We start from the raw sequence: 57,545 nt of genomic DNA, 5'->3' as shown, positions 1-57,545 counted from the left end.
TGCTCACCACCTGCGCAAAATTGTGGGTGATGGTCTATGCCCTGCTCTCCTTCTTCTCGCTGCTGGATGTGATTTTTAATCTGTCGCAGAAAATGGCCACCGCATCACAGCTGCCGCTGAAGGGGATATTCCAGGGCATCAAGCTGGTGAGCGCCATTCTGGTGGGAATATTAATTATCTCCCTTCTGATCGGTCAGTCACCCGCCATTCTGATAAGCGGCCTGGGTGCGATGGCTGCCGTTCTGATGCTGGTCTTTAAAGACCCGATACTGGGCTTAGTGGCCGGTATTCAGCTCTCCGCCAACGACATGCTGAAGCTCGGGGACTGGCTGGAGATGCCGAAATACGGGGCCAACGGCACGGTGACCGACATCGGCCTGACCACCGTTAAAGTGCGCAACTTCGATAACACCATCACCACCATCCCGACCTGGGCGCTGGTGTCCGACGCGTTCATCAACTGGAGCGGCATGTCAGCCTCCGGTGGTCGCCGCATCAAGCGTAGCCTGAATATCGATACCACCAGCATTCATTTCCTCGATGAGCAGGAGCAGCAGAAACTGATTCAGGCGAAACTGCTGAAGCCGTATCTGGCCGCGCGTCATGAGGAAATTAACCTGTGGAATCAGCAGAACGGCGAAGGGGAATCGGTATTAAACCTGCGCAAGATGACCAATATCGGCACCTTCCGTGCCTATCTGAATGAATATCTGCGTAACCACCCGCGTATTCGTAAAGATATGACGCTGATGGTGCGCCAGCTCGCGCCAGATGCCAACGGGCTGCCGATTGAAATATATGCCTTTACCAACACGGTGATTTGGGCAGAATACGAAGATATTCAGGCCGACATCTTCGATCATATTTTCGCGGTGGTGGATGAATTTGGCCTGCGTATTCACCAGTCGCCAACCGGAAACGATATTCGCTCGCTGGCTGGCGTCATCGCCAGATAATCAGGTGCTGGCGCGGGAAATAAAGCGCCAGTCCATCATCACCCTTTCCGTGGGCGCATCCGGGTTGTCGATCTTATTTAACAGCAGATTGACCGCCTTGCGCCCGATATCCCGCGACGGTTGTTCAATGGTGGTGAGAGAAATCATCTCCGCCAGCTCGGTGCCGTCAAAACCCACCACCGCGATATCTTCTGGCACCCGCAGCCCTGCCTGCTGAATGGCGCGCAGCGCCCCCGCCGCCAGCGTATCGGAAACGGCAAACACCGCATCCGGCGGGTTTGCCTTTAACAGATTTTGCATCGCCGCCATGCCCGCACTGGAGCTGAGCTCACTGGCGTACTCCACCGCCTGATAGTCCAGATCCCGCAGGTGTATGACGCTCTTATAGCCGCGTTCACGCAAACGGGCATATTTGTAGCTGAGGTCGTGGTTGATGAGCGCAATGCGTTTGCGGCCCCCGTCGGCAAGCTGGCTGACAACGTGCTGGGAGGCATCAACATCATTAATCCCCACGCAGGAGACCGCGCCCGCATCGGCGTATTCGGCGCACTGTACCCACGGCGCGTTGCCAATCAGCGCGGCCAGCTCCGGCAGCTTCGAGAACGCATCCATGGTGATAATGCCGTCGACGATTTTGCCGGAGAGCAGGCTTAAGCCCGAGCGGGAGCGCTCAATATCCGAGCCGGAGTTGCACAGCAGGATGCGGTAGCCGTTCTTTTCCGCCTCGGCTTCGATGCCCTTCACCACTTCGGCACAGAACGGGTTGGCGATGTTCGAGACCATCACCAGGATCATATAGCTGCGGGCGGTGCGCAGCTGACGCGCCAGCAGATTGGGCTGGTAGTTACTCTCCTGGATCGCCTGCAAAACGCGCTCGCGGTTTTTTGCCTTCACGGTATCGCTGTTATTCAGTACGCGAGAGACCGTTGCCACGGATACCCCGGCCAGTTGAGCGATTTTCTGAATTGACATAGCGACGATACATCCTGCGGTTAGCGTTTTGTGCAGGCTACCATAAATTGGTTGCCCGGCGAACCGGGCAATGCGTCAGTATTCCACACGCACCCAGCGCTGCAGCTGATGGCTTTTCACAATCGCATCAAGGATATACATCACACTGGCGCCATCGTGGAAGGTGGCAAACTGCGGCTTATCCGGCATCGCTCCCACCTGCACGGCACGGTAAAACTGCGCCATCATATTTTTAAAGGCATCCGGCCAGCCTTCAATGTGTCCGCCGGGGAAATGGGCGCTGTCGGCCACATCACGGTTCATCAAACCCGGATCGTCGCTGAGCGTCTGGTTTGCCCGGGTGCGATGGCCGATCCACAGCTGCTGCGGGGTTTCCTGATCCCACGCCACCGACTGCTCGCTGCCGTTAATTTCAAAGGTCAGGCGGTTTTTTCGCCCCGCGCTCACCTGCGAGACGCTAAAGCTGCCCTTGCTGCCGTCGTCAAAACGCAACAGCACCGAGCCGAAGTCTTCGGTAGTGACCAGTTTATCTTCATAGTGAGCATGTTCGTCGTGCGTAAACGTCTGACTGCCCGCCACGTTAGCCTTGCGCGTCGGCCAGACGATCGATAAATCAGCCATCACCTCAGTAATGCGCCTGCCGGTGACATACTGCACCGTATCGCACCAGTGGGAGCCGATATCCGCCACCGCCCGCGATGCGCCGCCGAGCGCGGCATCCACCCTCCAGTTGTAGTCGGTTTCCAGCAGCATCCAGTCCTGCAAATAGCTGCCGTGCGAGGCGAACAGCCGCCCGAGGGTGCCCGCGAGCATCATGCTCGCCGCCTGGCGCACCATCGCAAACTGACGATAGACAAAGCTCACGCCATGCACCACGCCCGCCTGCTCTGCCAGCGCCACCTGCTCGCGCGCCTCGTCCGGCGTCATGCACAGCGGCTTTTCGGAAAACACGTGCTTGCCCGCGCGCAGGATCTGGCGGTTAATCTCCGCGTGCAGGTGGTTCGGCGTGCAGTTGTGCACCGCATGCAGATTGGGGTGCGCGAGCAGTTCTTCCACGCTGGCGTAAGCATGCGGCACATTTAGCTGGCGCGCCTTTTCCTGCGCCTTAACGAGCGAACCGTCGCAGAGCGCGACCACCTGCACAAACCCGAGACGCCTGAGCGCCTCGATGTGTGCCGGGCCAATAAACCCGCTACCGATAATCCCGACGTTAATCATGGCTGCCCCCTGCGGCGAAATCATCAAACGCCCGTCCGGAAACGGGAATAATGTGGCGGCGGATAAATTCGCTGCCTTCACTCGCGCCAGTATCGCCATCCTTCAGGCAGCACTCCCACTCCAGCACCGCCCAGCCGTCGTAGTCGTACTGGGTCAGCTTGCTGAAGATGCCCTTAAAGTCGATCTGCCCGTCACCCAGCGAGCGAAAACGTCCGGCGCGGTTGATCCACGGCTGGTAGCCGCCGTAGACGCCGCTGCGCCCGCTGGGGCGGAACTCCGCGTCCTTGACATGGAACGCTTTAATGCGCGCATGGTAGAGATCAATAAAGGTCAGGTAATCCATTTGCTGAAGCAGCATGTGGCTCGGGTCGTAGAGTATGTTGCAGCGCGGATGGTTATCCACCAGCGCCAGAAAACGCTCGAAGGTTACGCCGTCGTGCAGATCTTCCCCCGGATGCAGCTCAAAGCAGACGTCCACGCCCTGCTCGTCGAAGGTATCCAGTATTGGCCGCCAGCGGGTTGCCAGCGCCTCGAACGCCTCCTGAAAACGCTGCTCGTTGTGCGGCGGCCACGGATAGAAAAACGGCCAGGCCAGCGAGCCGGAGAAGGTGGCGTGCGCTTTCAGGCCTAATCGGGCCGAGGCGACCGCCGCCTGCTTCAGTTTTTCCGTTGCCCACGTCTGACGCGCCGCATCGTTATCGCGCACGGATGCGGGTGCGAAGTGGTCAAACGCCTCGCTGTAAACCGGGTTCACCGCCACAAGCTGCCCTTCCAGATGGGTCGACAGCTCGCTGATGACCAGCCCGTGCGCGGCCAGCTTAGCGGTGATGTCGTCGCAGTAGGCCTGACTCTCTGCGGCTTTCTCCACATCAAAGATATGCGGATGGTTGCAGGGGATCTGCACCGCTTTGTAACCCTTCGACGCCGCCCATCCTGCCAGCCCGTCGAGCGTGTTGAAGGGCGCTTCCCCGCCAATAAACTGCGACAGAAAAATACCCGGTCCTTTCATTGTCCTCATACCACCTCCAGAACATTACGCCTTGTCATCGTCATACTTAAACGTGAGAAGGAAAATCAGCGCGATTGCCGCGGCAGCCACCGCCGGGATCCACCAGAATGTAACCCACGCCTGCGGCACGGTCTGCCCTGCCACCAGGCGGTTGTAAAGCGCCCCTGAAATCTGCGAGCCGAGCAGCATGCCGATGCCGTAGGTAAACATCACGATCATGCTCTGCGCCTGGCCTTTGACCTTTTCTCCCGCCACGCGGTCGGTGTAGATAAAGCCGACGACAAAGAAGAAATCGTAGCAGACGCCGTGCAGCAGAATGCCGAGATACAGCAGAATGCGCCCCTCCTCGCTGACGCCCAGCGCGAACATGGCATAACGCACGAACCACGCCAGCATGCCGATCAGCAGCATATATTTCACGCCCAGGCGGCGGAACAGCAGCGGAATAACCAGCATGAAGACGATCTCAGACATCTGCCCGAAGGACATGGCGGTGCTGACGTCGGCAATGCCGGCATCCGCCAGATACGAGGCGGTGTAGGCGTAATAGGTGCCGAGCGGGACGGAGATCAGCATTGCGCAGACGGAGAAGACGAAGAAGTGGCGGGTTTTGAGCAGCGCGAAGGCGTCCGCGCAGAAGAGATCGCGCACCTTCACAGGCAGGCCTTTCGCCGGTGCTGGCGTGTGCGGCAGCGTCAGGCTATAGAGCGCCAGCAGCACGGAGCTGACCGCCGCCACCTGGAAGATGGTCACGCTGGACGCCACGCCGGTGACGCCGATAAAAATGCCCGCCACGATCCAGCCGATGGTGCCAAACACACGCACCACCGGGAAAGTTTTATCCACGTTTGCCAGGCTGTGGAACGCGATGTTGTTGGTGAGCGCCAGCGTTGGCATGTAGCAGAGCGTGTAGCCAAACAGCAGGCCAATCAGCAGCGCGCCGTTCTCAGCAATCAGCGCCCCCGGCACGAACCAGAGGATCGCCGCGCCCGCGAGGTGCATCACCGCCATCACCTTCTGTGAAGCGAAGAAGCGGTCCACCAGCATCCCGAGCACGAACGGCGAAAGAATGGAGGCGATGGGCCCGGCTGAGAACGCGTCGCCAATCAGCAGTGACATGTTGTGCCGGGTCATCACCAGGCCAAGCGTGACCGACCAGCTACCCCAGATAAAAAATTGCAGAAACATCATCAGCGACAGACGCGGCACCAGCAGCCGGTGCTGCGTTATCGCCTTTTCACTACTCTCAGTTGACACCATGATAAGCCTCACCCGGAAAAAGTAATCGATTACAAATTAGTTCAAATGAAAAGTAATCGATTACAAAACAAAGATCCTGTGGATCGAAACAGAATTGGGAGAGGGGTCACGATAATGGTGTAGCGGAGGTGCCGGGTGGCGGCTTCGCCTTACCCGGCCTACTAAATAACGTCCCCGAACATGTAGGCCCGGTAAGCGCAGCGCCACCGGGCGTGAAGGCGGGTAGTGTGGTGCGGTCTGGTTTGGTGCGGTCTGGTTTGGTGCGGTCTGGTGCCCTCACCCCGGCCCTCTCCCACAGGGAGAGGGGGCAAACACTAAAAACGGCAACCAGGTTGCCGTTTTGCTTTTACCTTCGAGAGAGTTTAAAGGCAACAAACAGGAACACCACCCACACCGGCAGCAGCATCGCTGACAGGCGCATCTCATCCATGGTGCACATCAGCACCAGAATCAGGCCGAGGAAGGCGATACAGATGTAGTTCCCCGCCGGATAGAGCAGCGCCTTGAACTGCGTCTCGCGCCCCTTGCGGCGCATCGCGGCGCGAAAGCGCAGGTGCGCCAGGCAGATCATGATCCAGTTCAGCAGCAGCGTGGCGACAACCAGCGCCATCAGCAGGCCAAACGCCTCTTTCGGCAGCAGATAGTTGATCAGCACCACCAGCGAGGTGATAGCGCCGGAAAGGAACAGCGAATTGATCGGCACGCCGCGACGGCTGACGCGGGTAAGGAACTTCGGCGCGTTGCCCTGTACGGAGAGGCCAAACAGCATGCGGCTGTTGGAGTAAACCCCGCTGTTGTACACCGACAAAGACGCCACCAGAATGACGAAGTTCAGCGCGGAAGCCACCACGTTGCTGTTCAGGTCATGGAAGATCATCACGAACGGGCTGCTGTCAGATTTTACTTCCACCCACGGATAGAGCGCCAGCAGCACCACCAGCGAGCCGATATAGAACAGCAGGATACGGTACACCACCTGGTTGACCGCTTTCGGAATGCTTTTGTGCGGATCGCGCGCTTCAGCAGCGGTGATGCCAATCAGCTCCAGACCGCCAAAGGAGAACATAATGACTGCCAGCGAGAGGATCAGCCCTTTCCAGCCAGTCGCCAGGAAGCCGCCGTGCTGCCACAGGTTGTCGATCGATGCACGCTCGCCGCCGTGGCCGGAGAACAGCAGCCACAGGCCAAAGCCGATCATGCCGATAATCGCCAGCACCTTGATCAACGCAAACCAGAACTCGGTCTCGCCATACAGGCGCACGTTCACGAGGTTAACGGCGTTAATGATGATGAAGAAGGCCGCCGCCCAGATCCACGTCGGGACATCCGGCAGCCAGTACTGCATATAGATGCCTGCGGCGGTCAGCTCCGCCATGCCCACCAGCACAAACATCACCCAGTAGTTCCAGCCGGAGAGGAAGCCTGCGAACGGACCCCAGTATTTATAGGCAAAATGCGCGAAGGAGCCGGACACCGGCTCTTCAACAACCATCTCGCCGAGCTGGCGCATGATCAGGAAGGCGATAATCCCTGCGAGAGCGTAACCCAGCAGAACCGCCGGACCAGCCATTTGAATGGCGGGGCCGATGCCGAGAAACAGCCCGGTACCGATCGCGCCGCCAAGGGCAATTAACTGAATATGTCGATTTTGCAAACCACGTTGCAGCGTCGGACTCTGATCCGACGAAGCTTCAGCGCTACCATGGCCTGAAGCGGATGACGCGTCTTTCACGCCCTACCCCTGTCTCTTTTTTAGAAGGGGCACGTTTTAACACTTCATGCTGGTGGTAGCAAGCTTAACGCCGGGCCAGCGCATGCGCCCGGCGGATAAACGTCACGACCCGATGATCCCGCCGTCTGCTTTGACGATCACCACCGTTGACGATCGCGGACGCCCGTTCGGACTCGCGTCTGGCCAGCTGGAAACAGCGCGAGGGTTGGCCGGGTCGGTAATATCATCCCCGCCCTCCCCTGGATGCTGAATGTTGATAAACAGCGTCCGGTTGTCTGGCGTAAACGCAATGCCGGTGATTTCGCACCCGCGCGGCCCGGTCAGGAATCGGCGATACTCGTTGGTGCCTGGAATGGTAGCCACCATCTGGTTATTGCCCATCCCCTCGTACGCTTTCTTATTGATGGTGCTGGAGGAGACATCGGTCTGGATCCACAGGACGCCCTGATGGTCAAACGACAGGCCGTCCGGGCTGCCAAATTCCGCGCCCTGCATCGAGCCTTTGGCCTTCGGATCGTCGCCGTCGGTGCGCCCGGCCATGACCAGAATATCCCACTTAAAGCGTGAGGCGGCAGGATCGGCCCCCTCTTCGAGCCAGTGCATAATATGCCCGTACACGTTGTTGGCGCGCGGGTTAGCGGCGTCGACCGGTGCCTTGCCCTCTTTACCGCGATCGCTGTTGTTGGTGAGCGTACAGTAGACGCTGCCGCTGGCGTGCGGATCGACGGCTATCCACTCGGGGCGATCCATCTTCGTTGCCCCCACCACGTCGGCCGCCAGACGGGTTTTAATCAGCAGATCGCCCTGGCTTGCAAAACCGTTGCTTTTATCCAGGCCATTTTGCCCGAAGACAAGCGGCAGCCAGTCGCCGCTGCCGTTTTCGTTGAACCTGGCGACGTACAGCGTGCCGGACGTCAGCAGCTGCATATTGGCTTCGCGGTTCGCGGGATCGTATTTTTTATCCGAAACAAATTTATAGATGTACTCAAACTTTTGGTCGTCACCCATATAAGCCACCACGCGATTATCGGCGGCGAGCGTGACGGCTGCCCCCTCATGCTTGAAGCGGCCCAGCGCGGTGTGCTTGCGCGGGGTGGAGGTCGGGTTGTAGGGATCGATTTCCACGACCCAGCCGAAACGGTTGGGTTCGTTAGGGGTTTTATCGACGCTGAACCGCTCATCCACCTCGTTCCAGCGGTACGATTCATCGCTATCGCTAATGCCGTAGCGTTTTTCCAGCGGGTTGAGATCGGCTTTTTTCACAAATATGTCCGACCAGTTCTCCTCGCAGGTGAGATAGGTCCCCCACGGCGTGTGGCCGTTGGCGCAGTTCTGCATGGTGCCCAGAACGCGTTCCCCCTGCGGATCGGCGGCGGTTTTCATTAAGTCCTGATGCCGCGCCGGGCCGGTAAGCTGCATCGGCGTATTGACGGTAATACGGCGGGCGAACGAAGACGGACGCACCACCTCCCAGCCGCTGCCCGTTTTTTTCACTTCCACCACCGACACGCCCATCGCGTTCTGCCCCTTGCGGGCTTTGTCGAGGCTCCAGTTCGCCGTACCGTCCGTAAACAGCATTCCGTTGTCGATGTATTCATGGTTCAGCGCCAGCAGGCCATGCTCCGGGCTTTGCCCCCCCTGCGGCAGGCTAAACCACGCCATGCCGTCGTGGTGCATGCCCGCCTGCACGGCCTGTTCGTCTGTGGTATTGCTGGCGTCCGGTTTAAACGCCGGCATGTTGTTTTTGATGCCTGTCGGATCGCCCCAGCGATAGAACGGACGGGCAATATAGCCTTCCGGCACCCTGACCGTATCTTCCGTGGAGACGTCGATGCTGGTAAAGCCCAGGGAAACCGCTTTTGCCAGCGCGGACGGTTTTGAGACCGCGGCAATGGCATTCTCGGGTGTGATCAGATACGGGAATGATACGGCAGCCCCCGCTACGGCCCCCATCTGGAGAAAACGGCGGCGGGAGAGGAACACCTCTGCCACCTCGGAGAATACCGGGTTAGCGCTGCGGTTACTGATATCGTCGCGATGTTCTTTTTTAAATACGGATTTGAGGGGTCTGCCCATAGCGGCTTCCTGTCATTGGCCAAGAGGTAAGGATGTGGCGACCAGTGTAAGAAGCTTTTATTACAATTTTATAACACAACAACGAAGGGATTGGGGCGTCCCTGCCCCGGATAACGAGGTGGAACGCTTAGAACTCGTAGCCAACCGAGACCTTAAAGGTACGCGGCTCGCCCTGAGTGATGTAAGTACCGGAATCATCCACGCTTGACCAGTAGTTCTCGTTGGTCACGTTGTCGATGCCTGCGCGCACGGTCATCTGGTTTTCATTGTGGTTCACCGCGAAGCGATAGCGCATGCCCAGATCCAGCGTGGTGTAGCTGTCCAGCTTTTTGGTATTCGCCAGGTCAGCATACTGCGTGCCGGAGTGGTTAACGCGCGCGGTCGCCGTCAGGCCCTCAATCGGCTTGATATCGTATTCTGCCCCCAGCACGGCGTAGAAGCTCGGAATACCGATCGCGTCGTTCCCCTGGTTCACACCGTTTTTAGTTTTGGTCAGCTCGGCCTGAAGCCAGGTGGCGCTGGCGTTCAGACGCATCCCAAGCATTGGCTCGCCGAAAACGTTCAGCTCCACGCCACGGTTACGCTGTTCAGCGTCCAGGCCGTAGTGGCCGCTGTCGTCGAGGATAGCCGACGGCATTTTGATCTCAAACAGTGCCAGGGAGCCGCCCACGCGGCCAAAGTCCGCCTTTACACCCACTTCGTTCTGCTTAGAGTGCACGATACCGGTGCTCTGGCCGTAGTTGTTTGCTGAGCGAGGCGCAGTTTCACCGGGCTGTAACGCCTCGGTGTGGTTGGCGTAGAGGGAAATTTCCTCCCACGGCTTATAGACCACGCCGTAGGTTGGCATCCAGCGGCTACCGTCAAAACCGTCCGCGTCGTTTTCCGCACCGGTAATTTTGTTGTACCCGCGAATCACCACTTTCTGATGGCGTGCGCCTGCGGTAAACAGCAGTTTGTCGTCCAGCACGCCCAGGGTATCGCTCAACAGCCAGCCCTGCGTGCGGGTGCGCCCACTGGTCAGCGGATCGCTGTATTTGCCGCCTGAGCCGCTGAAGTTGCTGCTGTCCGGCATAGCAACGCCAGTGTTGTGGTAGATGTTGGTGGTCGGGTTATCCGCCGCGGCAGACATTTTCCACGCGATTTTTTCGTTTTTGGTCATCGCCGAATACCCGACATTCACCTTGTGCGAGACGAAGCCGGTCATGAAGTTACCGCGAATGCCCGCCATGCCGCTGACGGAATCGCTGATGCGGTTGGTATCAAGGCGGCTGACCGTCGCATTACCGCTTTTATCCATCAGCTTCGGCGCGCTGTAGATCCCCTCTTCGTGCGCGTGCTGTGCGCCGAGGCCGGTATAGGCCGTCCAGCTATCGGTGATGTCGTACTCGCTGCGCCACATGCCGAATTCGTTTTCGATATCGCTGTAGGCCCACTTCTGCGAGAAGTTGCGATCGTTCTTCGGTGGTTCAGGCACGAAGTCCACCGCCGAGATGTTGACGCTGGTCGGGCTGCCGTGGAAGGTTTTTTTCTGATAGCCCAGGTCCAGCGAGGTGCGGAAACGGTCACCTTTGTAATCCAGACCGGTAGAGAGCAGCGTGGTGCGGCGGCGGTCGTTCGGCACGCCGGTTTCGCCTTCACGATGCACAAGGTTCACCCGCGCGCCGAACTGGTCGTTATCGCCAAAGCGACGCCCCGCATCCAGCGTGGTGCCAATCTGGGAATCCGAGGTGTAGTCGACGCCCACTTTCGCCTGCGGGATGTCGCCCGCGTGTTTTGGCTCAAGGTTGATCATCCCGCCCACGCCCGAGCTGGCCGCGCCGTTCATCAGGGAGTTGGCCCCTTTGAAGATCTCGATGCGGTCAACCATCTGGGCATCCACCACCTGACGCGGCAGTACGCCGGACAATCCGCCAAAGGTCATATCGTCGCCGTCAAACTTCAGGCCGCGGATACGGAAGGTTTCCGCGCTGTTGCCGTACCCCTGAACGAACTGCACGCCCGCGTCGTTAGCGACCACGTCAGCAATGGTTTTCGCCTGCTGATCTTCCACCAGCTTCGAGGTGTAGCTAATGATGTTGAACGGCACGTCCATGGCGTTCTGCTGCCCGAGCATCCCCATACGTCCGCCATTAGCCACCTGGCCGTCGAGGAAGGCCGGAAGCAGCTGGTCACCGCCGGGTTTGAAATCACTCCCCGCCGTGGACTGGACCACGATGGTGTCCTCTTTTTTCTCTTCCGCCGCAAAGGCGGAGTGTGTAACCGCGCCGATGGCAATCGCCAGCAGCGTTTTGTGCATTGTGGTGTTGTTCATAATGAGCTCTTAACGTGCGCGCAAAAATGGCCCGTTGTCGGGCCTTAGTATTTATCAAATGAAATGCAAATGAGAACTATACGCATTATATATACGTAATCAAGCGTCAACGAGGAGCACTGCGCGAGAAGAGGTTAAAAACGATGCGGGGGAGAAGTACGGCGCACAACCACCCCCAGACAGGGGTGGTTGCTAAAGCGTTATTTTTTCTTGTAAATATCGGCGGTGCCGTGAATTTTGTTGTTTGTATTACCGGAAGTCAGCACCAGCACATCAGCACCTTCTTTATCGGCCTTTTCGACCAGCTCTTTTTTCGCATCGTCGACAGAGACTTCGTTAGCCGTGCTCACGGTACCGATTTTTTCGTACTGAGACTCAACTTTTTCGAATTCGTTTTTTGTCATCATTTCAGCCGCAAAGGCGTTGGTGGTAAACAGAAACGCGGTGCCCAACAAAATAGCAGTCGTTTTTTTCATAAACTTTTTCCTTAAGATTAATGAGCAACTACGAAAAGCCCCCACGCGAAACGGTGAGGTGTAATGAGCATGGTAGAGGATTGGCGAAAATGCCATATACCAGGGAAAATTCTTTTATAACAGGCTGTTGTCCTGCATGAATAAAGGGTTTAAGCGGTATTTGAACGCGCCAGATACTTCCTCTGGACGATTTTATGGTGTCGTCTGATTTTTTTTGCGATCAGGCGTTTTTCCCAACGCCGGTGGGATTCAATGGGAATACCAATGCGCAGGCTGGCCGTCACGTTGTCTTCAACAATCCTTTTCGCGTTACAACGCTTCCCGGACAGATCGATGATCCTTATTCCTTTTTCACTCAGGATGAAGTTCCCGCCGTGCGCATCGCCGGAAATGATTTTCAGATTGTGCATTTTCTGCATACTGTGTCGGATTTCACGCTTTATGTCCGGCGTGATCGTGGGAAGAACGCGTAACTCCGGACCGGGGACATACTCAAACAACATGAGCGAGATTTTTGCGAATCTGAAAATCCGGCGTTCAGCCAGGAGATAAAAATCATTCGGGAAGGTATGACCTTGCCTGCCGGCATAGTCGATCCGCTCAATCAAATTTTCGTTGGGGTTAGGCGTAAAAAACGATTTGAAAAATTTTTCTATCCTTTTTTTCCTGGGGGAGTAAATCTTTAATACAAACTGTCCGTAGGGAGTATTCAGTAAAGAGACGTGGGTATGCGGAAGGCTTTTAAATACCATCTGAACGCTGAGTCGTTTTACATTACAGGACAATATATCGTCCAGTATTTCCAGGTATCGTGTATCGTTATTTTTATAACAGACGTGAAAACCACGGTATTTCATTTTTGTAATCATAATAGTGTGCTTAGTATGATTTTTCCACGGTGGTATTAGAACCCGTTGTGATGATACGAACTTTGTCGCCAGGGTTAAATGTCAAACCATTATTGTGCTGCACCACCTGAATAGTCTGCCCGGATTGAGTCTTGATAAGTAACTTCACTTCCTGTGCTGCCAATTCGTTAGACTGCCGGTTATGAGAAGCCGCCGCCCCGGCTGTTGCACCGGCTACCGTCATGGCGGTTTTCCCTTTGCCGTTACCGAACTGGTGACCCACTACGCCACCAATCGTGCCCGCGGTTAAGGTACGCAGCGGATGATACCCTTCTCGGGTATGCGTAATAATTTGGCTCTGCAGAACCGTGCCATCCTCCACCAGCGATCGGATGCCAGCGTAACTCGCCGGACTGGTGATAGCCAGAAAGCTCAACGCGATGAGTAAATATTTTTTCATTTTAAGCCTTTCTTATACATTGAAGGTGACACTATTCTGCCCGGCGAAAAATCCTCTCCTTTAGCTAAATATGCTTTACCAGGCAAATAATTTATTTTTACACAAAACGACCATAAATTTAAAAATAAACAATTTAAAACTGGAAAGGTATATTGACTTCAATTATCAATAACGTGTTTTCCAGATACATTGTCAGAGTATTTGATTCAGACGAAGCAATATCCATTGCACAATTCTCAATAAGTACCAATCATCGTTATTAAAATAATGGTCCCTGTCCATACAGGGAAAACATCAGGAGTTATAGTATGAAAAAAGTCATTCTCGCTCTGGCTTTCACTGCGGCATCATTTTCTGCATTTGCAAATCATCCGGTAGCCCGTGCGACTGCCGTCGCCTCCGCCGATCATCCTGTTGCCGTTGCGGCGGCCACCGGTGAAGGTAACCATCCTGTCGCCCGCACCACGGCGGTGGTATCTGCCGATCACCCTGTCGCCGTCGCAGCCGCAACAGACGGTAGTTATCATTCCGTCGCCCGCGCGACCGTGGTCGCTAACGCTGACCATCCGGTCGCCGCCGCGGCCGTTACAGGGCACTAATGGCGCTCTCCCCCGGCAAGTAAGCTGGGGGAAAAGTCAATGTGTCGTATGACCCTGGAAGGCCAGTTATTAAAGGTAATGAAAACACGATTCAGGCTGGTCAGGAACGGCTGAGTGCCGGAGGGTTAATGGCACGCCCTGTAGGATTCGAACCTACGACCTACGGCTTAGAAGGCCGTTGCTCTATCCAACTGAGCTAAGGGCGCACGGAGAAGAGTGTACTTCGCGGTGGTGAAACGCCTGGAATTATACGGTCAATGCGTAGTGAGTCAATGCCTTTTCCACCTTCTCTGCCGTTAATGACTAGCTGATTGTAAATACGGCTGTTTTTTCAACATTTATCCCTCTTTTACGGGCTGCGAAAAGGCTTAGCCGCTTTTAAGTAACGCCTGCTGTTTTCCTGTTTACTTCCCCTTCACACTGTCCTGCGGTATCCCGGCCGCCTGGAGGCTGGAAATGAACAGGACGACGGAGTGACAGCGCCAGACCATACAGGTTTCCCCTCGTGCGTGCAGCACATCTCACACGACATTACAGGCATCAAGCTTGAACCCATTGTCGCCCTCTCCTCTTCGCGCACGGTAGGGGCTGAAGTGCTCAGCGTGCTGTCACCGCATCAGCAAAGCGAAGGCTTTTTTCACGACTGGTCCGCCGCCCGGGCGCTTATGCTGCTGGAAGCACAGATCGCTGCGTTAAAAAAACCCTTTCCCTGCGACAACCTTTTCATAAATTTGCCGATAACCGTTCTGACCATACCGGAAATGTTCCAGCGTTTACTGCAACTTAACAGCCCACCGCTGAACATTGAACTCGTGGAGCCTGCTTCCTTCTTTTCTCTCTCAGACCCGGCACGTCTGAGGGTGAGTTGTGCGCTTCAGCAGTTGACGGCGCAAGGACATCGGATCTGGTTGGATGACATTGATGAAGCGTCAGGGCGCGCGTTTTTATCCTGCCGCATGCCGTTAAGCGGAATAAAAATCGATAAGATCGCTTTCTGGCGTTTACGTGCAACGCCAGCGCTGGCAAACCTGGTCACGCTTTGTTCAAAAATTGCTGAAAATGTACTCATAGAAGGCATTGAAACAGAAACGGATCGTAAGTTTGCGCTTCAGGCTGGCGCGCGCTTCGGTCAGGGATATTATTGGCCATCCTGGAGATGGCAGGAGGACTGAACGGTCATCGCCAAGAGGGAAGCTATGCGAATGACAGTACGCCGTTACCGGCGTCGTCGGACAGGAAGTGATTCACCGGGTTCAACGCACTCGCCTTTTGCTCTCCCATTTTTTGATCGTCTCGAATATTTGAGCCAGTCAATCAACCAGACCCGCAAAACCGATGCTCCCTTTATCGTTCTGGTCACACAGGATAACTTTTTCCGTTCCGGTTTTCTGAGCGGGCACTCTCCCCTGAGCAATTGCTGTGACTATTCCACCCTGGAAGCCGCCCTCAGCGATCTGAATCAGTGGCCTTCATCACGTCTGGTGGTAGATGTAGAAAGCCGCGCCTCGCCGCTTATTGACCTGCTGGACCGATTACGACGCCACAGCCTGTTCGCCCCCTACCTGACACCCTACCTGCTCATCCGCGCCGATGATTACGATACACGCCTGTTTTGCAAAGCGGCTGGCCCTTTTCATGTGATTGAACGGCAACTTACGCCGCGGGCGTTGCAACAAACCTTGCTGGAAACGCCGTCACCCGCCGGCCACCGGAAAGAGTGGTTTTCACGTGATGAATGGCCGATCCTGCAGGCGCTATCGCAGGGTAGCACCCTGCGACAGATTGCTCAGTTACAGAACCGCCCCTATAGCCGCATTATTTACCGTCTCAGCTGCATCCTGGCGAAACTTGGGCTGAATCATCGTCATGAGTTGCTACATCTTCTCAACAACCTTTCAGATTTCACGTATTAACGTATTCAGTAACCCCTTAATTCCTAAAGACCTTTAAGAAAATACTTAGGATATATGTTAATTTTTTGTGTTTTTTAACAAAACTTTCGATTTTATAACTATTCCTAATTCTTCATCTTAAACCATGCGAAATGCTGCCTGTACGCTAAACGAGAGTCGTTTTATCCATGCGTTAAGTTTCTGACGTTTCCGTTAACAGGATGATAATGGTGTAAAAACAAGCGATTTATCTGTAAATAAAAGCGATGAGAGGTGAAGAAATCAGCAGATAGTGCTGTTTTGACGAAGGGATCATCCTCCTGGCCTGAGGTGTTAGAAATGAGGCGATGACGCGCTAAAGAGCGGACATCAGAGGTAGCGGACAGGCGGAAAACACTTTGTCACGACCTGCGTATTGTTAACATTTGATCAACATACAGTAAGATCGTTTATTTTTTGTTATTACATAAAGATGAAACTGTGTGGTAAATGCAATATCAGGACATTTTTGCTAATTTTAAAAAGTTAGCGATTCAGATACAGAAGATAATAATCATCAATATATGGACATTAATTTACAGGCTTTTCGGACAATACTTAAACGGTATAATAAGACGTGTTTGACACGCGAATAAGAAAAATCATTTTGCCATAACAGCCTTATGAGATAACTGCGCTCAGGCATTGATATCACCACTACGTAAACAAGGATGCTTTCGCTCTTCCCAGGGATCTACCGTACAAGGATCTGCGTAATTATCCTTCCGGCTTTTCGAGAGTTTTAACAAAACTCAGCATAACGCTTTTAACAATCTGAGGCATAAAAAATGAAACCGGCATCCGTTATCATTATGGACGAACACCCTATCGTCAGAATGTCGATAGAAGTCCTGCTACAGAAAAATAAAAACATCCAGGTCAAACTGAAGTCAGGCGACAGCCACGAAGTGCTTGACTGTATACGCAACCACCCCATCGACCTGGTCATTCTCGATATCGAAATGACAGGCACGGACGGCTTCGTATTATTGAAAAGAATCAGAAACTTAAATAAAGATATTAAGATTCTCTTCCTCTCTTCGAAATCTGAAGCCTTCTACGCAGGGCGCGCCATCCGCGCCGGGGCAAATGGTTTTGTCAGTAAGCGGAAAGATCTGGGGGAAATTTATAACGCGGTGGAAATGATACTGACGGGCTATTCTTTTTTCCCGTCAGAAACATTGAGTTTTATAAACCATATAGGCTCCCGGACAGGCGCCGCTGTGGATATGCCATTATCGAATCGTGAAGTGACGGTTCTGCGATATCTGGCGAACGGATTATCTAATAAGGAGATTGCGGATCAATTATTACTTAGCAACAAAACAATTAGCGCTCATAAGTCTAATATCTTTTCCAAGCTGGGCGTACAAAGTATCGTTGAATTAATTGATTACGCGAAAGCGCACGAATTACTGTAATCCTTCCCTCTCCCTGCAACATATAACCGTTACAGGGAGAGGGGATACGATTAATTATAATTAATCATGAAAGTTGCATCGGCATCAGCCCGGCCCGGCTGCGGGTTATCCGCCGTGGCGATATAATTGGCATAAAACGACAGTTCGGCATTTCCCTGCGCATCCACGGACACCGTCTGGCTGGCCTGCTGCAACGCGAGGCGCGTTTTATCCCGGTCGAGGATCTCCACGGCCACGTTACTGGCCGCGCTGGCATCATTCAGCGCCAGCAGGCTGTTATCATGCCCGTCCATCTTCCCCGTAAATGTGATCGAAGCCGCCCCCGGCGGGCATCCGGTCAGCTTCAGGGTGAACGGTACAGGCTGCGTCCGGCTTCCCGTTGTGCGGAGCTGTTTCGTGGGCCAGGTGCCGAGCGTGACGGTTTTATTGCTGTCGTCCCCCTCTGCGACGCAGGTAAAATCCACGATATTGCCATAGAGCTGAATGTTAATTTCCCCAAGCGCCGTCTCTGCGTGCGCAGGGGAGCAAAGCGCAAAGAGCGCGACGGCTAAATACCGCATTCCGTTTCGCATACCTGCTCCTTAGTCATAGTCGACGCGTAAATAGCCGCGAGAGGTAAAACGCCCCTCGGCAGGTTTTTTACCGGTCACGCTGACGGGCCACGCGCGGATCCCCACCTGTGCCTGTGCGCTATCGTCCAGACGGAACGGGATTTTGCTGGTCAGGTTGTTCGGCGTCAGCGGCACGCCATTACTGTTGGCAATCACAAAACCCACATCCGCGTTATCAGAGACCAGCGTACTGCCTGAAACCTTCTCCGCTTCAACACGCATTGTGAGCATGGCGTTCGCCTCGACGTTGGTGCATTTTATGCCGATGGTTTTGCTTTGCGCTGAGATCCCCTCCGGCTTATTTCCGATGCCCGCTTTACTGAACAGAGAGGCGCCGATGTCTCCGAAATCGAACTCCACCACATTTCCGGCATTAATCTCACAGCTCTGAGGCACCTGAATGGTCCCGCTGTAGCTGATGGTATAAACCGGCGTGGTGAGCGGATCCGTGGAGGTCGTGGTGACGTAAACCCGGAACATGATTGCCCGGGGGATCACCACCATATTGATAAAGCGTCGGGTCACCTTAAGCCGAAAGACGAGGCTGGAATCCTGTACTCCAAACGGTTTGTTTTTAGACACGTTCGGATGGCTCCCCATCTGAATGTACTTTCTGGGTGGATAGAACGTGCCAGCGTAGCTGTCGGTGATTTTCATCGCCCCGTCCAGATAGTCGTTTAGCTTCAGATACTGGTAGCCATCGCTGGTGCCTGTGACCGGGAATTCGGTCACATAGCTACGCTTGGTGGTGTTCCCGGACGTTCCCTTAGGGCAGACGGCGTTGACGCCCACCCACTGGGACTTCTCGCTGAGTGTAACAATCTGCCCCACCTGGTTATTGGAGCTGTTGAATTTATCCGTCAGGTCGTAATACACCTCCGTCGGCACGCCATTTTCATTGACGCAGACGGTGGCGAACGCCTCAGATAGCGGCAAAAATGCCAGAAGGGATAGCCCCAGATAATGGATTTTATTCACAGCGGATCCCCTTAAGTGTGATCGCCTGTTGCAGGCTCTGTTCTGGCAGGCTGTAGGGCGCACGACACTGGGACTGCTTCCCGTCTCCCCACTGAATCAGCAGTTCCCCGCTCAGCGGCAGCCCGCTCAGGTAAATCTGCCCGTCATCGCCCACCATGCTGGTTACGCCGCTCTGCGTCTCACGCACCACCGCCCCAAACGGCACAGGCTGGTTATCACGCTTCACGGTGAGCAACGCACGCACGCCGATGCGGGTGTCAAAACTGGCGCGCACCAGCGCACCGTTCGTCGGCACGACGCTGGAAACGTTATTTTCAATGTCGGTGTTGTTGCTCATGGTGTTAGTGTCGAGCGCCACGCGGTTGTAACGGTACACCGTGGCGTACGGCATCACCGCATAGCCACGCCAGTCTGTTTTGACGCCGGTCTGGTTTTCGACGCTCACGCCTGACGCGCCCGGCGCTTTGATCAAGACGTTGGTATCGCCCAGCGGCTGACTGAATGTGATGCCGTCTGAATGCCCTACCACGCCGCCGGAGAGCTGCCAGTTGAGGTCGTGCTGATCCCGCGTGTAGTTGTAGCCCACGCCCAGCGTACCGTACGTTGCCTGCCAGTTAGCGCTGGCGCTGCCGCTGGCACCGTTATTGCTGGTGTGACCCTGCGTGACGCTGTAGTTCAGGTTACGATCCTGGAGCAGCGTTCCGCTGATCCCGGTCTGCCAGCTGGTATTACCGTCGCTGTTGCGGCTGGCTGAGGCCGTGGCATAGGCCCGGTCGATCGCGTTATCGCGACGGTAGCCGTGACGGGTGAACAGGCTGAACGGGACGGAGACGTTAAACGAGGCGATCCGGTCAGTTCCTTCAATGCCGACGGCCTTGTTCCATGACCAGGATAAGGCGTAGCTGACCCCTTTCACCCCGCCTGCGTAGCCGAGCTGATACCAGACGTTGGACTCGCTGGTGCCCCAGTAACTTTGCTGGCTGCCCGACACGTACACCGAGCCGTAATCGCCAAGAGACTGGGAGATATTGAGCTGGAAACGTCCTTTTTTATTCAGCGTCAGGTTGTGATAGCTCTGCACGTCCGGCACGCCGTCATCGTCCTGATCGTCGCCATACTGGTAGCCTTCCATTGTGCGCCAGGCCACATCGTCGAGGGTGTAGAAGCCTTTGGTCGAGTAGCGATAGCCCAGCAGCTGGAAGTTGGTGCCGAATCCGTTAAGGGATTTTGCGTACAGGAACCGCAGAGACTGCCCTTCATGGCGGCTGTCATCGGCAAGCTGGCTGCGGGCATGGGTGAGGTCAAGTGACACCGCCCCCCAGTCACCGAGGTTTTTTCCCGCGCCAATGGCGATGGCGGTATAGCGCGAGGCCAGCTGCGTTCCGCCGTACAGCGTGTAGCCGTCGGCAAGACCCGCAATCATCGTACCCTGAGTAAAGAACGGCGTGTCCTGCTCGCTGTTGCCGCTGCGATAGTCCCCTGCCACCAGATCGTATTTCCAGCGTCCTTCACGCTGAAGCAACGGAACGGTGGAATACGGGACGGTGTAGCGCTGCTGGCTGCCGTCCTTCTCTTCCACCGTCACCTCCAGGTCACCGCTTGAGGAGGTCGGGTTAAGGTCAGTTATCGCAAAAGCCCCCGGCTGCACATAGCTCTGGTAAATCACGTATCCGTTCTGGCGGATAACCACTTTGGCAGGGGTGCGGGCGATTCCGCGTACGGTAGGCGCGTAGCCTTGCAGGCTGTCCGGATACATGCTGTCGGACGAATAGAGCCGACCACCGCGAAAACCGACGCTGTCGAAGACATCGTTACCGGTGTTGCTGTCGCCGAGCACCAGCTCGCTTTTTAGCGGAATGACCGTACGCTGCGCCCAGGTGCCAATATTTTGCCAGCTGCTGTGCCGCTGGCCGTTGCTTTCGGTATAACGCCACGCGCCGTTATTGCGTAATCGCCAGGCGCCATAGTTCAACCCGCTTTGCAGGTTCAGATAGTAGCTGTCGTCGTCGCTGCCCCGGTTGCCGGTGAAGCTGTAGTTCAGCAGCGCGGCGGGGATGCCTTCATCCCACTGTTCAGGCGGAATATACCCGCGGGCGCTGTTTTGCATCGCCACCTGAGGCAGACTGACGTTAAGGCGCAACGAGGCGAAGTTGAACGCCGTTTCGCTGCCCGGAATAGCCGTGGTGAGCGGAACGCAGGTCTCGCCCTGCACGTTGCTCAGTTCCGGGAAGGCGGCGATATTGACGCCAAAGCGATCGAGCATCGCGCGCGTAATGCACGGCGACAAACCGCCCGCGACCGGCGGCGTGTTGTCGGCTTGCTCAAACCGCACGTCCTGGGTGCCGATAAACTCATCGTTACGCCAGATATCGACGCGATAGACGCCCGGTGCCTGCTGGTGGCCTTTCTCAAAACGCGACAAATCCGCCACGTTCGCCGCGTCATCGGAGAGAAACGCAGGGTTAAAGTAGCTTTCGCCCCAGCCAGCGTGTGGCCAGAGCGTTGCCATCAGTGCCAGCGCAACCGGGCAGTAACGCCATTGAGTGTTCATCGCCCTGTCTCTGCTCACAGGCTGACGCTACGCGCCGGCGTAATGGCACCGTAGTCATTCACACTCTGCCAGGAGAGCGTGCCGCTCGCTGCGGCAGGCAGCACCTGCTGCGCCGAGCTTTTAGGGGCAACCATCAGGTTCTCCAGCGTCTGACCGCCGAGCTTCAGATTGACCAGCGTGACGTAATACGGCGAGGCATTGCTCACCTTAAGATGGTTGCCGACGCGCTCAAAACGCAGCTGTGAGAGCGCCTCTTCCGGCGGCATCGCCAGGTTAGCCGGGCGAACAAACAGCTTGATGCGTGACAGAATGGCCAGTTGCAGGACGTTGTTGCCGTCCTGATGTTTTTTGCTGACGGAGGGAATCGCTTTGACGTTCATGTAAAAGAGTGATTCGCGATCGGCAGGCAGCGCCGGGCCTGCGTAGATAATGCGCAGGGTGTTTTCGCTGGCCGGCTCGCTGACAAACAGCGGCGGCGTGACGGCAAAGGTTTTTTCCTTTTGCCCGTTGGCATTTTCTATCCACGCGTTAATTAAATAGCGCTCTTGTTTATTGCTGTTGGTGATCGCCAGCGACGTTTGTTTTGCATCGGCCGGATAAATAACGCGCGTCGCGCCCAGCGCAATTCCGCCGGATGCATTCGCGCTGGCAGAAACCATCATCAAAATAAAAGTTAAAAACAGTCCAGGTTTAATCAGGGTGTTCATCACAACCGTACCTTTAATAATTAGTTCGCAGGCGTCAGGGATAAATCAACGTAAACCAGACATTCGACTGAATAGTGCCTGGTACAGGGTGTTCGGAAATAGCCCGGTAGCGGGCGCTGAAATGAAATACCAGCTCGCGGGTGTTAATGGGTAACCAGCTCACTGCCGTCGCGTTCGGGATGATCTGACGTTGCTGTTCGTCAAAAAGCGCCAGTCCGACACCACTGCTGACCGCATTTTCCCCCGGCCGCGATGTCGCCAGGAAAACCTGCGGGTCTTCTGCCGGTGTCACTCCCTGGAACTGGATCCCCACGGTGCGGGAGACGTCCACGCTGCAATCCAGCAGACGTACGGTGAAAGGCACATTAACCGTGGAAAAGCTGCCGACGCCGGAAAAGGCGTTTGTGCGGTATTGCCCCATATCCACGCGCATATTCTGGCTGTCCGGGGCCACGGCGCAGCCGCCGTTAACCAGCTCTCCCCTGAGGTGTACTTTGCCGCCGTCTATGACAACGGTATGTGCGTTTACCGCTGAGGCAATCGCAAGGGCACACAGCAGTATCCCAGTCCTTGTCATCCTTCGCTCCCGGTATAGGCGATCAAAAGACCTCTTCCCTGAGGCCAGCCACATCCCTGTACTCAGGCATTACTCGTATTTCATTACGAATGTTGCGTCCGCGTTTGCCTGGCCTGGCGCGGTGGTCGCCGCCGTGGCTTTATAGCGCGCGGTGAAGTTCAGGGTGTTAGTCCCTTCAATCAGGTTCTGCGCCGCAGAGAAGGTTGCACCGTCCGGGGTCAGCGTGGAGGATTTGCTGTCGAGGATCTCAATGCCTACGCCCTTCGCGGAGTTGTCGTTGTTACCGGAGCTTACCGCCAGCAGCGTTTTGTCGGTGGCGTCGATCTGGCCGGTAAACGCGACAGCAGCGGTTTTCGCTACCGCAGGATCGCAGTCGTTCAGTTCGATGGTGAAGGGAATATTGGAGGTGGTGTCACCCACTTTAGTGAATTTCGCGGTACGGTACTGGCCGAGATTAACCGTCTGCTCTGAAGAGTCAGTATTCACTGAACACGCGGCATTCACTAATTCACCTTTAAAATGCACCGTACCACCGTTTACAGATACAGGTGCTACCGGATCTTCTGCGTGAGCGGCACCCGCGACCAGGGCCAGAGTTGCAATAACAGTAGAAGCAATGTTGCTGAGTTTCATGTCTATTCCTTTAAAATGTAAATAACCCTTCCCGCGCATATTCGGGAATAAGAAATACGTTCAATTAAAAAATTGAAGGCTTATTTCGGAGAGGACAAAGTAGCTCAGGAATCTATTTTGTAATATGTCAAAACGCTGCCATTTTGCCAGGTCACATCCTAATCGCCTCTAAGAAATTGACCATGCCCTGAGAAGGGGTTTTGCGGGCCATCGATGAAATCTCGTAAAGGGTGACTGACAGCGGCGCTCGCTTCTGACAAAATACAGGTAATCCCCCCTTTCTAACGTTACAGACGGAATCTTCTCTCTGATGGCAGCAAAGATTATTGACGGTAAAACGATTGCGCAGCAGGTGCGCTCTGAGGTTGCGGAAAAAGTGAAGGCGCGTATAGCCGCCGGAAAACGCGCCCCAGGGCTGGCCGTTGTGCTGGTTGGCAGCAACCCGGCTTCGCAAATTTATGTCGGCAGCAAACGCAAAGCGTGTGAAGAGGTGGGGTTCGTCTCCCGCTCTTACGATCTGCCGGAAACCACCAGCGAAGCAGAACTGCTGGAACTGATTGACACCCTGAATGCCGATAAAGAGATCGACGGCATTCTGGTTCAACTGCCGCTGCCTGCGGGCATCGACAACGTGAAGGTGCTGGAGCGTATCGCGCCGGACAAAGACGTTGACGGTTTCCATCCGTATAACGTGGGCCGCCTGTGCCAGCGCGCGCCGCGCCTGCGTCCGTGCACCCCGCGCGGCATCGTGACGCTGCTGGAGCGTTATAACATCGACACCTATGGCCTGAACGCTGTGGTGATTGGCGCCTCCAACATCGTGGGCCGCCCGATGAGCATGGAGCTGCTGCTGGCGGGCTGCACCACCACCGTCACCCACCGCTTCACCAAAAACCTGCGTCATCACGTCGAAAACGCCGATCTGCTGATCGTTGCGGTCGGCAAGCCGGGCTTTATTCCGGGCGAGTGGATCAAAGAGGGCGCAATCGTCGTGGACGTGGGTATTAACCGTCTGGAAAACGGCAAAGTGGTTGGCGACGTGGTGTATGAAGATGCCGCAGCGCGCGCATCCTATATTACTCCGGTCCCGGGCGGCGTAGGCCCGATGACGGTCGCAACACTGATTCAGAATACCTTGCAGGCGTGCGAGGAGTATCACGACGTAGAGGACGCGTAATCATGGCAACTTTTTCTTTAGGTAAACATCCGCACGTTGAGCTGTGCGATCTGCTGAAGCTGGAAGGCTGGAGCGAAAGCGGTGCGCAGGCGAAAATCGTCATCGCCGACGGGCAGGTAAAAGTAGACGGCACGGTGGAAACCCGCAAGCGCTGCAAAATTGTCGCGGGCCAGACCGTGAGCTTTGCAGGTCAGAGCGTGACCGTGACGGCCTGAGCTGTCTGATGCCCTCACCCTAACCCTCTCCCACAGGGAGAGGGGATAAACATCCCCTCACACCCATCACGGTTAATTATCGATCAACTTCAAATAATCACTATTCCCTCTGGCGAAACGTGAAAATTATGTTGCGCGATTTTCAGACTTTCCCCACGATAAGTAGAACGTTCTACTAAAACGTTCTACTTACAATAACAGCGCGAAAAAAGCGCTACTCCGGGGGAAATCAGCATGAGTCTGATATCAGGGTTTGTTAAATCGCTGTCTAAGTTATCGATGATTGGTCGCGCCTTAATGCTGCCAATTTCACTGCTTCCCGCTGCGGGCCTGCTGCTGGCCTTCGGCGATAAGTTCCACCTGCCGCTGATGATGAACGCCGGCGGGGTTATCTTTGATAACCTGCCGATGCTGTTCGCCATCGGCTCTGCCGTCGGTCTGGCTTCGGAATCCGGCATTGCGGCACTCTCTGCGGCGGTCTCGGTGTTTGTCACCAACATCACCATCAGCACCGTGCTGAGCATTACGCCGGAAATGGCCTCCCAGGGCGGGAAATACGCCATGGTCGTCGGCATTCCGACGTTGCAGATGGGCGTCTTTGGCGGCCTGATCTGCGGTATTCTCGCGGCCTGGTGCTACAACCGCTTCCATACCATGCAGCTGCCGGAATTCCTCGGCTTCTTCTCCGGGAAGCGTTTTGTGGCGATTGCGACGGCATTTCTGTCGTTCCTGCTCGGCCTGCTGCTGCCGTACGTGTGGCAGCATATTCAGTCCGGGATCGACGCCCTGTCCGTGGTGGTGAACGGCGATAACCAGGCGGCCTCGACCTTTATCTTCGGGCTGGTGGAGCGCGCGTTGATCCCGCTCGGCCTGCACCACATCTGGTATCCCTCCTTCTGGTATTCGTTCGGGGATTACACTACCCAGGCGGGTCAGGTGATCCACGGCGACCAGACCATCTGGTTCAAGATGCTCGAAGAGGGGGTGAAATCCTTCAGCAGCGATACCTACCAGAACGCCGGGAAATTCATGCAGGGCGAGTTCCCGCTGATGCTGTTCGCGCTGCCTGCGGCGTGCCTTGCGATGTACCATGAAGCGCATACGAAGAATAAGAAAATTGCGGCCGGTATTCTCTTCTCCGCCGCCCTCACCTGCTTCCTGACGGGCATCACCGAGCCGGTAGAGTTCACCTTTATCTTCGTGGCGCCAATCCTTTACGTCTTCAACGCCATCATGGCGGGCCTGGCGTACATGACCATGTACCTGCTGCATGCGCACATCGCCAAGTCGTTCTCGGCGGGCTTTATCGACTACCTGTCGTTCGGGATCCTGCCGTCGTTTAACGGCTATCAGACCAACTTCCTGAGCGCCATTATCATCGGTATCCCTATGGCCCTGATTTACTACTTCACGTTCCGCTTCGTGATCCGCCGTTTCGACGTGAAAACGCCGGGCCGCACCGAAGTGACCGCCAGCGCGAATGACAAGTCCGATTCCGAACTTGCCACCGAAATCATCGGCCTGCTGGGCGGTGCGCAGAACATTGATTCTGTCGGCTCCTGCATCACGCGTCTGCGTCTGGAAGTGGCGAAGAGCGAAGCGGTGGACCGGGACGGGCTGAACGGGCTGGGCGCGCGCGGCGTGGTGTTTGTTGGCGACAACGGGATACAGGTGATTTTCGGGGCCAGAGCACAGTTTATCGCCCAGACCATGTCCACGATGATTGGCAAATAATAAGATGCCTGAAGGAGGCGTCTCCTGTACGCTGGGGTACGCCTCTTATCTGGCTGATAATCGGTAAATTTCAGGGAGCGGTTTTGAAGAAAGTCAGCATTATTGATGTTGCAAAGCATGCGGGCGTGTCGGTTTCTACCGTGTCGCTGGTGCTGCGCCAGAAAGGGAAAATCTCAGAGGCGACGATCGGGAAGGTCAATGCCGCCATCACAATGCTGGGCTATGTTCATAACGTCGCCGCTGCCAACCTTCGCGCCAACACCTCCAATTTAATCGGCCTGATCCTGCGGGACTTCAGCGACAGCTTTTCCATCAAAGTGATGGCGAGCATCGTTCAGGAGCTGGAGAAACAGGGTTATATGGTTTTTCTCGGTCAGCCGCTGAACGACGACGAACATCTTGAGCGTACCCTGCTCTCATTTAAGCAGCAGGGCGTGGCGGGCGTCATCTATCTGGCGTCGGACACCCGCGCCGCCTCTCTCCCGGAACACATTCGCCAATGCCCGCTGCCGCTTGTGGCGGTTTCGCAGTCGTTGCTGGAAGAGAAATGCAACCTGGTGATGCGCGATAACCGCCAGGCGGCGAACCTGGCCGCGCGTTATCTTATCGAGCGCGGGCACCGCACCATCGCCTACATTGGCGGGCGCGACGGGTGCCGTATTCGCGAGCAGCGCCTGCTCGGTTTTCGCAGCGCGATGACGCAGAACGGCCTGGTCTGGCGTGAGGAATATTCTCCCGCCTGCACCGATGATACGCAGGCGGCGGCCATGGCGACTCGCCAGCTGCTGGAGAAGAACAACACGATTACCGCCCTGCTCTGCCATTCGCCGGACGCGATGATCGGTTCGATCTCCGGCATTCACCAGGTGGGGCGCACGGTGGGCAAAGATGTTTTCCTGACTCAGCAGGTGGCGCTGATCGGCTTTGAAGATATGCTTCACGTTAATCTCACGTCGCCGTCACTGACTTACGTTTCGTCTGCCAGTGAAGAGACCGGCCGCCAGGCGGCAGGGCTGATGATCCGCAGGCTGAAGGAGCCGGATCTGCAAACGCAGCGTATTACCCTCTCCGGCCAGCTTATCGCGCGGGAATCGGCGTAAATTCAGAATTTAGCATGGGTCTTATAGCGCGAGATGACTGCTATATTTCCATGATTTGCCATGGATAAATGTAATGCCTACCGTTATCACCCACGCTGCCGTACCTCTGTGTCTGGGCTTAGGGCTCGGAACCAAAGTCATCCCACCCCGCCTGCTGTTTGCCGGGATCGTCCTCGCCATGCTGCCTGACGCTGACGTACTGGCGTTTAAATTCGGTGTCGCCTACGGGAATATTTTCGGCCACCGCGGTTTCACTCATTCGCTGCTGTTTGCCTTTGGAGTGCCCATACTTTGCGTGCTGGCTGGGCGTCGATGGTTCCGGGCCAGCCTGTCGCGCTGCTGGCTGTTTTTAACCGTGTCGCTGCTGTCGCACAGCCTGCTGGATTCGATTACCACCGGCGGGAAAGGCGTCGGCTGGCTGTGGCCCTGGTCAGATGAGCGCTTCTTTGCACCGTGGCAGGTGATTAAGGTCGCGCCGTTTGCACTGTCGCGCTATACCACGCCGTACGGGCATCAGGTGATTATCTCGGAACTGCTGTGGGTGTGGCTGCCGGGGATGGTGCTGATGGGAGTGTTATGGTGGAAGAAGAGAAGGTAAAAAAAGCCGGGTGGCGGCTACGCCTTACCCGGCCTACTTTCACCTGTAGGCCCGGTAAGCGTAAGCGCCACCGGGCATTACGGACTTACTTACGACGCCAGGTGGTGCCCTGCGGGCCGTCTTCCAGAATAATACCCATCTCGGTCAGACGGTTACGCGCCGCATCCGCCGCCGCCCAGTCTTTCGCCTGACGCGCTTCCAGACGCGCTTTAATCAGTGCTTCAATTTCCGCTACTTCACCGTCGTCCGCCTGCGCGCCGCTTTGCAGGAACACGTCCGGCTCCTGCTCCAGCAGGCCGAGCACGGAAGAGAGCTTACGCAGATGAGACGCCAGCGCATTCGCCGCCGCCATATCTTCTGACTTCAGGCGATTCACCTCACGCGCCATGTCGAACAGCACGGAGTAGGCTTCCGGCGTGTTGAAGTCGTCGTTCATGACCTCAACGAAGCGGGCTTCGAACGCCTCGCCGCCAGCGGCCAGAACAGACCTGTCGGTGCCGCGCAGTGCGGTATACAGACGCTCCAGCGCAGCGCGCGCCTGCTTCAGGTTCTCTTCGCTGTAGTTCAGCTGGCTGCGATAGTGGCCGGACATCAGGAAGTAGCGCACGGTTTCCGCGTCGTAATACTTCAGCACGTCGCGCACGGTGAAGAAGTTACCCAGCGATTTCGACATCTTCTCGCGGTCAACCATCACCATCCCGGAGTGCATCCAGTAGTTCACGTACTCGCCGCCGTGAGCACAGGTGGACTGCGCGATTTCATTTTCATGATGCGGGAACATCAGATCCGAACCGCCGCCGTGAATGTCGAAATGGTTGCCCAGCTGTTTGCAGTTCATCGCGGAACATTCAATGTGCCAGCCCGGACGCCCTTCGCCCCACGGGGATGGCCAGCTCGGTTCGCCCGCTTTGGACATCTTCCACAGCACGAAGTCCATCGGATTACGCTTCACGTCAACCACGTCCACGCGTGCACCGGCCTGGAGCTGGTCCAGATCCTGGCGGGAAAGCGCACCGTAGGTTGGGTCCGTCGGCACCGAGAACATCACGTCGCCGTTGTCCGCCACATAGGCGTGACCGCGCTCGATCAGCTTTTGGGTGATCTCAATGATTTCATGAATATGGTGGGTCGCACGCGGCTCGCTATCCGGGCGCAGAATATTCAAGGCATCAAAATCCTTGTGCATTTCGGCGATCATGCGATCCACCAGCGCGACAAAGCTTTCGCCATTTTCATTAGCACGTTTAATGATTTTGTCGTCGATGTCGGTGATGTTGCGCACATACTTCAGGTTATAGCCCAGGAAGCGCAGGTAGCGGGACACCACGTCGAACGCGACAAAGGTACGGCCATGGCCGATATGACAGAGATCGTAAACCGTAATACCACACACGTACATGCCGACTTCCCCGGCATGGATAGGTTTAAATTCCTCTTTTTGGCGCGTCATTGTATTAAAGATTTTTAACATCGAAGATTCCATGTAAACACGTGTGTGGATTGTTTGTTCCTTATAATACCCATAATTCGGAGCACGGTCAGCACACAATGCAAGGTGATCGTGTCCTGTGGTTATGCTATAACAAGCCCCTATATGTGACCCGAGCACGGGTCGACGCACCACAATAACGGAACAGGATGCAAAAATGGTTACTTTCCACACTAATCATGGCGATATCGTAATCAAAACCTTTGATGACAAAGCGCCTGAAACAGTTAAAAACTTCCTGGACTACTGCCGCGAAGGTTTCTACAACAACACTATTTTCCACCGTGTGATCAACGGCTTTATGATCCAGGGCGGCGGTTTCGAGCCTGGCATGCGCCAGAAAGAGACGAAAGAAGCGATCAAAAACGAAGCGAACAACGGCCTGAAAAACACCCGCGGTACGCTGGCAATGGCCCGTACTCAGGCCCCGCACTCTGCTACCGCACAGTTCTTCATTAACGTGGCGGACAACGACTTCCTGAACTTCTCTGGCGAAAGCCTGCAAGGCTGGGGCTACTGCGTATTCGCAGAAGTGGTTGAAGGCATGGACGTGGTCGACAAGATCAAAGCCGTTTCTACTGGCCGCAGCGGTATGCACCAGGACGTTCCTAAAGAAGACGTTGTGATCACAAGCGTGACCGTCAGCGAGTAATTCGTGGCGACACTCTTTATTGCGGATCTGCATCTGCAAACAGAAGAACCGGCGATAACCGCCGGTTTTCTGCGTTTTTTACGCGGTGAAGCGAAAAGCGCCGATGCGCTGTACATTCTGGGTGACCTGTTTGAGGCCTGGATAGGCGACGACGATCCGAACCCGCTGCACCGTGAGATGGCAGCGGCCATTAAAGCGCTGGTGGATTCCGGCGTCCCCTGCTATTTCATTCACGGCAACCGTGATTTCCTGATCGGCCAGCGCTACGCCCGCGAGAGCGGCATGACGCTGCTGCCGGAAGAGCAGGTGCTTGACCTCTATGGCCGCAATATTCTGATCATGCACGGCGACACGCTCTGCACTGACGATACCGGCTACCTGGCGTTTCGCGCCAAAGTTCACACCCTGTGGATCCAGAAAGTGTTCCTCGCCCTGCCGCTGTTTATCCGCAACCGCATCGCCGCCAGAATGCGCGCGGGCAGCAAGGCCGCCAACAGCAGCAAATCGATGACCATCATGGACGTCAACCCGCAGGCGGTGGTGAAGGTGATGGAGAAGCATCGTGTTCAGTGGCTGATCCACGGCCATACCCATCGTCCCGATGTGCATTCCCTTATCGCCAACGGCGAGCCCGCCCATCGTGTGGTTTTAGGCGCCTGGCACAGCGAAGGATCGATGGTCAAAGTCACGCCGGAAGGTGTGGAACTGATCGCCTTCCCGTTTTAACCCTCCTCGTTTTTTCGCCCATTTCACGACCACGCAACCGTTTTCCTTGCCGGTATTACATGCTATTCTCTGTGCCCTCGAAAGCAGTGTGTTCCGCACCACAGGAGTTTTAAGACGCATGTCTTCCCGCAATAATCCGGCGCGTGTCGCCATCGTGATGGGGTCCAAAAGCGACTGGGCTACCATGCAGTTCGCCGCCGAAATCTTTGAAATCCTGAATGTTCCGCACCACGTCGAAGTGGTTTCCGCGCACCGTACGCCGGATAAACTGTTCAGCTTCGCCGAAAGCGCCGAAGAGAACGGTTACGAGGTGATCATTGCCGGTGCGGGCGGCGCAGCACATCTGCCGGGCATGATTGCCGCCAAAACCCTGGTGCCGGTACTGGGCGTGCCGGTACAGAGCGCCGCGTTAAGCGGGGTTGATAGCCTGTACTCTATCGTCCAGATGCCGCGCGGTATCCCTGTCGGTACGCTGGCGATTGGTAAGGCGGGTGCCGCAAATGCCGCCCTGCTGGCCGCGCAGATCCTCGCGACGCATGATAATGACTTACATCAACGCCTGGCGGAGTGGCGTAAAGCCCAGACCGACGAGGTGCTGGATAACCCGGATCCGCGGGGTGCAGCATGAAGCAGGTTTGCGTTCTTGGCAATGGTCAGCTTGGCCGGATGCTGCGTCAGGCCGGTGAGCCGCTGGGTATTGCCGTCTGGCCCGTCGGGCTGGACGCCGAGCCGGAAGCCGTGCCGTTCCATCAGAGCGTGATCACCGCCGAAATTGAACGCTGGCCGGAAACCGCCCTGACCCGCGAGCTGGCGCGCCATAACGCCTTTGTGAACCGCGACGTCTTCCCGATCATCGCCGACCGTCTGACGCAAAAGCAGCTGTTCGACAAGCTCGGCCTTGCGACCGCGCCGTGGCAGCTGTTGTCCGACAAAAGCGAGTGGAATGACGTCTTCGCCATGCTGGGCGATCTGGCGATCGTGAAGCGTCGTGTCGGCGGCTACGACGGTCGCGGGCAGTGGCGCCTGCGCGCGAACGACACCGCCGAGCTGCCGGACGACTGCTACGGCGAGTGCATCGTTGAGCAGGGCATAAACTTCAGCGGTGAAGTGTCGCTGGTGGGCGCGCGCGGGCATGACGGGCACACCGTTTTTTACCCGCTAACGCATAACCTGCATCAGGACGGGATTCTGCGCACCAGCGTCGCCTTCCCGCAGGCCAATGCTGACCAGCAGGCGCAGGCGGAAGAGATGCTCTCTGCCATCATGCATGAGCTGGGCTATGTGGGCGTAATGGCGATGGAGTGTTTCGTCACGCCATCGGGTCTGCTGATCAACGAACTTGCGCCGCGCGTGCACAACAGCGGCCACTGGACGCAAAACGGTGCCTCCATCAGCCAGTTCGAGCTGCACCTGCGCGCCATCACTGACCTGCCGCTGCCGCAGCCGGTGGTGACCAGCCCGTCGGTGATGATCAACCTGATCGGCACCGATCTGAACTACGACTGGCTGAAGCTGCCGCTGGTGCACCTGCACTGGTACGACAAAGCGGTGCGCCCGGGTCGTAAGGTCGGCCACCTGAACCTGAACGATACCGACACGGACCGCCTGAGCGCCACGCTGGAAGCGATTGTTCCCCTGCTGCCGCCAGAATACGCGAGCGGGATTGTCTGGGCGCAGTCAAAACTGAAGTAAGTAACCCCCGCCGGGGAGTTGACCTTCCCCTTCCCCGGCGTACAATTCCCGCCCATTGCTGCTTAGCTTTCTTCTGGAACCACCATGAACGATGGAACGGACTTTCGCGCGATCCTCGCGTCCGATACCCCTTTAATCGACGTTCGCGCGCCGATCGAATTTGTCCAGGGTGCGATGCCCGCCGCACTCAACCTGCCCTTAATGAACGACGACGAGCGTGCCGCCGTCGGCACTTGCTATAAACGCCAGGGTCCGGACGCCGCACTGACGCTCGGCCATAGCCTGGTCAACGGCGAGACGCGAGAGGCGCGCATCAACGCCTGGCGCGAAGCCAGCCAGGCCCATCCTGAGGGCTACCTTTGCTGCGCGCGCGGTGGCCAGCGCTCACATATCTCCCAGGCCTGGCTTAAAGAGGCGGGAATCGATTATCCGCTGATCCGCGGCGGCTATAAGGCCCTGCGCCAGACGGCAATTCAGGTGACGATTGAGCAGTCACAAAAACCGATGGTGCTTATCGGTGGCTGTACCGGAAACGGCAAAACGCTGCTGGTGAAGCAGCATGCGCAGGGCATCGATCTGGAAGGGCTGGCGCACCATCGCGGCTCGTCATTTGGCCGCACGCTCACCCCGCAACTTTCTCAGGCGAGCTTCGAGAATCACCTTGCCGTCGAGCTGCTAAAAAAAGATGCCGCGCGCTGGGTGCTGGAGGATGAGGGCCGGATGATTGGCTCTAACCACCTGCCGGAGTGCCTGCGCGACCGCATGGCGGAAGCGCCTGTCGTGGTGGTCGAAGATCCGTTTGAGATCCGTCTTGAGCGCCTGCGCGAAGAGTATTTCGACCACATGTGGGCCGATTTTTTTGCCGCCTACGGTGAAGAAGCGGGCTGGAAAGCCTACAGCGAATACCTGCATCACGGCCTGTTCGCCATCCGCCGTCGTCTGGGGCTGCAACGATTCGCGGAATTTACCGCGCTATTAGATTCCGCGCTGCTGGAACAACAGCGCTCTGGAAGCACTGACGCGCACTTCAGCTGGCTTGTGCCGCTGCTGAAGGACTATTACGACCCGATGTACGGCTATCAGCTGGAGAAGAAAGCGGAGAAGATTGTTTTTCGCGGGACGTACGAAGAAATTGCCGAGTGGCTTGATCGCTGAAAAAAGCCGGGTGGCGGCTACGCCTTACCCGGCCTACGCGTGCTTTTGTAGCCCCGGTAAGCGCAGCGCCACCGGGGAACAAACCACTTAGAAGTCGTAACGCAGACGCACCAGGTTCATGTCGCCCAGGTTGTCGGTGCTGGAGGTGAACACGTGTTCGTAATCCACGCGGAAACCGTAGTCCAGCTGGAAGCTGATACCCACGCCGTTGTCGATGCGCTGGTAGTTACGGCCGTTCACGTACTCAATGCGGTCGCCCATGAAGTACGGCTGAATGGATTTCACCGCATACTGACCGACCGGGAATTTGTATCCTGCGAAGTATTCAATACCCCATGCATCACCGGCGAAGTAGTCGTTAACGGACACTTTTTTGGTGGTCATGAAGTTCTGATACCAGCCGCCGCCTGCGGAGAAGGTCCAGTTATCCGGCGTCCAGCTCAGTGCGGTGCCGAGAATGTTCTGGTCGTAGGATTTGCTGTCGCCGTTGTCCGGATTACGCATGTCCGCGCGGGTGTAGTTCCACGCTGCGCCCCAGGTCAGATCGGTGGTCAGGTGGTAATCGATACCCAGTGAACCGCCGCCTTTACGCTTGTAGCGCAGGCCGTTGCCCGGCAGGTATTCGCTGTCTTCAAACAGATAGGATGCGTAGATGTCAGCATCGCCCACGGTTTTCTTGTACTTCAGCATCTGGCGTGAACGGTAAGAGCCGTCGTAGTCGCCGTTGATCCCGTTACCCGACGCCTGACCAATCATGTCGTAGTCCCAGATATCGGTTTTCGCGCCCACCACGTCATAGTACACGCTGTTCTGCTGGCCGAAGGTCAGCGTACCCCAGGTGTCGCTCTTCAGACCGGTGTAGAGCATACGGCGTGAGGTGTCGTGCGCGCCGTCGGCGTAGTGGTTATCCCAGTTAAACTGCGCCGGAATGTTCACACCCAGCTCGTAGTAGGTGATCCAGCTGATGTCATCGAACAGGTAGTAGTCTGCCGCGAAACGGAAACGGGTTCCGCCGTCAAAACCGTTACGCTTGTAGCCGTTTTTGCCGTCATCACCGGTCATGTTCTGGAACTGAGGACGGATGCTGCCGCCAACGGTGAAGTTCAGACGGCTCAGCGGGTTACCCGCCTGCGGATCCTGTTTCAGAAGGGTGATTTCCGCCTGAGATGCGAAAGAAGCCAATGCCACTGCTGCGCCGATCGTTGTCGCCAGCGCTGTTTTTTTTATAGTCATTCTTTTTCCTTGATAGACACGCTGCTAAATATTTAGCTGGTGAATATTAACCGGAAAGATTCGGGCTGTGTGGGCGGGTTTTTAATGTTTTGTGCTACTAAATGCATGGGCATTAACGATTTGTGCTATTAAGTGATGACACACCAGCAGAAATGCCGGTGCGTCATCATCACGCAAGTAAACTAGCTGACAAACTGGCGGAACAGCGCTTTACCTTTCAACAGCCGCGTCCCGAGCCAGCCACCGCACAGGGACAGCAGCACCGCGCCGCAGACAGGCAGCGTGAGCCACAGCCGCCAGTCAGGCTCCCATGGAAAATCAAAGACTTTCGTCTGAAGCACCGCCAGTGCGGTTTCCGCCCCGATGGCCGCCACCAGGCCCGCCACCAGCCCGAGCAGGGCAAATTCGCTCCACAGCGTGGCGCGCAGCAGCCGTTTACTGGCCCCCAGCGTGCGGTAGACCACCAGCTCCTGATGACGCTGGCGCATGCCCACCTGTACCTGCGCCAGCAGCAACAATAGGCCGCAGACGGTCACCAGCACCACCATCACCTCCAGGGCGCGGCTCACCTGTTCCAGCACCTGCCCGACCTGTTTGAGGATCGCGCCGATATCCAGCAGGCTCACCGTCGGAAATTCCCGGTTCAGTTGCGTCAGCATGCCGTTGCCGTTTTCCCAGCGGAAGCTGGTCAGCCAGCTCTGGGGCTGTCCGTCCAGCGCGCCCGACGGGAAGATGAAGAAGAAATTTGGCCGCAGGCTTTCCCAGTCCACTTTGCGCAGGCTGGTGACTTTGGCGGTGAAATCCTGGGTATCACCGGTAAAGGTCACGCTATCGCCGAGCTTCACGTTCAGGCGTGTCGCCAGCCCCTCCTCCATCGACACTTCCCCCGCTTTCGGCGGCCAGGTGCCGGCAACGATCGGGTTATGGTCCGGACGTTTCGCCTGCCAGGTCAGGTTGAGCTCGCGGTTGAGCGATTCATCCTTATTTCCCTCCGTGGACTGGCCGTTGATCTGCGTCAGGCGGGCGCGCACGATCGGATAGAACGATTCCGGAATAATGTGATGCTCAGACAGGAAACCCTTCAGCGGCGTCACCTGTTCGGGAGCAATGTTGATCAGGAAATAGTTCGGGCTTTCCGGCGGAAGCTGCTGCTGCCAGCGATCCAGCAGATCCCCGCGCAGCACCAGCAGAAGCGCCAGCAGCATAAACGACAGCGAAAATGCCGAGAGCTGGCTGAGGGTAGACCACGGCTGGTGCAGCAGTCGGTTAACCGCCAGCCGCACCGGCAGCGATCTCACCGTCAGCTTTTTGAGAAGATTGAGCAATAGCCAGCCCACCACGCCGCACAGCAGCGCCAGCACCACCGCGCCCGCCAGCACCGCCCACAGCAGCGTACTGCCGCCCATCAGCCAGGCCAACAGCCCGACTGCCACCGCAATAATCACCGGCAGATAGAACTTCAGCGGCCAGACGCTGGCCACCACATCCCGGCGCAGCACGCGCAGCGGCTGGGTGGCGAGCAGCAGCCGGTAGGGGCGTAACCCCACCAGCAGGGAGATCGTCGTCATCGCGCCGATGGCCCACAGCCACGGCCAGAGGCTGGCAGGCGGCAGCGCAGCGGGCAGGACCGGTTTGAGCAGCACCATCAGCAGCTTTTCAAACAGCAGCCCTATCGCCCCGCCGGTCAGAGCCGACAGCGCCAGCACCATCAGCCACTGGCCGACAATCAGCTTGCGCAGCTGTGCCCGGCCCGCGCCGAGAGTTTTGAGGATCGCCACCAGATCGTAACGGCTGCGGCAGTAGTGCCCCATTGCCACGGCAACGGCCGCAATGGCCAGCAGCAGGGTTAACAGCGCCGACAGCAACAGAAACTGCTGAGAACGCTCGAGGGATTTGCCGAGCGCCCCGTCATCCTGCTCCAGCCCGTACCAGCGATGTTCCGGCTTGAGCTGCGGCAGGAGCCATTTTTCATACGCCTCCAGTTGAGCAGGCGTCCCGCCAAACTTATAGCGCCATGTGACGCGGCTGCCCGGCTGGACGGCGTTGGTTTTCGCCACATCAGCGGTGTTCATCAGCAGGCGCGGCGCGAGCTGGAACGGATTAAATCCGGAGTCGGGTTCCTGCACCACTTCCCCGGCAATTTTGAGGGTCGCGTCGCCGACGTCGATACTGTCGCCGGGTTTCAGGTTCAGCAGCGCCATCAGACGCGATGCCAGCAGTACCGTACCGGCCGTCGGTTTTAGCCCCGGCGGACTGGTTTGTAAGTCACCATACATCGGGTAGATGTCATCCACGGCTTTTACGCTGGCAAGCTGTGGCGTGTCGCCCGCAAAGGTCATGGTCTGGAAGGTGATTTGCTCTCCCACCTTCAGCCCCTCTTTGCGCGCTTCCTCAATCCAGCCCGGCGGCACGGGGCGAGAACTTTGCAGAGCCCGGTCCCCCGCCATAAATTCCCGACTCTGCTGGCTAAGCCCTTTCTCCATACGATCGCTGACGCTGCCGAGCGCCAGCACGCAGGCCACCGCCAGGCTCAACGCCAGCCAGACAATCAGCAGCGAGGGCGAGCGCCATTCGCGCCAGAACCAGCGGGCAATCATGCTTCCTCCTGAAGAACACCGTTCACCAGCCGCAGGCGGCGGTCGCAGCGGGCGGCCAACTGCGGGTCGTGGGTAACCAGAATCAGCGTGGTGCCATGCTCGCGGTTGAGGGAAAACAGCAGATCGGCAATTTTGTCCCCGGTTTTACGGTCGAGATTGCCCGTGGGCTCATCGGCAAACAGCACTTCCGGGCGCCCGTTAAACGCCCGGGCCAGCGCCACGCGCTGCTGCTCACCGCCGGAAAGCTGTGCCGGAAGGTGGTCGAGACGTTTTCCCAGCCCCAACTGTTCCAGCAACGCTTTGGCGTGATCGCGGCTTTCGCGGGTATTTTCACCGCGCAGCAGGCCGGGCAGCTCAACGTTTTCCAGCGCGTTGAGGGTTGGGATCAGCATGAATGACTGAAAGACAAACCCGATATGCCGGGCACGCAGCGCGGCGCGCGCCTCTTCATCAAGCGCGTGGAGGGGCTGGCCGACCAGGTTCACTTCCCCGCTGCTGCCATCGTCCAGCCCGGCGAGAATGGCCAGCAGCGTGGACTTACCGGAACCGGATTCGCCAATCAGGGCGATGGTTTCGGCACGTTTGACAACGAGTTCAACTCCGGTGAGGATGGAAAGCTCGTGTTCTCCCTGACCGACGGACTTCTTAAGACAATGAACTTCAACAATGTTTTCCGCTGGCATTTGCCCTTCCTGTTTTTGATGCTGATGACCTTCCGCGCGGCGGCTGCGGACACGTTATTGATTCTGGGCGACAGCCTGAGCGCGGGCTATCGTATGGCCGCCAGTGCGGCCTGGCCCGCCCTGCTCAATGATAAATGGCAGTCCCGGGCGTCTGTCGTTAACGGCAGCATCAGCGGCGATACGTCGCAGCAAGGCTTATCGCGCCTGCCTGCCCTGCTTAAGCAGCATCAACCGCGTTGGGTGCTGGTCGAACTGGGCGGTAATGATGGTTTGCGCGGCTTCCAGCCACAGCAAACGGAGCAAACGCTGCGGACTATTTTGCAGACCATTAAGGCTGCTAACGCCCAGCCGCTGCTGATGCAAATTCGCCTGCCCGCTAACTACGGCCGTCGGTATAATGAGGCGTTTAGCGCGATCTATCCTAAGCTTGCCAAAGAGTTTGATATTCCGCTGCTGCCATTTTTCATGGAAGAGGTCTATCTGAAACCTCAGTGGATGCAGGATGATGGCATTCACCCCAATCGCGATGCCCAGCCGTTCATTGCCGACTGGATGGCAACCCGGCTGGCTCCTTTAGTAAAACATGACTCGTCAAACAGCTGAGAACCTGACAGGTAAAGTTATGCAAAAATCGGTCTTAATAACAGGATGTTCCAGCGGAATTGGCCTTGAGAGCGCCCTTGAACTGAAACGTCAGGGGTTTTGGGTGCTGGCGGCCTGCCGCAAACCCGAAGATGTCGAACGCATGCGAGGGCTGGGATTTACCGGCATTCTGCTGGATCTCGATTCGCCAGAGAGCGTGGAGCAGGCCGCCGATGAGGTTATCGCCCTGACCAACAACCGGCTTTACGGTCTGTTTAACAATGCGGGCTACGGCGTGTACGGCCCGCTACAGACCCTCTCGCGGGAACAGCTGGAGCAGCAGTTCTCCGCAAACTTTTTTGGGGCGCATCAGCTCACCATGCGCCTTCTCCCCGCCATGCTGCCGCACGGCGAAGGGCGGATTGTCATGACCTCCTCGGTGATGGGCCTGATCTCCACGCCGGGACGCGGGGCTTACGCTGCCAGTAAATATGCGCTTGAAGCCTGGTCCGATGCGTTGCGCATGGAGCTGCGCCACAGCGGCATTAAGGTCAGCCTGATTGAACCGGGCCCCATCCGCACCCGCTTTACGGAAAACGTTAACCAGACGCAGGCGGACCAACCGGTCGAAAATCCCGGTATCGCGGCGCGTTTTACGCTTGGGCCAGAAGCCGTGGTTGCCAAAGTGCGCCACGCATTTGAGAGCGATACCCCTAAAATGCGCTATCCGGTGACGCTGGTGACCCATGCCGTCGGCTGGTTAAAACGCCTGCTGCCGGGGCGGATGATGGACAAAATTTTGCAGGGTTGAGTTGAAGCGACGACGCTTACCCCCATGTAAAGAGTAAACCGATAAAAGAGAATGCCGCATGTCCGTACAGAATATCGTCAACATAACTGAAGCTAACCTGCAACAGACACTCGAACAGTCAATGACTACACCGGTGCTGTTCTACTTCTGGTCTGAACGCAGCCAACACTGCCTGCAGCTGACGCCGGTCCTGGAAAGCCTTGCCGCGCAGTACAACGGTCAATTCATTCTGGCGAAGCTGGATTGTGACGCCGAACCGATGGTGGCTTCCCAGTTTGGCCTGCGTGCGATCCCAACCGTCTACCTGTTCCAGAACGGTCAGCCGGTGGATGGCTTCCAGGGGCCGCAGCCGGAAGAGGCGATCCGCGCCCTGCTGGATAAAGTCCTGCCGCGCGAAGAAGAGCTGAAAGCGCAGGAAGCCATGGCGCTGATGCAGGAAGGCAAGTACGACGAGGCGCTGCCGCTGTTAAAAGACGCGTGGCAGCTGTCGAACCAGAACAGCCAGATTGGTCTGCTGCTGGCAGAGACCCAGATTGCGCTGCACCGCCCCGAAGACGCGGAAGCCGTGCTGAAAACGGTGCCGATGCAGGATCAGGACACCCGCTATCAGGGCCTGGTGGCGCAGATTGACCTGCTGAAACAGGCGGCGGATACCCCTGAAATTCAGCAACTTCAGCAGCAGGTTGCGGACAACCCGGCGGATGCCGCGCTGGCAAGCCAGCTGGCGCTTCAGCTTCACCAGGTGGGGCGTAATGAAGAGGCGCTGGAGCTGCTGTTTAGTCACCTTCAGAAGGACCTGGGCGCCGCAGACGGTCAGGCGCGAAAGATGTTCCAGGAGATCCTGGCCGCGCTCGGCACCGGTGACGCGCTGGCGTCTAAGTATCGTCGTCAGCTGTACGCATTGCTTTACTAACAAAAATGCCCGGTGGCGCTAACGCTTGCCGGGCCTACAAAAGCCGATATTACCCCGTCTTTTTCAACTGCGTCACCACCAGCTGGTGGCGCGCGTTGTAAAACTTCCGATAGGTCAGATAGCAGGCAATAATCGTCGACAGGCTCGCCGTAGAGAGCAGCATAAACGTCACCATAATCTGGTATTTAATCGCTTTTACCGGATCGATACCGGCAAAAATTAGCCCCGACATCATGCCCGGCAGGCTCACCAGACCCACGGTTTTGGCGGAATCCACCGTTGGGATCAGCGAAGAACGAATGCTGTCGCGGATCAACCGCGCCGAGGCCACCTTCGGTGTCGCGCCCAGGCTTAGCTTCTCCTGAAGCTGTTGCTGTTCACTGCTGAAGCGTTGCCCCAGATTGTTGTAGCATAACCCGACCGCCACCATCGCATTGCCCGCAATCATCCCGGAAATGGGGATCACCTGCATCGGCGTAAATTCTATCGAGCCGGAGAGCACCAGTACCGCCAGCGTTAACGCGGTCCCGGTGGTGATGGCAATAAACGACGAGAGGAACGCTTTATCGATGTATTTACTGCGTTTCTGCGCGTTCCATGCCGCGTTAAAGCAGATAAACAGCACCATCAACAGGGTCAGCACGGCATGATTGACGTTGAAGATGTATTTCAGCACATAGCCGACGATGATGAGCTGAATGACCGCGCGAACGATACTCCACAGAATATCTTTTTCCAGCCCCAGCTTCTCCCGGTAGCTGACCACAATCGCCACCAGCACCAGGACCATCGACAGCGCCAGCGATTCGTTGGTTATGTTATGTTCACCCACGGTGAGCCTCCTCCATTTTCCCGCCCTGCGGCCTGAGCGTGATGACATCATCCGCATGGCTAATTTCGTTTGAATCGTGCGTCACCCACAGCACGGCAATATCCTGTTCACGGACGTAGCGATGAATAATCTCATTGACGTTGCGCGTGTTAGCGTCATCCAGCGCGCTGGTGATTTCGTCCAGCAAAAGCACCTTCGGCAGGAATTGCAGGTTACGGATCAGCGAGACGCGCTGCTTTTCCCCGCCTGACAGTTCGGCAGTCGATTTGGTCAGCGTCTCCGGCGGAAGCCCAAAACGGGTCAGATCGTCCGCAAACTTTTTCGGATCGGGCGTTTGGTTGCGGATGTGCCAGGGGAAAACCAGATTGTCGTACACCGTGTCGCCAAACAGGGACGGCGTTTGCACGCAGTATGACACCTGCTGGCGATAGCTTTCCGGTGTAAGCGTGGCGATATCTTTCCCTTCAAACAGGATGGTTCCCTCCGTTGGACTCAGTAGCGAAGCCACGATTTTCAGGAGGGTGCTTTTGCCGCAGCCGGAGGGGCCGGTTATGAGTTTAAATTCGCCCGGAGAGAGACAAAAATCGACGTGCTGAAGGATGGTGTTATCACCCACACGAAAGCCAACATCCCTGATATCCAGAAGATTTTTTTTATTATTCATTCCGATTCCGTTAACCGCTGTGATAAGAACAGCCTTTAGCATAATCCTTTCCGCTACGCTGCGCGAATAGCCTTAACCTAGCGCAAGTGTTAAACTTTTTGTTCGGTAATTGTCACCTCTATAACTACAGGAAGTCAGCAACATGACACATATCTTTTATGAGTTCTCTTCCCTGAAGCCTGGTGTTCCAGATGTGGAAACATTAATGGAAGTCATCAATTCTTCTGAACTCACGCGTTTTGTCATGGGTGCAGAGGTGGTCGATTTTGTTAAGAAGGCGCTCATCGTTAACACCACAATCGGTAGCTTTAAAAACTGCTATTTTGCTTTCGATGATGGGGCTTACTTTCTCGAGTTTGACGGCAAGGGTAAATCCAGACGCTTTACTGAGGTGCCGGACTGGTTCGTTTCCCCCGCGGAATTTGCCCGCTCGCAATGGCTGATTAACCATGACCTGGCCGATGTGAAGGCGACGGCGTTTATTGACGTGCTAATGTCCTACCCGCTTAAAGAGCGCCGGGCGCACTGCAATCTGCTGTTTGGTCTGGATCTGCATAAGGTCAATGTGGTTCCGGCGCCTACAGCCCCTGCCGGAAAAATGGGCAATAAAAACGGAAAAACCACCAAGCCTCGCGTCACGGATCTCGGCTCTTTTGAGCTTTTTACCGCGTTCTTTGCACGCATGAAAACCGCCGTCAATGCAAATGAGTTCCCCACCTTACAGGTGCTGACTGGCCAGAAGGATCTTGCAAAAGCGCCGCACAGCTTAAAGCAAGGGATCAGAACCTGGTTTAAGGGGATTACCGGCGATCTGCCGCCGAACAACAAACGTGTCGGAGCGGGCAATGTAGTACTATTCTGCGCGCCCATTCGCGAGCAGATCCAGCAGATAGAGGCCATCGGCCTGGAAAAATACTATCAGGGCTTATCGAAAGCCATCGCTGACGCCGGGGATGGGTTTATCACCGACTTCAGCTATTCCTGGTCTGAAGAGTAACGCTATGCGCCCCGCTCTCCTGGCGGGGCGTTTTAATTTTACCAGTCCGGTTCCCACCTCTTTACAGGGGCGAAATCCCGCCCGTTAACCGATATACTTACGTTCAACAAATACGCAATTTTTCTCGTTACGGCATGCAAAACAGGAGGTTTTTATGCTCATCGTTGTTCCTGTCCTTATTTTCGTTGCGCTGGTTATCGTGGGCGCAGGCGTCAAAATTGTCCCGCAGGGTTACCAGTGGACCGTCGAACGTTTCGGTCGCTACACCAATACCCTTCAGCCGGGTTTAAGCCTGATCGTCCCCTTCATGGACAGAATTGGGCGTAAAATCAACATGATGGAGCAGGTGCTGGATATTCCTTCCCAGGAAGTCATCTCTAAGGATAACGCCAACGTCACCATCGATGCGGTGTGCTTTATTCAGGTGATTGATGCGCCGAAAGCGGCCTATGAGGTGAGCAACCTGGAGCTGGCGATCGTCAACCTGACGATGACCAATATACGTACCGTGCTTGGCTCGATGGAGCTGGACGAAATGCTCTCCCAGCGCGACAGCATTAATACCCGCCTGCTGCACATTGTTGATGAAGCCACCAATCCGTGGGGGATCAAAGTGACCCGCATTGAGATCCGCGACGTGCGCCCACCGGCAGAGCTGATTGCTTCCATGAACGCGCAGATGAAGGCCGAGCGTACCAAACGCGCCTATATTCTTGAAGCCGAAGGGGTACGTCAGGCCGAGATCCTGAAAGCGGAAGGGGAAAAACAGTCGCAGATCCTGAAAGCCGAGGGCGACCGTCAGTCTGCCTTCCTCCAGGCAGAAGCGCGTGAACGTTCGGCAGAAGCGGAAGCCCGCGCGACGCAAATGGTTTCCGAGGCGATTGCCGCCGGGGATATCCAGGCTGTGAACTACTTCGTCGCGCAAAAATATACCGATGCGCTGAAGGAGATCGGCTCTGCGAACAACAGCAAAGTGGTGATGATGCCGCTGGATGCCAGCAGTCTGATGGGATCTATCGCCGGAATTGCCGAGTTGATCAAAGACAGCGGAAACGAGCGTAAAAAATGATTGAGCTCATCGTTGCACATCCTCATGCGTTCTGGCTAAGCCTTGGCGGCTTGCTGCTGGCCGCCGAGATGCTTGGCGGCAACGGTTATCTGCTGTGGAGCGGTGTTGCCGCTGTGATTACCGGGCTGGTCGTCTGGCTGCTGCCTGTCGGCTGGGAGTGGCAGGGCGCGCTGTTTGCCGTGCTGACGCTGCTGGCCGCCTGGCTGTGGTGGCGCTGGCTGAACAAACGGGTGAAGGCGCAGAAGCCGGTCGACGCGCATCTCAATCAGCGTGGGCAGCAGATCGTGGGTAAACGTTTTACGCTTGATAACGCGCTGATCAACGGACGCGGTCATATGCGCGTGGGGGACAGTTCATGGCCGGTGGTGGCCGATGATGACCTCAGCGCCGGCACGCGGGTTGAGGTCATTGCGGTAGAAGGCATTACCCTGCGGGTTAAAGCCTGTTAGGCGTGGGTTTTACGGTGGCAGCAGCCGGAAAGATTGTCGATAATCGGGCACTCGGCGCTGTCATCTCCCGGGCAGGATTCTGCCAGCTGTAGCAGTTGCTCACGCATCGCCTGTAATTCGATGATATGGCGTTCGATCTCCGCCACTTTTTCCAGCGTACGTTTTTTCACGTCGGCACTGTGGCGTTTCGGATCGTTAAACAGGTTAACCAGCTCGCCGCACTCTTCAAGGTTAAATCCTACCTGTCTTGCCTGGCGCAGTAACGTCAGTTCATCAAGATGCAGCTGCGTATAGCTGCGGTAGCCGTTCTCACTGCGCAACGGTGGCGTCACCAGCCCTTTTTCCTCATAAAAGCGAATCGCTTTGCTGGTTAAGCCGGTTTTTTTCGCAACATCGCTGATATTCACATTTCCCCCTTGACCTTCCCCTTGATGGAAGGTTTAACCTTCATAACAGTTAGCGAAAAGCAGAGTGAAGGTCAACAATTGACCAGAACATTATACGGGAGTTTTGTTATGTCTCACACTATTGACCTGACACTGGACGGCCTCTCCTGCGGCCACTGTGTCAAACGTGTTAAAGAAAGCCTGGAGCAGCGTCCTGATGTGGAAAGCGCTGAGGTGACTATCGATCATGCCGCCGTGACCGGCAGCGCCAGTGCCGACGCGCTGATTGATACCATTAAACAGGCCGGTTACGGGGCGGAGTTAAGCCACCCAAAGGCTAAACCGCTGGCAGAGTCATCATCCCCGTCGGAAGCACTGACAGCGGCCACTCCTGAGCTTCCGGTAGCTGATGATATTGATGACAGCCAACAGCTGCTGATCAACGGCATGAGCTGCGCCAGCTGTGTCTCCCGGGTACAAAACGCCTTACAGGCGGTACCGGGCGTCGCACAGGCACGGGTAAACCTGGCGGAGCGTACTGCGCTGGTGATGGGCAGTGCCTCCGCCGCAGATTTAGTGCAGGCCGTGGAGAAAGCGGGCTACGGGGCGGAGGCCATCGAAGATGATGCTGAGCGCCGCGAGCGCCAGCAGGAAACGGCTGTCGCCACCATGAAGCGCTTCCGCTGGCAGGCGGTCGTCGCCCTGCTGGTCGGTATTCCGGTGATGGTGTGGGGCATGATGGGTGACAACATGATGGTCACCGCAGACAACCGCACCCTGTGGCTGGTGATTGGTCTGATTACCCTTGCGGTGATGGTGTTTGCAGGCGGACATTTCTATACCAGCGCCTGGAAGAGCCTGAAAAACCGCACCGCGACGATGGACACGCTGGTCGCGCTCGGGACGGGCGCGGCGTGGCTGTATTCGATGAGCGTTAACGTCTGGCCGCAGTGGTTCCCGATGGAGGCGCGCCATCTCTATTATGAAGCGAGCGCGATGATTATTGGTCTGATTAACTTAGGCCATATGCTCGAAGCCCGCGCGCGTCAGCGCTCGTCGAAAGCGCTGGAAAGATTACTCGATTTAACCCCGCCGACGGCCCGCGTGGTCACCGACGATGGGGAAAAAAGCGTTCCGCTCTCAGAGGTACAACCCGGTATGACGCTGCGTCTCACCACCGGTGACCGCGTGCCCGTCGACGGTGAAATCACCCATGGCGATGCCTGGCTTGATGAAGCCATGCTGACCGGTGAGCCGATCCCCCAGCAGAAATCTCAGGGCGATGCGGTGCATGCGGGTACGGTGGTACAGGACGGCAGCGTGCTGTTCCGCGCCAGCGCCGTTGGCAGCCATACCACACTGTCACGCATCATTCGGATGGTCCGCCAGGCGCAGAGCAGTAAGCCGGAAATTGGTCAGCTTGCCGATAAAATCTCCGCCATTTTTGTGCCAGTGGTGGTCGGTATTGCCCTGCTGAGCGCGGCAATCTGGTATTTCTTCGGCCCGGCGCCGCAGATTGTCTACACCCTGGTGATCGCCACCACGGTACTGATCATCGCCTGCCCTTGTGCCCTTGGTCTGGCCACGCCGATGTCGATTATCTCTGGCGTCGGACGCGCCGCCGAATTTGGCGTACTGGTCCGTGATGCTGACGCCCTGCAACGGGCAAGCACGCTGGACACCCTCGTCTTTGACAAAACCGGCACGCTCACCGAGGGCAAACCGCAGGTAGTGGCCGTTAATACCATTGGCTGTACGGAGACGGATGCCCTGCGCCTGGCCGCCGCGCTGGAACAAGGCTCCAGTCACCCGCTGGCGCGCGCCATCCTTGAGAAAGCCGGTGATGCCCGCCTGCCGCAGGTAAGCAACTTCCGCACTCTGCGCGGTTTAGGGGTCAGCGGTGAAGCAGAAGGCCATACGCTGCTGCTGGGTAACCAGGCACTGCTAACTGAACACGGTGTTGATACGTCCGTGCTGGACGCTGAGCTGAACGCGCAGGCCTCTCAGGGCGCGACGCCGGTTCTGCTGGCGAGGGATGGTCAGGTGGCGGCGCTGCTGGCCGTACGCGATCCGTTACGCCAGGACAGCGTGGATGCCTTGCAACGCCTGCACCACGCGGGCTATCGCCTGGTGATGTTAACCGGTGATAACCCGACTACCGCTAACGCCATCGCCAAAGAAGCCGGGATTGATGAGGTGATAGCCGGCGTGCTGCCGGATGGCAAAGCGGACGCCATCAGGAAATTGCAACGTGATGGTCGTCAGGTGGCGATGGTCGGCGACGGCATCAACGACGCCCCGGCGCTGGCGCAGGCTGACGTAGGTATTGCGATGGGCGGCGGGAGCGATGTCGCCATTGAAACCGCGGCAATCACCCTGATGCGCCACAGCCTGATGGGCGTGGCGGATGCGCTGGCGATTTCGAAAGCCACGTTGCGCAACATGAAGCAGAACCTGCTGGGGGCCTTCGTCTATAACTCGCTCGGCATTCCGATTGCCGCCGGGATTTTGTGGCCGCTGACCGGCACCCTGCTGAACCCGGTTGTTGCGGGTGCGGCGATGGCGCTCTCGTCAATTACCGTGGTGAGCAACGCTAACCGTCTGCTGCGGTTTAAACCGAAAGCGTAGAATCCCGGAAGCAGGCCGGGTAAGCGCAGCGCCGCCCGGCTTTCGCCTATTGCGCCCCCCTTCCCCACGCGCTAGCATGAACCTTTCCGTTTATGGAGCGCGTATGGGTCTGTTTAATCGTATAAAAACATCGTTTCGCGCCCTTTTTCCCCGCCGTTATGCCTGGCCCGGTATGGATATTTCGCTTCCGGGTGGGCAGCAACTGCACCTGGTGGGAAGCATTCATATGGGCACGCAGGATATGTCCCCCCTGCCCTCCGGCCTGATTAAACTACTGAAGCGCGCCGACGCGCTGATCGTCGAAGCCGACATCTCCGGCCATGAATCGCCGTTTGCCGGGCTGGAAAGCGACCGCCCCCTGGCTGAACGTCTTAACGAGACGCAGCTGGCTGAGCTTACCCGTCTTGCGGATGAGTCCGGCGTCTCGCTCTCAATGCTCGACACCCTGCCCCTGTGGCAAATTGCCATGGTGCTACAGGCAACCCAGGCGCAGCGCCTGGGGCTGCGCGGCGATTACGGTATCGATTATCAACTGCTGAATGCGGCAAGGGCGTGCAACCTGTCCGTCATTGAACTGGAAGGCACGGACAGCCAGATTGCGCTTCTTCGCCAGCTTCCTGATGACGGCAAGATGCTGCTGGATGATACCCTGACCCACTGGCACACCAACGCGCGTCTGCTGCAAACGATGATTGGCTGGTGGCTGGATGCGCCGCCCGCAGACGGTAAGCTGGCGTTACCGTCGACGTTCAGTGAATCGTTGTATGATGTGCTGATGAACGCGCGCAACCAGGCGTGGCGGGAGACGCTGTTTGCCCTGCCTGCCGGTCGTTATGTTGTCGCGGTTGGCGCGTTGCATTTGTACGGAGAAGGGAATTTGCCGTCGCTGCTGAAATAAAAAAATGGCCAATATTTCTATTGGCCCGTCAAAGAGGAATTTCATCGTTTTTATTATACCGAAGTGACCTTCGGCTACGCCGATTGTCGCTCAAAGTAACCATCACTGCCAATACTATTGCGCAAGATGGTGCTATTTTTTAGACAAACGTCAGGCGTATGCTGCTGGCATGAACCGTCTGTCGTAAGAAGGATAGCCATGACTCCCGCCGTTAAATTACTCGAAAAAAACAAAATTTCTTTCCGGATCCACACCTACGATCACGATCCGAACGAAACCAACTTTGGTGATGAAGTGGTGCGCAAGCTGGGGCTGAACGCGGACCAGGTTTACAAAACGCTGCTGGTCGCGGTGAATGGCGATATGAAGCACCTCGCCGTGGCAGTGACGCCCGTCGCCGGACAGCTTGATCTGAAGAAAGTGGCCAAAGCGCTGGGAGCGAAAAAGGTCGATATGGCAGACCCGATGGTTGCGCAACGCACTACGGGTTATCTGGTCGGCGGGATCAGCCCGCTCGGCCAGAAAAAGCGTCTGCCGACCCTGATCGATGCGCCTTCGCAGGAATTTGAGACGATCTATATTTCTGGCGGCAAACGCGGGCTGGATATCGAACTGGCCGCAGGCGATCTGGCGAAAATGCTGGACGCGAAATTTGCGGATATTGCGCGCAGGGATTGAGAAAATTGCCCGGTGGCGCTGCGCATACCGGGCCTACGATTCGAATGTAGGCCGGGTAAGGCGTAGCCGCCACCCGGCACAACACACCCGCACTACTGCCAGCTCACCTCGCCCTTCGGCTCATACGCGTTCACGTCAATCGGTGAATTTTGCTGGATAAACTGCTTCAACACTTCCGCATCAATAAACCCGGTATTTACATAGCCCGGTTTGTTATCGATATGCGGATAGCCGTCGCCGCCGGTGGCGTTAAAGCTTAACGTTGCCAGGCGGTAGGTTTTCGCCGGATCAACAGGTTCGCCTTTGATTTTGAGATCGTTGAGCTTACCGTCCTTCGCGACGAAGCTGACGTTAGCAAACTGCGGATACGCTCCGGAGTCCGGCTTCATCTGCGCCACGGCGGTCAGGTAGTCAATTACCTCTTTCCCGCTCATGTCCGCATACACCACCACGTTGCCAAACGGCTGCACTTTGAGCACGTCTTTATAGGTGATGTTTCCGCCATCGATGGAATCACGAATACCGCCGCCGCTCATCACGCCGAAATCCGCATTCGTGCGCGCCATCTGCGCGGCCAGCACCAGACGCCCCATGTTGGTTTGTACGAAGCGGACTTTGCTGCGGTCCCCTTCCAGTCGTCCGTTAAGCGTGCCAATCTTCACGTCCAGCTGCGCTTTCCCTTTGCTCTGGAACGGCGTCAGCAGGGAGAGCATCTGCTGGTTTTCAGCGATCTCTGGCGTGTAGAGTACCCGCTCGCTTTTGCCGTCCGGGTAGGTTACTTTCTTCTTCAGGTTGACCGGGATGAGCTGATAGTGCACCAGCTTCATCTCGCCGTTACGGAATTCGAAATCCGCACGGCCTACGTATTTACCCCACTCGTGGGCCTGTACAATCCAGATACCGTTCTGACGATCCGGGGCGCACGGCGTGCCGGGCACATAATCTACCTGCTTTTTATTCTCAGAAGCCATGCAGACCGGATCCTGTGAGTGACCGCCCACAATCATCGCCAGCGAGCCCGCAGGAAGGCTGCGCGCCATCTCCACGTCGCCCGGCGCGTTAGAGCCGTGCTGACCGTTGTCGTAATGCCCCATGTGGGTGGTAGCGATAATCACATCCGGTTTTTCATTCTGCTGCAACTCCTGGATCACCAGCTTCGCTTCGTCCGCCGGTTTACGGAATTCGATGTCGGTGAAAAATTCAGGGTTGCCAATTTTGGCCGTATCGTCGGTGGTTAAGCCGATGACCGCGATCTTCAGATCCTGACGCTTAAACAGCGCCCACGGTTTAAACAGGCGCTCGCCGGTGCTTTTCTGATAAATATTGGCGGAAAGGAACGGAAATTTGGACCACTTTTCCTGCTGGCGCAATACGCTCAGCGGGTTATCAAACTCGTGGTTTCCGACCGCCATCGCGTCGTAACCAATTAAATTCATGCCGCGGAAATCAGGCTCGGCATCCTGCAAATCAGATTCCGGTACGCCGGTATTAATATCCCCGCCCGACAGCAACAGCACGCTGCCGCCCTGAGCCGAGACCTCTTTACGAATGCCGTCCACCAGCGTTTTTTGCGCCGCCAGGCCATATTCACCGTATTCGCTGCGCCAGAAATGGCCGTGATGATCGTTAGTATGCAGAATGGTAATTTTATAGGTTTTATCTTTTTCATACGCCTGCGCGGGCAGGCTTGTCAGCCCCCATGCGGCGATGAGCGCCAGCGCGACGCCACGCTTTATTAACTTCATCTTCTCTCTCCCTGACCCATAGACAAACGCAAAAATTACAGTGACTCACAAGAATAGACAAATAAGTTTTCAGAATTGCGACTTTCTTCAAATGTCACGGACGAGTATGTTAGTCGGATAATAATTACTCCCTGCATCTCTAATAACAAATTGACGTGGTATTTATGGCAATCAGTGAATCAACCCAGCCTGTTCAGGGCGTTCCGGCGTCGCCGCCGAAATCGCGCACTTCCTTCAAAGTATTAGGCGCAATCAGTCTCTCTCATCTGCTCAACGACATGATCCAGTCGCTGATTCTGGCGATCTACCCGCTGTTGCAGTCTGAGTTCTCATTAACCTTCGTGCAGATCGGGATGATTACCCTGACCTTCCAGCTGGCCTCTTCGCTGCTACAGCCGGTGGTGGGCTACTGGACGGACAAATACCCGATGCCATGGTCGCTGCCCATTGGGATGTGCTTCACCCTGAGCGGGCTGGTGCTGCTGGCCATGGCGGGCAGCTTTGAGGCGGTACTGGTTGCCGCGGCGCTGGTGGGAACCGGTTCATCGGTGTTCCATCCGGAATCGTCCCGCGTGGCGCGTATGGCCTCCGGCGGACGCCACGGGCTGGCGCAGTCTCTGTTCCAGGTGGGGGGGAATTTTGGTAGCTCCCTCGGTCCTCTGCTGGCGGCGGTAATTATCGCGCCTTACGGCAAAGGCAACGTGGCGTGGTTTGTGCTGGCCGCGCTGCTGGCGATTGTCGTCCTGGCGCAAATCAGCCGCTGGTATGCCGCGCAGCATCGCGTAAATAAGGGAAAACCTGCCGCGAAGATAACCAATCCCCTTCCGCGCAATAAGGTGATCCTTGCCATCAGCGTGCTGCTGGTGCTGATTTTCTCGAAATATTTCTATATGGCGAGCATCAGCAGCTATTACACCTTCTATCTGATGCAAAAATTCGGATTATCGGTACAAAACGCCCAGTTCCATCTTTTTGCCTTCCTGTTTGCGGTGGCGGCAGGCACGGTGATAGGCGGCCCTGTGGGAGATAAAATCGGACGTAAATATGTGATTTGGGGCTCTATCCTCGGCGTTGCGCCGTTTACGCTTGTTTTACCGTACGCAACGCTGGAATGGACCGGAATATTGACAGTGATAATTGGTTTTATTCTCGCGTCGGCGTTTTCAGCCATTCTGGTCTATGCGCAAGAGCTGCTGCCGGGACGTATCGGTATGGTTTCCGGTCTCTTTTTCGGTTTTGCCTTTGGCATGGGCGGCCTTGGCGCCGCCGTGTTAGGGATGGTTGCAGACCACACCAGCATCTTCCTGGTCTATAAAATCTGCGCTTTCCTGCCACTTCTGGGGATGTTGACCATATTCCTGCCTGACAACCGTCATAAAGCGTAACTACACGGCTGCCAAAGTTAAACTTTGGCAGCCGGATAACCTGATGCCATAAGGCTTTCCTCTCCCTCCCCTCAGCAAATTTATCAAAATCTGCCTTTTTTCGTGCTTATTGCCTTTTTATTGTGATTTCAACAATTATTCATAAACATAAGCGTAAAAATTGTCATAAACTATTAATCGGCTTTTTGGTATTTGCACCAAAAATGGATCACCCATCGCGAAAGGAGACGGAATGCACCACGCCACACCGCTTATCACCACCATTGTTGGTGGACTTGTGCTCGCTTTTATCCTCGGCATGATTGCCAACAAACTGCGTATTTCGCCCCTGGTAGGCTATTTGTTAGCGGGCGTGCTGGCAGGACCCTTTACGCCGGGTTTTGTCGCAGATACCAAACTTGCACCGGAGCTGGCGGAACTGGGCGTTATCCTGCTGATGTTTGGCGTCGGACTGCATTTTTCCCTGAAGGATCTGATGGCGGTAAAGTCGATCGCCATACCGGGAGCGATCGCCCAGATAGGGGTGGCGACGCTGCTGGGCATGGCGCTTTCGGCGGTGCTGGGCTGGTCAATCATGACCGGTATCGTATTTGGGCTGTGTCTTTCAACCGCCAGTACCGTGGTGCTGCTGCGCGCGCTTGAAGAGAGGCAGCTGATAGACAGCCAGCGCGGGCAAATCGCGATTGGCTGGCTGATAGTTGAAGATCTGGTGATGGTGTTGACGCTGGTACTGCTGCCCGCCGTCGCCGGGATGATGGAAAAAGAGAATATCGGCTTCGCTTCGCTGGCGCTGGATATGAGCATTACCATCGGTAAGGTTGTGGCGTTTATTGCCATCATGATGCTGGTGGGCCGCCGTCTGGTGCCGTGGATCATGTCCCGCAGCGCCGCCACCGGCTCGCGTGAACTGTTCACGCTTTCGGTCCTTGCGTTGGCGCTGGGCATTGCCTTTGGCGCTGTCGAGCTGTTTGACGTCTCCTTTGCGCTGGGCGCATTCTTCGCCGGGATGGTGCTGAACGAGTCCGAGCTGAGCCACCGTGCCGCGCACGATACTCTGCCACTACGTGATGCGTTCGCGGTGCTGTTCTTTGTCTCCGTCGGGATGCTGTTCGACCCGATGATCCTCATCCAGCAGCCGCTGGCCGTGCTGGGTACGCTGGCAATCATCATCTTTGGTAAGTCCGTTGCCGCCTTCTTCCTGGTGCGGATGTTCGGTCACTCGCCGCGCACGGCGCTGACCATCGCCGCCAGCCTGGCGCAGATTGGCGAGTTCGCCTTTATTCTGGCTGGTCTGGGAATGGCCCTGAATCTGCTGCCACAGGCTGGGCAAAATCTGGTGCTGGCGGGGGCGATCCTCTCCATCATGTTGAACCCGGTATTGTTTGCCCTGCTGGAGAAATATCTCGAGAAGACCGAAACCCTCGAAGAGCTGACGCTGGAAGAGGCGACAGAAGAAGAGAAACAGATCCCGGTGGATATCTGCAACCACGCGCTGCTGGTCGGTTTTGGCCGCGTCGGCAGCCTGCTGGGTGAAAAACTGATGGCTCAGGGCATTCCACTTGTAGTGATTGAAACGTCACGCACTCGCGTCGACGAGCTTCGCGAGCGCGGCATCCGCGCGGTGCTGGGCAACGCGGCTAACGAAGAGATTATGAATCTGGCGCATCTGGACTGCGCTCGCTGGCTGCTGCTCACTATCCCGAACGGTTACGAGGCTGGCGAGATTGTCGCCACAGCCCGTGAAAAATGCCCGCATATCGAAATCATAGCCCGCGCCCATTATGATGACGAAGTGGAGTACATTACCGAGCGCGGCGCGAATCAGGTGGTGATGGGTGAGCGTGAGATTGCGAATACGATGCTGACAATGCTGACGAAGCCGCCGGTTGAAGAGGCGGTGACGGGGTAAATTTTGTGCGGCCTGGTCCCCTCACCCCAGCCCTCTCCCCAAAGGGGAGAGGGTGTTCAAATTCCCTCTCCCCTTTGGGGAGAGGGCCAGGGTGAGGGGTCTTCTTTTACCTGTCCCAATACGCCTCTTCGAGGCTGTCTTCCCGTTCCGGCAGCCCACGCGTTAAGCGCGGTGAATGCTGGTTCAGCACCTGATAACTCACGCGGTTCGCGTACTTGCACACCTGCGCCAGCGAGGAATAGGTCAGCCAGTTGAAGGTGTGTTTGCTGGAATTCGGCACATTGGTTTTGTGGTAGGCGTTAGCGGTGATGTCGTGCAGCAGCGCGGCCAGCGCGCCGTCGCCCGCGCCGTTGGTGTTCATGATCTTCTCGGGGCCACCCATATACGGTGCAATGTGGGAGAAGATACGCAGCGGGTTGATGCAGTCTTTATGACGCATGGCGCGGCTGAACTCGTACTGGTTAAATTCGGCGATAGCGCCCGGCAGCAGCGGGTGCTGGGTTTTCCGCTTGCTCTCTTCTTCCGTGAAGCCCGCCATGTACAGCCCGACCGGCCCTGCGGTGCAGAGCACCAGATCCACCCAGTCCAGCGCCTTATCAGACGCCAGCAGCGGATCGCTTTCGCCGGTCAGCGCTTCGGCTTCTTCTTCATTCATCGCCAGAATCGAGACGTGTTCTTTCAGGAAGGCCTGCCACCACTCCGGGTTGTCGGCAATCACGAATTTGGTGCCCAGCGTCAGAACCACAGGCACGTTGTATTTCTTCGCATACTCAATTGCCTTCATGGTTGCGTCCGGCATTGGTTCGCCCGGCTTGCAGCGCACCAGATAAGACGTCAACACCAGCGCAGACGCGCCCGCGATCACCTCTTCCGGAATACTTTCAGCGCGTAGCTTGTTCATATGGCCGGGGCTGATGGCAAAGGTACGCTCGCCGGAATCGCTTATCAGCGTAAAGCAACGACCAATTGGCCCGTCAACGCCCTGCAAATAGTTCAGATCGGTGCGGCTGGAGGTATTGCACAGGTAGCGGTAGGCGTAGCCACCGATTTCGATATTGCTGCACATCACGCCAAGCAGTACCGAGCGGTCGTCTGCCAGAACGGAGTAGTTGTGCATGGTGTTACCGATGGTGCCGCCAGCAAACTGGTGGGTGATAAGATTTTCGCGCATCAGTTCCTGATACAGCGCTTCGGCAACGTCATCCTCAATCACCAGCGAGTGCCCGGCGCTCAGACCATAACGTGCGACAAACGCATCATCCACTTTGGCTTCAATGTCCACCAGCGTCTGATCGATACCGACCACCCAGGCAGCGCTGGTTTCGCTTTCCTGCTGAATTTGCTGTAACAGCGGATCGCGGGCATCGACGGGGAAATAGTGTTTGGACTTACGTTTACCGGGAAATTTCATGGTCTGAACTGTGCAAAGAATACGGGCCGGGAATGGTAGCACAAACCCGGCCCGTAACGCGATCAGCGGCGGGTGGTGACCAGTGACACCATCATATCGATGTGTTCAGGGGAGTCGTTAAGCGCAGGAATGTATTCGTATTTCGTTCCGCCGGCCTCCATGAAGAACTCTTTGTTCTGGACGGCAATCTCTTCCAGCGTTTCCAGACAATCCGCCGAGAAGCCCGGCGACATAACCTGAATGTGCTTCACGCCCTTCTCGCCCAGCATTTTTAGCGTTTCATCAGTATACGGGGTCAACCACGGTTCACGGCCGAAGCGCGACTGGAAGGTCATCATCACCTTCTCAGGCGGCAGGCCGAGGGCGGAGACCAGTTCACGGGTGGTATCGCGGCAACGCTGGGGGTAATCGTCCCCTTCGTTCGCGAAACGCTGCGGAATACCGTGATAGGAGAGCAGCAGCAGATCCGGCTCGCCGTGTTTTTCAAACGACGCGCGCGCGCTGCTGGCAAGCGCCTGAATGTACAGCTCGTTATCGGCGTAGTCGCGGATAAAGGTGATGCCCGGTATACGGCGGCGGGTCGCCAGAATGCGTGCCAGTTCGTCCCAGACGGCAGCCACCGTGGAGCACGAATACTGCGGATAAAGGGCCAGCACCACAATGTGTTCAACGCCCTGCGCCAGCAGAGAGTCGACGGCGCTTTCCAGGGATGGCTTACCGTAGCTCATACCGAGCGCAACGGGCATGTCCGGCAGACGGGCGGCCAGCGCCTTCTCCTGACGACGGCTGTAGACCATCAGCGGCGAGCCTTCTTCCATCCACACGGACTGATAGAGCTTTGCCACACGCGGGGAACGAATCGGCAGAATGACGCCACGCAGCAGTGGCCACCACAGCAGTCTTGGGGTATCCACGACGCGCGTGTCGCTTAAAAATTGTCGCAGGTAGCGTTTTACCGCCGCTGGAGTAGGTGCTTCTGGGGTGCCCAGATTGGCAAGCAGGATGCCGGTTTTCGCCTGACTCATTCACGCCTCTTAACCATTTGATAGGCTGTCAATTGTAGCGGAAATGCGTTTAAACGAAACCCATTGCTGCAATAGGTAAGATGAGAATTTTTCTCACCCGGGGCTCCGGGTGAGAGAGGTGCGCTTAGCCGAGAATTTTTTCCAGCTCTGCACGTACGTCAGCCACGGCTTTGGTGCCGTCCACTTTCGCGTATTTGGTATTACCCGCCTGCGCTTCTTTGGTGTAGTAGCCGATCAGCGGTGCGGTCATCTGATGGTATTCCACCAGGCGTTTACGCACGGTTTCTTCCTGATCGTCTTTACGGGTGGTCAGCTCTTCGCCGGTCACGTCGTCTTTGCCTTCAACCTTAGGTGGGTTGAATTTAATGTGGTAAACGCGGCCAGAAGCAGCGTGTACGCGACGGCCAACGATACGGTCAACGATCAGCTCGTCCGGTACGTCGAACTCCAGCACGTAATCCACGTTGATGCCCGCTTCTTTCATGGCGTCAGCCTGAGGAATGGTGCGCGGGAAGCCGTCCAGCAGGAAACCATTGCGGCAGTCTTCCTGAGCAATGCGCTCTTTTACCAGCGCGATAACCAGTTCGTCGGTCACCAGCTTGCCTGCGTCCATGATGTCTTTAGCTTGTTTGCCCAGCTCGGAGCCAGATTTAACAGCGGCACGCAGCATGTCACCAGTAGAGATTTGCGGAATACCGTATTTCTCCATGATGAACTGAGCCTGAGTTCCCTTACCCGCGCCCGGAGCGCCAAGCAGAATAATACGCATTGCGAAAATCCCCTCAA

Annotated in this window: 53 protein-coding genes and 1 tRNA gene (1 of these 54 running past the window's edge); 26 read left to right on the top strand and 28 right to left on the bottom strand. The window is 56.6% G+C overall.

Features of this window, described 5'->3' with window-relative positions:
• A protein-coding gene (locus ACOT0L_RS19690; RefSeq protein ID WP_022647326.1) for a mechanosensitive ion channel family protein crosses the window boundary here: on the top strand, positions 1-956 show its 3' portion. Its footprint begins 289 nt before the window's first position; only the last 956 of its 1,245 coding nucleotides appear in the window; its start codon lies off the left edge, out of view; it ends in the stop codon at positions 954-956.
• On the opposite strand, the gene ACOT0L_RS19685 is transcribed toward ACOT0L_RS19690, so the two are convergent.
• The 10 genes from ACOT0L_RS19685 to ACOT0L_RS19640 form a co-directional block, all read right to left on the bottom strand.
• Entirely contained in the window at positions 957-1,928 is a 972-nt protein-coding gene (locus ACOT0L_RS19685; protein WP_023299504.1) for a LacI family DNA-binding transcriptional regulator, read from the bottom strand.
• Positions 1,929-2,003: 75 nt separating this feature from the next.
• Positions 2,004-3,146, bottom strand: coding sequence for a Gfo/Idh/MocA family protein (locus ACOT0L_RS19680; protein WP_126503044.1), 1,143 nt, complete (start codon positions 3,144-3,146; stop codon positions 2,004-2,006).
• Entirely contained in the window at positions 3,139-4,164 is a 1,026-nt protein-coding gene (locus tag ACOT0L_RS19675) for a sugar phosphate isomerase/epimerase family protein (protein WP_069596318.1), read from the bottom strand. Before ACOT0L_RS19675 ends, ACOT0L_RS19680 begins: the two co-directional genes overlap by 8 nt.
• A gap of 15 nt (positions 4,165-4,179) precedes the next feature.
• Positions 4,180-5,415, bottom strand: coding sequence for an MFS transporter (locus tag ACOT0L_RS19670; RefSeq protein WP_023299501.1), 1,236 nt, complete (start codon positions 5,413-5,415; stop codon positions 4,180-4,182).
• 346 nt (positions 5,416-5,761) lie between these two features.
• Positions 5,762-7,147: a phenylalanine transporter gene (gene pheP, locus ACOT0L_RS19665; RefSeq protein WP_023305623.1), complete on the bottom strand. Its 1,386-nt coding sequence runs from the start codon at positions 7,145-7,147 to the stop codon at positions 5,762-5,764.
• 102 nt (positions 7,148-7,249) lie between these two features.
• Complete coding sequence (locus ACOT0L_RS19660) at positions 7,250-9,223, bottom strand: PhoX family protein (RefSeq protein ID WP_046620486.1); 1,974 nt, start codon at positions 9,221-9,223, stop codon at positions 7,250-7,252.
• 127 nt (positions 9,224-9,350) lie between these two features.
• Positions 9,351-11,534: a TonB-dependent receptor gene (locus ACOT0L_RS19655; RefSeq protein ID WP_023299498.1), complete on the bottom strand. Its 2,184-nt coding sequence runs from the start codon at positions 11,532-11,534 to the stop codon at positions 9,351-9,353.
• Positions 11,535-11,734: 200 nt separating this feature from the next.
• Positions 11,735-12,010, bottom strand: coding sequence for a DUF1471 family periplasmic protein YahO (yahO, locus tag ACOT0L_RS19650; RefSeq protein WP_022647318.1), 276 nt, complete (start codon positions 12,008-12,010; stop codon positions 11,735-11,737).
• 149 nt (positions 12,011-12,159) lie between these two features.
• Positions 12,160-12,879: a lipopolysaccharide core heptose(II) kinase RfaY gene (locus ACOT0L_RS19645; RefSeq protein ID WP_126503045.1), complete on the bottom strand. Its 720-nt coding sequence runs from the start codon at positions 12,877-12,879 to the stop codon at positions 12,160-12,162.
• A gap of 10 nt (positions 12,880-12,889) precedes the next feature.
• Positions 12,890-13,318, bottom strand: coding sequence for a glycine zipper 2TM domain-containing protein (locus tag ACOT0L_RS19640; RefSeq protein ID WP_022647316.1), 429 nt, complete (start codon positions 13,316-13,318; stop codon positions 12,890-12,892).
• Positions 13,319-13,626: 308 nt separating this feature from the next.
• Between ACOT0L_RS19640 and ACOT0L_RS19635 the strand changes: the two genes are divergently transcribed.
• Positions 13,627-13,917 carry a hypothetical protein gene (locus ACOT0L_RS19635; RefSeq protein ID WP_126503046.1) on the top strand — a complete coding sequence of 97 codons (291 nt, stop codon included), beginning with the start codon at positions 13,627-13,629 and terminating at the stop codon, positions 13,915-13,917.
• A 129-nt stretch (positions 13,918-14,046) separates the two neighbouring features.
• Here ACOT0L_RS19635 and ACOT0L_RS19630 read toward each other — a convergent pair.
• Positions 14,047-14,123: transfer RNA gene (locus tag ACOT0L_RS19630), tRNA-Arg, on the bottom strand.
• Positions 14,124-14,426: 303 nt separating this feature from the next.
• Between ACOT0L_RS19630 and ACOT0L_RS19625 the strand changes: the two genes are divergently transcribed.
• The 3 genes from ACOT0L_RS19625 (at position 14,427) to fimZ (ending at position 17,269) form a co-directional block, all read left to right on the top strand.
• A complete protein-coding gene (locus tag ACOT0L_RS19625; RefSeq protein ID WP_032670951.1) occupies positions 14,427-15,089 on the top strand; it encodes an EAL domain-containing protein in 663 nt (220 codons plus the stop codon).
• A 24-nt stretch (positions 15,090-15,113) separates the two neighbouring features.
• Complete coding sequence (locus ACOT0L_RS19620) at positions 15,114-15,830, top strand: response regulator transcription factor (RefSeq protein WP_023305615.1); 717 nt, start codon at positions 15,114-15,116, stop codon at positions 15,828-15,830.
• 806 nt (positions 15,831-16,636) lie between these two features.
• Entirely contained in the window at positions 16,637-17,269 is a 633-nt protein-coding gene (fimZ, locus tag ACOT0L_RS19615; RefSeq protein ID WP_022647311.1) for a fimbria biosynthesis transcriptional regulator FimZ, read from the top strand.
• 50 nt (positions 17,270-17,319) lie between these two features.
• On the opposite strand, the gene sfmF is transcribed toward fimZ, so the two are convergent.
• From sfmF to fimA, 6 genes are all read right to left on the bottom strand, one after another.
• The gene (gene sfmF, locus ACOT0L_RS19610) at positions 17,320-17,841 is read right to left on the bottom strand and encodes a fimbria assembly protein (RefSeq protein WP_023299488.1); all 522 of its coding nucleotides are present in this window, start codon (positions 17,839-17,841) and stop codon (positions 17,320-17,322) included.
• A 9-nt stretch (positions 17,842-17,850) separates the two neighbouring features.
• The gene (fimH, locus tag ACOT0L_RS19605; protein WP_022647309.1) at positions 17,851-18,858 is read right to left on the bottom strand and encodes a type 1 fimbria D-mannose specific adhesin FimH; all 1,008 of its coding nucleotides are present in this window, start codon (positions 18,856-18,858) and stop codon (positions 17,851-17,853) included.
• Positions 18,851-21,409: a fimbrial biogenesis usher protein gene (locus ACOT0L_RS19600; protein WP_126503047.1), complete on the bottom strand. Its 2,559-nt coding sequence runs from the start codon at positions 21,407-21,409 to the stop codon at positions 18,851-18,853. The genes fimH and ACOT0L_RS19600 overlap by 8 nt, the downstream gene beginning before the upstream one ends.
• Positions 21,410-21,423: 14 nt before the next feature.
• Positions 21,424-22,116, bottom strand: a complete 693-nt coding sequence (fimC, locus tag ACOT0L_RS19595; RefSeq protein ID WP_022647307.1) for a type 1 fimbria chaperone FimC — start codon at positions 22,114-22,116, stop codon at positions 21,424-21,426.
• 34 nt (positions 22,117-22,150) lie between these two features.
• Positions 22,151-22,693 (bottom strand): type 1 fimbrial protein subunit FimI, encoded by a 543-nt coding sequence (fimI, locus tag ACOT0L_RS19590; protein ID WP_126503048.1) that lies wholly within the window; start codon positions 22,691-22,693, stop codon positions 22,151-22,153.
• A gap of 69 nt (positions 22,694-22,762) precedes the next feature.
• Positions 22,763-23,326, bottom strand: a complete 564-nt coding sequence (gene fimA / locus ACOT0L_RS19585; protein ID WP_022647305.1) for a type 1 fimbrial major subunit FimA — start codon at positions 23,324-23,326, stop codon at positions 22,763-22,765.
• A 310-nt stretch (positions 23,327-23,636) separates the two neighbouring features.
• Here fimA and folD point away from each other — a divergent pair, with 310 nt between their 5' ends.
• The 5 genes from folD (at position 23,637) to ACOT0L_RS19560 (ending at position 28,150) form a co-directional block, all read left to right on the top strand.
• Complete coding sequence (gene folD / locus ACOT0L_RS19580) at positions 23,637-24,503, top strand: bifunctional methylenetetrahydrofolate dehydrogenase/methenyltetrahydrofolate cyclohydrolase FolD (protein WP_022647304.1); 867 nt, start codon at positions 23,637-23,639, stop codon at positions 24,501-24,503.
• 2 nt (positions 24,504-24,505) lie between these two features.
• Positions 24,506-24,718, top strand: a complete 213-nt coding sequence (ybcJ, locus tag ACOT0L_RS19575) for a ribosome-associated protein YbcJ (protein WP_022647303.1) — start codon at positions 24,506-24,508, stop codon at positions 24,716-24,718.
• 234 nt (positions 24,719-24,952) lie between these two features.
• Entirely contained in the window at positions 24,953-26,452 is a 1,500-nt protein-coding gene (locus ACOT0L_RS19570) for a PTS transporter subunit EIIC (RefSeq protein ID WP_003858916.1), read from the top strand.
• A gap of 83 nt (positions 26,453-26,535) precedes the next feature.
• Positions 26,536-27,552, top strand: a complete 1,017-nt coding sequence (gene malI, locus ACOT0L_RS19565) for a Mal regulon transcriptional regulator MalI (RefSeq protein ID WP_126503049.1) — start codon at positions 26,536-26,538, stop codon at positions 27,550-27,552.
• A gap of 73 nt (positions 27,553-27,625) precedes the next feature.
• Positions 27,626-28,150, top strand: a complete 525-nt coding sequence (locus ACOT0L_RS19560) for a metal-dependent hydrolase (protein ID WP_126503050.1) — start codon at positions 27,626-27,628, stop codon at positions 28,148-28,150.
• Between the two features lie 85 nt (positions 28,151-28,235).
• Here ACOT0L_RS19560 and cysS read toward each other — a convergent pair whose 3' ends face one another.
• Positions 28,236-29,621, bottom strand: coding sequence for a cysteine--tRNA ligase (gene cysS / locus ACOT0L_RS19555; RefSeq protein WP_126503051.1), 1,386 nt, complete (start codon positions 29,619-29,621; stop codon positions 28,236-28,238).
• Positions 29,622-29,796: 175 nt separating this feature from the next.
• Here cysS and ppiB point away from each other — a divergent pair, with 175 nt between their 5' ends.
• The 5 genes from ppiB (at position 29,797) to mnmH (ending at position 33,864) form a co-directional block, all read left to right on the top strand.
• On the top strand, positions 29,797-30,291 hold the full coding sequence (gene ppiB, locus ACOT0L_RS19550) for a peptidylprolyl isomerase B (RefSeq protein ID WP_000256009.1): 495 nt from the start codon (positions 29,797-29,799) through the stop codon (positions 30,289-30,291).
• Positions 30,292-30,294: 3 nt separating this feature from the next.
• Positions 30,295-31,017, top strand: a complete 723-nt coding sequence (gene lpxH, locus ACOT0L_RS19545; protein WP_126503052.1) for a UDP-2,3-diacylglucosamine diphosphatase — start codon at positions 30,295-30,297, stop codon at positions 31,015-31,017.
• A 118-nt stretch (positions 31,018-31,135) separates the two neighbouring features.
• Positions 31,136-31,645: a 5-(carboxyamino)imidazole ribonucleotide mutase gene (gene purE / locus ACOT0L_RS19540; RefSeq protein WP_023299481.1), complete on the top strand. Its 510-nt coding sequence runs from the start codon at positions 31,136-31,138 to the stop codon at positions 31,643-31,645.
• On the top strand, positions 31,642-32,709 hold the full coding sequence (gene purK, locus ACOT0L_RS19535) for a 5-(carboxyamino)imidazole ribonucleotide synthase (protein ID WP_023299480.1): 1,068 nt from the start codon (positions 31,642-31,644) through the stop codon (positions 32,707-32,709). The genes purE and purK overlap by 4 nt, the downstream gene beginning before the upstream one ends.
• Before the next feature lie 84 nt (positions 32,710-32,793).
• Positions 32,794-33,864 (top strand): tRNA 2-selenouridine(34) synthase MnmH, encoded by a 1,071-nt coding sequence (gene mnmH / locus ACOT0L_RS19530; protein ID WP_126503053.1) that lies wholly within the window; start codon positions 32,794-32,796, stop codon positions 33,862-33,864.
• Positions 33,865-33,951: 87 nt separating this feature from the next.
• Here the strand turns inward: mnmH and ACOT0L_RS19525 are convergent, their stop codons facing one another.
• The 3 genes from ACOT0L_RS19525 to ybbA all read right to left on the bottom strand — a co-directional run bounded on the left by ACOT0L_RS19525 (position 33,952) and on the right by ybbA (position 38,377).
• Positions 33,952-35,097, bottom strand: a complete 1,146-nt coding sequence (locus ACOT0L_RS19525; RefSeq protein WP_126503054.1) for a porin — start codon at positions 35,095-35,097, stop codon at positions 33,952-33,954.
• Positions 35,098-35,279: 182 nt separating this feature from the next.
• The gene (gene ybbP / locus ACOT0L_RS19520) at positions 35,280-37,694 is read right to left on the bottom strand and encodes a putative ABC transporter permease subunit YbbP (RefSeq protein ID WP_126503059.1); all 2,415 of its coding nucleotides are present in this window, start codon (positions 37,692-37,694) and stop codon (positions 35,280-35,282) included.
• Positions 37,691-38,377, bottom strand: coding sequence for a putative ABC transporter ATP-binding protein YbbA (gene ybbA / locus ACOT0L_RS19515; protein ID WP_023299477.1), 687 nt, complete (start codon positions 38,375-38,377; stop codon positions 37,691-37,693). The genes ybbP and ybbA overlap by 4 nt, the downstream gene beginning before the upstream one ends.
• Here ybbA and tesA point away from each other — a divergent pair.
• Genes tesA through ACOT0L_RS19500 form a run of 3 tightly spaced genes read left to right on the top strand, consistent with a single transcriptional unit; the run spans position 38,348 to position 40,683 of the window.
• On the top strand, positions 38,348-38,980 hold the full coding sequence (gene tesA, locus ACOT0L_RS19510) for a multifunctional acyl-CoA thioesterase I/protease I/lysophospholipase L1 (protein WP_003858933.1): 633 nt from the start codon (positions 38,348-38,350) through the stop codon (positions 38,978-38,980). The genes ybbA and tesA overlap by 30 nt on opposite strands.
• On the top strand, positions 38,961-39,770 hold the full coding sequence (locus ACOT0L_RS19505; protein ID WP_087878403.1) for an SDR family oxidoreductase: 810 nt from the start codon (positions 38,961-38,963) through the stop codon (positions 39,768-39,770). The genes tesA and ACOT0L_RS19505 overlap by 20 nt, the downstream gene beginning before the upstream one ends.
• Before the next feature lie 58 nt (positions 39,771-39,828).
• Positions 39,829-40,683: a co-chaperone YbbN gene (locus ACOT0L_RS19500; protein ID WP_022647291.1), complete on the top strand. Its 855-nt coding sequence runs from the start codon at positions 39,829-39,831 to the stop codon at positions 40,681-40,683.
• Between the two features lie 49 nt (positions 40,684-40,732).
• On the opposite strand, the gene fetB is transcribed toward ACOT0L_RS19500, so the two are convergent.
• Together fetB and fetA are read right to left on the bottom strand one after the other, a co-directional pair.
• The gene (gene fetB / locus ACOT0L_RS19495; protein ID WP_022647290.1) at positions 40,733-41,515 is read right to left on the bottom strand and encodes an iron efflux ABC transporter permease subunit FetB; all 783 of its coding nucleotides are present in this window, start codon (positions 41,513-41,515) and stop codon (positions 40,733-40,735) included.
• Entirely contained in the window at positions 41,508-42,179 is a 672-nt protein-coding gene (gene fetA / locus ACOT0L_RS19490) for an iron efflux ABC transporter ATP-binding subunit FetA (protein ID WP_045621269.1), read from the bottom strand. The genes fetB and fetA overlap by 8 nt, the downstream gene beginning before the upstream one ends.
• Positions 42,180-42,321: 142 nt before the next feature.
• Here fetA and ACOT0L_RS19485 point away from each other — a divergent pair, with 142 nt between their 5' ends.
• From ACOT0L_RS19485 to ACOT0L_RS19475, 3 genes are all read left to right on the top strand, one after another.
• A complete protein-coding gene (locus tag ACOT0L_RS19485) occupies positions 42,322-43,176 on the top strand; it encodes a hypothetical protein (protein WP_126503061.1) in 855 nt (284 codons plus the stop codon).
• A gap of 154 nt (positions 43,177-43,330) precedes the next feature.
• Positions 43,331-44,245: an SPFH domain-containing protein gene (locus ACOT0L_RS19480; RefSeq protein WP_008499312.1), complete on the top strand. Its 915-nt coding sequence runs from the start codon at positions 43,331-43,333 to the stop codon at positions 44,243-44,245.
• Complete coding sequence (locus ACOT0L_RS19475) at positions 44,242-44,694, top strand: NfeD family protein (protein ID WP_023305604.1); 453 nt, start codon at positions 44,242-44,244, stop codon at positions 44,692-44,694. Before ACOT0L_RS19480 ends, ACOT0L_RS19475 begins: the two co-directional genes overlap by 4 nt.
• Here ACOT0L_RS19475 and cueR read toward each other — a convergent pair.
• Positions 44,691-45,101, bottom strand: coding sequence for a Cu(I)-responsive transcriptional regulator (gene cueR / locus ACOT0L_RS19470; protein ID WP_017383222.1), 411 nt, complete (start codon positions 45,099-45,101; stop codon positions 44,691-44,693). The two genes, ACOT0L_RS19475 and cueR, sit on opposite strands and share 4 nt — an antisense overlap.
• 108 nt (positions 45,102-45,209) lie before the next feature.
• Here cueR and copA point away from each other — a divergent pair, with 108 nt between their 5' ends.
• The 3 genes from copA (at position 45,210) to ybaK (ending at position 49,284) form a co-directional block, all read left to right on the top strand.
• Positions 45,210-47,708, top strand: coding sequence for a copper-exporting P-type ATPase CopA (gene copA / locus ACOT0L_RS19465; protein ID WP_126503063.1), 2,499 nt, complete (start codon positions 45,210-45,212; stop codon positions 47,706-47,708).
• Positions 47,709-47,811: 103 nt separating this feature from the next.
• Positions 47,812-48,606: a TraB/GumN family protein gene (locus tag ACOT0L_RS19460; RefSeq protein ID WP_126503065.1), complete on the top strand. Its 795-nt coding sequence runs from the start codon at positions 47,812-47,814 to the stop codon at positions 48,604-48,606.
• Between the two features lie 198 nt (positions 48,607-48,804).
• Positions 48,805-49,284 (top strand): Cys-tRNA(Pro)/Cys-tRNA(Cys) deacylase YbaK, encoded by a 480-nt coding sequence (gene ybaK, locus ACOT0L_RS19455; protein ID WP_010428207.1) that lies wholly within the window; start codon positions 48,805-48,807, stop codon positions 49,282-49,284.
• 92 nt (positions 49,285-49,376) lie between these two features.
• Here the strand turns inward: ybaK and ushA are convergent, their stop codons facing one another.
• Positions 49,377-51,029 carry a bifunctional UDP-sugar hydrolase/5'-nucleotidase UshA gene (gene ushA / locus ACOT0L_RS19450; protein WP_022647283.1) on the bottom strand — a complete coding sequence of 551 codons (1,653 nt, stop codon included), beginning with the start codon at positions 51,027-51,029 and terminating at the stop codon, positions 49,377-49,379.
• Positions 51,030-51,193: 164 nt separating this feature from the next.
• Between ushA and ACOT0L_RS19445 the strand changes: the two genes are divergently transcribed.
• Entirely contained in the window at positions 51,194-52,414 is a 1,221-nt protein-coding gene (locus ACOT0L_RS19445; RefSeq protein WP_126503067.1) for an MFS transporter, read from the top strand.
• 232 nt (positions 52,415-52,646) lie between these two features.
• A complete protein-coding gene (gene ybaL / locus ACOT0L_RS19440; RefSeq protein WP_022647281.1) occupies positions 52,647-54,323 on the top strand; it encodes a YbaL family putative K(+) efflux transporter in 1,677 nt (558 codons plus the stop codon).
• Between the two features lie 106 nt (positions 54,324-54,429).
• Here ybaL and ACOT0L_RS19435 read toward each other — a convergent pair whose 3' ends face one another.
• The 3 genes from ACOT0L_RS19435 to adk form a co-directional block, all read right to left on the bottom strand.
• Positions 54,430-55,734 (bottom strand): inosine/guanosine kinase, encoded by a 1,305-nt coding sequence (locus tag ACOT0L_RS19435; RefSeq protein WP_022647280.1) that lies wholly within the window; start codon positions 55,732-55,734, stop codon positions 54,430-54,432.
• A 62-nt stretch (positions 55,735-55,796) separates the two neighbouring features.
• Entirely contained in the window at positions 55,797-56,759 is a 963-nt protein-coding gene (gene hemH, locus ACOT0L_RS19430) for a ferrochelatase (RefSeq protein WP_017383216.1), read from the bottom strand.
• A gap of 124 nt (positions 56,760-56,883) precedes the next feature.
• Positions 56,884-57,528: an adenylate kinase gene (gene adk, locus ACOT0L_RS19425; protein ID WP_006809841.1), complete on the bottom strand. Its 645-nt coding sequence runs from the start codon at positions 57,526-57,528 to the stop codon at positions 56,884-56,886.
• Between the last annotated feature and the right edge of the window lie 17 nt (positions 57,529-57,545).

This window comes from Enterobacter cloacae complex sp. XAL002, from assembly GCF_049236805.1.
Taxonomy (GTDB): Bacteria; Pseudomonadota; Gammaproteobacteria; order Enterobacterales; family Enterobacteriaceae; genus Enterobacter; species Enterobacter intestinihominis.
Note: the sequence above shows the minus strand (reverse complement) of the source record. Positions and strands in the feature narration are given on the sequence as shown.

Coding starts and splice junctions, on each gene's coding strand:
- ACOT0L_RS19620 (WP_023305615.1), top strand. CDS start 15,114: ATGCGAATGACAGTACGCCGTTACCGGCGTCGTCGGACAGGAAGTGAT.
- ACOT0L_RS19640 (WP_022647316.1), bottom strand. CDS start 13,318: ATGAAAAAATATTTACTCATCGCGTTGAGCTTTCTGGCTATCACCAGT.
- ybcJ (WP_022647303.1), top strand. CDS start 24,506: ATGGCAACTTTTTCTTTAGGTAAACATCCGCACGTTGAGCTGTGCGAT.
- ACOT0L_RS19635 (WP_126503046.1), top strand. CDS start 13,627: ATGAAAAAAGTCATTCTCGCTCTGGCTTTCACTGCGGCATCATTTTCT.
- ACOT0L_RS19435 (WP_022647280.1), bottom strand. CDS start 55,734: ATGAAATTTCCCGGTAAACGTAAGTCCAAACACTATTTCCCCGTCGAT.
- ybbP (WP_126503059.1), bottom strand. CDS start 37,694: ATGATTGCCCGCTGGTTCTGGCGCGAATGGCGCTCGCCCTCGCTGCTG.
- adk (WP_006809841.1), bottom strand. CDS start 57,528: ATGCGTATTATTCTGCTTGGCGCTCCGGGCGCGGGTAAGGGAACTCAG.
- ACOT0L_RS19525 (WP_126503054.1), bottom strand. CDS start 35,097: ATGACTATAAAAAAAACAGCGCTGGCGACAACGATCGGCGCAGCAGTG.
- ppiB (WP_000256009.1), top strand. CDS start 29,797: ATGGTTACTTTCCACACTAATCATGGCGATATCGTAATCAAAACCTTT.
- ACOT0L_RS19675 (WP_069596318.1), bottom strand. CDS start 4,164: ATGAGGACAATGAAAGGACCGGGTATTTTTCTGTCGCAGTTTATTGGC.
- sfmF (WP_023299488.1), bottom strand. CDS start 17,841: ATGCGAAACGGAATGCGGTATTTAGCCGTCGCGCTCTTTGCGCTTTGC.
- ACOT0L_RS19485 (WP_126503061.1), top strand. CDS start 42,322: ATGACACATATCTTTTATGAGTTCTCTTCCCTGAAGCCTGGTGTTCCA.
- purK (WP_023299480.1), top strand. CDS start 31,642: ATGAAGCAGGTTTGCGTTCTTGGCAATGGTCAGCTTGGCCGGATGCTG.
- ACOT0L_RS19560 (WP_126503050.1), top strand. CDS start 27,626: ATGCCTACCGTTATCACCCACGCTGCCGTACCTCTGTGTCTGGGCTTA.
- copA (WP_126503063.1), top strand. CDS start 45,210: ATGTCTCACACTATTGACCTGACACTGGACGGCCTCTCCTGCGGCCAC.
- ACOT0L_RS19600 (WP_126503047.1), bottom strand. CDS start 21,409: ATGAACACTCAATGGCGTTACTGCCCGGTTGCGCTGGCACTGATGGCA.
- hemH (WP_017383216.1), bottom strand. CDS start 56,759: ATGAGTCAGGCGAAAACCGGCATCCTGCTTGCCAATCTGGGCACCCCA.
- purE (WP_023299481.1), top strand. CDS start 31,136: ATGTCTTCCCGCAATAATCCGGCGCGTGTCGCCATCGTGATGGGGTCC.
- fimC (WP_022647307.1), bottom strand. CDS start 22,116: ATGAACACCCTGATTAAACCTGGACTGTTTTTAACTTTTATTTTGATG.
- ACOT0L_RS19655 (WP_023299498.1), bottom strand. CDS start 11,534: ATGAACAACACCACAATGCACAAAACGCTGCTGGCGATTGCCATCGGC.
- ushA (WP_022647283.1), bottom strand. CDS start 51,029: ATGAAGTTAATAAAGCGTGGCGTCGCGCTGGCGCTCATCGCCGCATGG.
- folD (WP_022647304.1), top strand. CDS start 23,637: ATGGCAGCAAAGATTATTGACGGTAAAACGATTGCGCAGCAGGTGCGC.
- ACOT0L_RS19480 (WP_008499312.1), top strand. CDS start 43,331: ATGCTCATCGTTGTTCCTGTCCTTATTTTCGTTGCGCTGGTTATCGTG.
- fimZ (WP_022647311.1), top strand. CDS start 16,637: ATGAAACCGGCATCCGTTATCATTATGGACGAACACCCTATCGTCAGA.
- fimA (WP_022647305.1), bottom strand. CDS start 23,326: ATGAAACTCAGCAACATTGCTTCTACTGTTATTGCAACTCTGGCCCTG.
- fimI (WP_126503048.1), bottom strand. CDS start 22,693: ATGACAAGGACTGGGATACTGCTGTGTGCCCTTGCGATTGCCTCAGCG.
- ACOT0L_RS19645 (WP_126503045.1), bottom strand. CDS start 12,879: ATGATTACAAAAATGAAATACCGTGGTTTTCACGTCTGTTATAAAAAT.
- ACOT0L_RS19680 (WP_126503044.1), bottom strand. CDS start 3,146: ATGATTAACGTCGGGATTATCGGTAGCGGGTTTATTGGCCCGGCACAC.
- ACOT0L_RS19570 (WP_003858916.1), top strand. CDS start 24,953: ATGAGTCTGATATCAGGGTTTGTTAAATCGCTGTCTAAGTTATCGATG.
- tesA (WP_003858933.1), top strand. CDS start 38,348: ATGAACTTCAACAATGTTTTCCGCTGGCATTTGCCCTTCCTGTTTTTG.
- cysS (WP_126503051.1), bottom strand. CDS start 29,621: ATGTTAAAAATCTTTAATACAATGACGCGCCAAAAAGAGGAATTTAAA.
- fetA (WP_045621269.1), bottom strand. CDS start 42,179: ATGAATAATAAAAAAAATCTTCTGGATATCAGGGATGTTGGCTTTCGT.
- ACOT0L_RS19445 (WP_126503067.1), top strand. CDS start 51,194: ATGGCAATCAGTGAATCAACCCAGCCTGTTCAGGGCGTTCCGGCGTCG.
- ybaK (WP_010428207.1), top strand. CDS start 48,805: ATGACTCCCGCCGTTAAATTACTCGAAAAAAACAAAATTTCTTTCCGG.
- ACOT0L_RS19500 (WP_022647291.1), top strand. CDS start 39,829: ATGTCCGTACAGAATATCGTCAACATAACTGAAGCTAACCTGCAACAG.
- ACOT0L_RS19475 (WP_023305604.1), top strand. CDS start 44,242: ATGATTGAGCTCATCGTTGCACATCCTCATGCGTTCTGGCTAAGCCTT.
- ACOT0L_RS19685 (WP_023299504.1), bottom strand. CDS start 1,928: ATGTCAATTCAGAAAATCGCTCAACTGGCCGGGGTATCCGTGGCAACG.
- ACOT0L_RS19460 (WP_126503065.1), top strand. CDS start 47,812: ATGGGTCTGTTTAATCGTATAAAAACATCGTTTCGCGCCCTTTTTCCC.
- ybbA (WP_023299477.1), bottom strand. CDS start 38,377: ATGCCAGCGGAAAACATTGTTGAAGTTCATTGTCTTAAGAAGTCCGTC.
- ACOT0L_RS19670 (WP_023299501.1), bottom strand. CDS start 5,415: ATGGTGTCAACTGAGAGTAGTGAAAAGGCGATAACGCAGCACCGGCTG.
- mnmH (WP_126503053.1), top strand. CDS start 32,794: ATGAACGATGGAACGGACTTTCGCGCGATCCTCGCGTCCGATACCCCT.
- ACOT0L_RS19660 (WP_046620486.1), bottom strand. CDS start 9,223: ATGGGCAGACCCCTCAAATCCGTATTTAAAAAAGAACATCGCGACGAT.
- ACOT0L_RS19505 (WP_087878403.1), top strand. CDS start 38,961: ATGACTCGTCAAACAGCTGAGAACCTGACAGGTAAAGTTATGCAAAAA.
- ybaL (WP_022647281.1), top strand. CDS start 52,647: ATGCACCACGCCACACCGCTTATCACCACCATTGTTGGTGGACTTGTG.
- yahO (WP_022647318.1), bottom strand. CDS start 12,010: ATGAAAAAAACGACTGCTATTTTGTTGGGCACCGCGTTTCTGTTTACC.